37 protein-coding genes and 2 rRNA genes (2 of these 39 cut by a window edge) are annotated in these 57,671 nt (G+C 60.3%); 32 read left to right on the forward strand and 7 right to left on the reverse strand.

What is annotated here, in order from left to right:
• From FFI94_RS08795 to FFI94_RS08805, 3 genes are all read left to right on the forward strand, one after another.
• Positions 1 to 2,430, forward strand: a 23S ribosomal RNA gene (locus FFI94_RS08795) (it extends 704 nt beyond the left edge of the window).
• A gap of 155 nt (positions 2,431 to 2,585) precedes the next feature.
• Positions 2,586 to 2,702 (forward strand): 5S ribosomal RNA (gene rrf, locus FFI94_RS08800).
• Between the two features lie 315 nt (positions 2,703 to 3,017).
• The gene (locus FFI94_RS08805) at positions 3,018 to 4,352 is read left to right on the forward strand and encodes a plasmid pRiA4b ORF-3 family protein (protein WP_138872625.1); all 1,335 of its coding nucleotides are present in this window, start codon (positions 3,018 to 3,020) and stop codon (positions 4,350 to 4,352) included.
• Positions 4,353 to 4,420: 68 nt separating this feature from the next.
• Here the strand turns inward: FFI94_RS08805 and FFI94_RS08810 are convergent, their stop codons facing one another.
• Positions 4,421 to 4,996: a TerD family protein gene (locus FFI94_RS08810; protein ID WP_138872626.1), complete on the reverse strand. Its 576-nt coding sequence runs from the start codon at positions 4,994 to 4,996 to the stop codon at positions 4,421 to 4,423.
• Between the two features lie 111 nt (positions 4,997 to 5,107).
• The gene (locus tag FFI94_RS08815) at positions 5,108 to 8,335 is read right to left on the reverse strand and encodes a DEAD/DEAH box helicase (protein WP_138872627.1); all 3,228 of its coding nucleotides are present in this window, start codon (positions 8,333 to 8,335) and stop codon (positions 5,108 to 5,110) included.
• 110 nt (positions 8,336 to 8,445) lie between these two features.
• On the opposite strand from FFI94_RS08815, the gene FFI94_RS08820 reads away from it, so the two are divergent.
• Positions 8,446 to 9,540, forward strand: a complete 1,095-nt coding sequence (locus FFI94_RS08820; RefSeq protein ID WP_138872628.1) for an alpha/beta hydrolase family protein — start codon at positions 8,446 to 8,448, stop codon at positions 9,538 to 9,540.
• A 120-nt stretch (positions 9,541 to 9,660) separates the two neighbouring features.
• Complete coding sequence (locus FFI94_RS08825; protein ID WP_138872629.1) at positions 9,661 to 10,755, forward strand: alpha/beta hydrolase family protein; 1,095 nt, start codon at positions 9,661 to 9,663, stop codon at positions 10,753 to 10,755.
• Between the two features lie 73 nt (positions 10,756 to 10,828).
• On the opposite strand, the gene FFI94_RS08830 is transcribed toward FFI94_RS08825, so the two are convergent.
• On the reverse strand, positions 10,829 to 12,199 hold the full coding sequence (locus FFI94_RS08830) for a dicarboxylate/amino acid:cation symporter (protein WP_138872630.1): 1,371 nt from the start codon (positions 12,197 to 12,199) through the stop codon (positions 10,829 to 10,831).
• A gap of 320 nt (positions 12,200 to 12,519) precedes the next feature.
• Here FFI94_RS08830 and FFI94_RS08835 point away from each other — a divergent pair, with 320 nt between their 5' ends.
• Positions 12,520 to 13,437, forward strand: a complete 918-nt coding sequence (locus tag FFI94_RS08835) for a phosphodiesterase (protein ID WP_138872631.1) — start codon at positions 12,520 to 12,522, stop codon at positions 13,435 to 13,437.
• Between the two features lie 6 nt (positions 13,438 to 13,443).
• On the opposite strand, the gene FFI94_RS08840 is transcribed toward FFI94_RS08835, so the two are convergent.
• Complete coding sequence (locus FFI94_RS08840; protein ID WP_397495553.1) at positions 13,444 to 14,859, reverse strand: stealth family protein; 1,416 nt, start codon at positions 14,857 to 14,859, stop codon at positions 13,444 to 13,446.
• Between the two features lie 495 nt (positions 14,860 to 15,354).
• Here FFI94_RS08840 and FFI94_RS08845 point away from each other — a divergent pair, with 495 nt between their 5' ends.
• From FFI94_RS08845 to FFI94_RS08910, 14 genes are read left to right on the forward strand one after another with little or no spacing between them, the layout of a single operon-like run.
• Positions 15,355 to 15,861, forward strand: coding sequence for a hypothetical protein (locus tag FFI94_RS08845; protein ID WP_138872633.1), 507 nt, complete (start codon positions 15,355 to 15,357; stop codon positions 15,859 to 15,861).
• Positions 15,858 to 18,614: a vWA domain-containing protein gene (locus FFI94_RS08850; RefSeq protein ID WP_138872634.1), complete on the forward strand. Its 2,757-nt coding sequence runs from the start codon at positions 15,858 to 15,860 to the stop codon at positions 18,612 to 18,614. Before FFI94_RS08845 ends, FFI94_RS08850 begins: the two co-directional genes overlap by 4 nt.
• Before the next feature lie 37 nt (positions 18,615 to 18,651).
• Positions 18,652 to 22,224, forward strand: coding sequence for a tubulin-like doman-containing protein (locus FFI94_RS08855; RefSeq protein ID WP_138872635.1), 3,573 nt, complete (start codon positions 18,652 to 18,654; stop codon positions 22,222 to 22,224).
• A gap of 1 nt (position 22,225) precedes the next feature.
• Entirely contained in the window at positions 22,226 to 24,961 is a 2,736-nt protein-coding gene (locus FFI94_RS08860) for a magnesium transporter (protein ID WP_138872636.1), read from the forward strand.
• A 15-nt stretch (positions 24,962 to 24,976) separates the two neighbouring features.
• On the forward strand, positions 24,977 to 26,953 hold the full coding sequence (locus FFI94_RS08865) for a hypothetical protein (protein ID WP_138872637.1): 1,977 nt from the start codon (positions 24,977 to 24,979) through the stop codon (positions 26,951 to 26,953).
• Positions 26,950 to 29,862 (forward strand): hypothetical protein, encoded by a 2,913-nt coding sequence (locus FFI94_RS08870; protein ID WP_138872638.1) that lies wholly within the window; start codon positions 26,950 to 26,952, stop codon positions 29,860 to 29,862. The genes FFI94_RS08865 and FFI94_RS08870 overlap by 4 nt, the downstream gene beginning before the upstream one ends.
• Positions 29,862 to 30,869 carry a hypothetical protein gene (locus FFI94_RS08875; RefSeq protein ID WP_138872639.1) on the forward strand — a complete coding sequence of 336 codons (1,008 nt, stop codon included), beginning with the start codon at positions 29,862 to 29,864 and terminating at the stop codon, positions 30,867 to 30,869. The genes FFI94_RS08870 and FFI94_RS08875 overlap by 1 nt, the downstream gene beginning before the upstream one ends.
• On the forward strand, positions 30,866 to 32,035 hold the full coding sequence (locus FFI94_RS08880; protein WP_138872640.1) for a TRAFAC clade GTPase domain-containing protein: 1,170 nt from the start codon (positions 30,866 to 30,868) through the stop codon (positions 32,033 to 32,035). Before FFI94_RS08875 ends, FFI94_RS08880 begins: the two co-directional genes overlap by 4 nt.
• 4 nt (positions 32,036 to 32,039) lie before the next feature.
• Positions 32,040 to 33,398, forward strand: a complete 1,359-nt coding sequence (locus FFI94_RS08885) for a TerD family protein (RefSeq protein WP_138872641.1) — start codon at positions 32,040 to 32,042, stop codon at positions 33,396 to 33,398.
• Positions 33,395 to 34,009, forward strand: a complete 615-nt coding sequence (locus tag FFI94_RS08890) for a hypothetical protein (RefSeq protein ID WP_138872642.1) — start codon at positions 33,395 to 33,397, stop codon at positions 34,007 to 34,009. Before FFI94_RS08885 ends, FFI94_RS08890 begins: the two co-directional genes overlap by 4 nt.
• A 37-nt stretch (positions 34,010 to 34,046) precedes the next feature.
• On the forward strand, positions 34,047 to 35,666 hold the full coding sequence (locus FFI94_RS08895; protein ID WP_138872643.1) for a DUF4407 domain-containing protein: 1,620 nt from the start codon (positions 34,047 to 34,049) through the stop codon (positions 35,664 to 35,666).
• Positions 35,666 to 36,250, forward strand: a complete 585-nt coding sequence (locus tag FFI94_RS08900) for a hypothetical protein (RefSeq protein ID WP_138872644.1) — start codon at positions 35,666 to 35,668, stop codon at positions 36,248 to 36,250. The genes FFI94_RS08895 and FFI94_RS08900 overlap by 1 nt, the downstream gene beginning before the upstream one ends.
• Positions 36,251 to 36,277: 27 nt before the next feature.
• On the forward strand, positions 36,278 to 37,798 hold the full coding sequence (locus tag FFI94_RS08905; protein WP_138872645.1) for a hypothetical protein: 1,521 nt from the start codon (positions 36,278 to 36,280) through the stop codon (positions 37,796 to 37,798).
• Between the two features lie 57 nt (positions 37,799 to 37,855).
• Entirely contained in the window at positions 37,856 to 38,089 is a 234-nt protein-coding gene (locus FFI94_RS08910) for a hypothetical protein (RefSeq protein ID WP_138872646.1), read from the forward strand.
• 3 nt (positions 38,090 to 38,092) lie between these two features.
• Here the strand turns inward: FFI94_RS08910 and FFI94_RS08915 are convergent, their stop codons facing one another.
• Positions 38,093 to 38,518, reverse strand: a complete 426-nt coding sequence (locus FFI94_RS08915; protein ID WP_138872647.1) for a nuclear transport factor 2 family protein — start codon at positions 38,516 to 38,518, stop codon at positions 38,093 to 38,095.
• Between the two features lie 381 nt (positions 38,519 to 38,899).
• Here FFI94_RS08915 and FFI94_RS08920 point away from each other — a divergent pair, with 381 nt between their 5' ends.
• From FFI94_RS08920 to FFI94_RS08940, 5 genes are read left to right on the forward strand one after another with little or no spacing between them, the layout of a single operon-like run.
• Positions 38,900 to 40,504 (forward strand): ABC transporter substrate-binding protein, encoded by a 1,605-nt coding sequence (locus FFI94_RS08920; protein WP_138872648.1) that lies wholly within the window; start codon positions 38,900 to 38,902, stop codon positions 40,502 to 40,504.
• Between the two features lie 8 nt (positions 40,505 to 40,512).
• Positions 40,513 to 41,469 carry an ABC transporter permease gene (locus FFI94_RS08925; protein WP_138872649.1) on the forward strand — a complete coding sequence of 319 codons (957 nt, stop codon included), beginning with the start codon at positions 40,513 to 40,515 and terminating at the stop codon, positions 41,467 to 41,469.
• Positions 41,469 to 42,326, forward strand: a complete 858-nt coding sequence (locus tag FFI94_RS08930) for an ABC transporter permease (RefSeq protein WP_138872650.1) — start codon at positions 41,469 to 41,471, stop codon at positions 42,324 to 42,326. The genes FFI94_RS08925 and FFI94_RS08930 overlap by 1 nt, the downstream gene beginning before the upstream one ends.
• A gap of 33 nt (positions 42,327 to 42,359) precedes the next feature.
• Positions 42,360 to 44,060, forward strand: coding sequence for an ABC transporter ATP-binding protein (locus FFI94_RS08935; RefSeq protein WP_138872651.1), 1,701 nt, complete (start codon positions 42,360 to 42,362; stop codon positions 44,058 to 44,060).
• A 54-nt stretch (positions 44,061 to 44,114) separates the two neighbouring features.
• On the forward strand, positions 44,115 to 45,089 hold the full coding sequence (locus FFI94_RS08940) for a TauD/TfdA family dioxygenase (RefSeq protein WP_138872652.1): 975 nt from the start codon (positions 44,115 to 44,117) through the stop codon (positions 45,087 to 45,089).
• 48 nt (positions 45,090 to 45,137) lie between these two features.
• Here FFI94_RS08940 and FFI94_RS08945 read toward each other — a convergent pair whose 3' ends face one another.
• Together FFI94_RS08945 and FFI94_RS08950 are read right to left on the reverse strand one after the other, a co-directional pair.
• Entirely contained in the window at positions 45,138 to 45,992 is an 855-nt protein-coding gene (locus FFI94_RS08945; protein ID WP_138872653.1) for a hypothetical protein, read from the reverse strand.
• An 88-nt stretch (positions 45,993 to 46,080) separates the two neighbouring features.
• Positions 46,081 to 47,082, reverse strand: a complete 1,002-nt coding sequence (locus FFI94_RS08950; RefSeq protein ID WP_138872654.1) for an MBL fold metallo-hydrolase — start codon at positions 47,080 to 47,082, stop codon at positions 46,081 to 46,083.
• Positions 47,083 to 47,382: 300 nt separating this feature from the next.
• Between FFI94_RS08950 and FFI94_RS08955 the strand changes: the two genes are divergently transcribed.
• The 7 genes from FFI94_RS08955 to FFI94_RS08985 all read left to right on the forward strand — a co-directional run.
• Complete coding sequence (locus tag FFI94_RS08955; RefSeq protein WP_138872655.1) at positions 47,383 to 48,483, forward strand: LLM class flavin-dependent oxidoreductase; 1,101 nt, start codon at positions 47,383 to 47,385, stop codon at positions 48,481 to 48,483.
• Positions 48,484 to 48,581: 98 nt separating this feature from the next.
• The gene (locus FFI94_RS08960; RefSeq protein ID WP_260683962.1) at positions 48,582 to 50,675 is read left to right on the forward strand and encodes a hypothetical protein; all 2,094 of its coding nucleotides are present in this window, start codon (positions 48,582 to 48,584) and stop codon (positions 50,673 to 50,675) included.
• Positions 50,668 to 52,179: an ATP-binding protein gene (locus FFI94_RS08965; RefSeq protein ID WP_138872656.1), complete on the forward strand. Its 1,512-nt coding sequence runs from the start codon at positions 50,668 to 50,670 to the stop codon at positions 52,177 to 52,179. Before FFI94_RS08960 ends, FFI94_RS08965 begins: the two co-directional genes overlap by 8 nt.
• Positions 52,176 to 55,100, forward strand: a complete 2,925-nt coding sequence (locus FFI94_RS08970) for a Z1 domain-containing protein (RefSeq protein ID WP_138873687.1) — start codon at positions 52,176 to 52,178, stop codon at positions 55,098 to 55,100. Before FFI94_RS08965 ends, FFI94_RS08970 begins: the two co-directional genes overlap by 4 nt.
• Positions 55,101 to 55,133: 33 nt before the next feature.
• Positions 55,134 to 55,988 carry a ParA family protein gene (locus FFI94_RS08975; RefSeq protein ID WP_138872657.1) on the forward strand — a complete coding sequence of 285 codons (855 nt, stop codon included), beginning with the start codon at positions 55,134 to 55,136 and terminating at the stop codon, positions 55,986 to 55,988.
• Positions 55,985 to 56,476 (forward strand): hypothetical protein, encoded by a 492-nt coding sequence (locus FFI94_RS08980; protein WP_138872658.1) that lies wholly within the window; start codon positions 55,985 to 55,987, stop codon positions 56,474 to 56,476. Before FFI94_RS08975 ends, FFI94_RS08980 begins: the two co-directional genes overlap by 4 nt.
• A 62-nt stretch (positions 56,477 to 56,538) precedes the next feature.
• A protein-coding gene (locus tag FFI94_RS08985; RefSeq protein ID WP_138872659.1) for a TerD family protein crosses the window boundary here: on the forward strand, positions 56,539 to 57,671 show its 5' portion. The gene runs 718 nt beyond the window's last position; the window shows 1,133 of its 1,851 coding nt (coding positions 1-1,133); its start codon is at positions 56,539 to 56,541; its stop codon lies beyond the right edge, outside the window.

Consider the following 57,671-nt stretch of genomic DNA (forward strand, 5'->3'; position numbering starts at 1 on the left):
TTAACCCGTGTGGGGTAGCCGTAGCGAAAGCGAGTCCGAATAGGGCGATCGTAGTGGCATGCTCTAGACCCGAAGCGGAGTGATCTACCCATGGCCAGGTTGAAGCGACGGTAAGACGTCGTGGAGGACCGAACCCACTTAGGTTGAAAACTGAGGGGATGAGTTGTGGGTAGGGGTGAAAGGCCAATCAAACTCCGTGATAGCTGGTTCTCCCCGAAATGCATTTAGGTGCAGCGTCGCGTGTTTCTCACCGGAGGTAGAGCTACTGGATGGTCTAGGGGGCCCACAAGCTTACCGAAATCAGCCAAACTCCGAATGCCGGTGAGTGAGAGCGCGGCAGTGAGACTGCGGGCGATAAGGTTCGTAGTCGAGAGGGAAACAGCCCAGATCGCCAGCTAAGGTCCCTAAGCGTGTACTAAGTGGAAAAGGATGTGGGGTCGCGAAGACAACCAGGAGGTTGGCTTAGAAGCAGCCACCCTTGAAAGAGTGCGTAATAGCTCACTGGTCAAGTGATCCTGCGCCGACAATGTAGCGGGGCTCAAGTACACCACCGAAGCTGCGGCATTCACGCAATAGCCCCCAGTTGATCCAAGGATTTTCTGGCAGGTGTGTGGATGGGTAGGGGAGCGTCGTGTGGCCATGGAAGCGGCAGGGTGACCTAGCCGTGGAGGCCACACGAGTGAGAATGCAGGCATGAGTAGCGAAAGACGAGTGAGAAACTCGTCCGCCGAATGACCAAGGGTTCCTGGGCCAGGTTAATCCGCCCAGGGTGAGTCGGGACCTAAGACGAGGCCGACAGGCGTAGCCGATGGACAACGGGTTGATATTCCCGTACCCGTGTGAACGCGCCCATGGTGAATCAGTGATACTAACCGTCCTGAAGCCACGAGAAGACCTTCGGGTCTCGAGTTGGTGGATGCACGGGACCTGATCTGGTAGTAGCCAAGCGATGGGGTGACGCAGGAAGGTAGCTGGGCCGGTCAGTGGTAATACCGGTGTAAGCGTGTAGGGCGTGACCTAGGCAAATCCGGGTCGCATATAAGCCTGAGACGTGATGCGTAGCCGATTGAGGCGAATTCAGTGATCCTATGCTGCCGAGAAAAGCCTCTAGCGAGCTTTCACACGGCCCGTACCCCAAACCGACACAGGTGGTCAGGTAGAGAATACTAAGGCGATCGAGATAACTATGGTTAAGGAACTCGGCAAAATGCCCCCGTAACTTCGGGAGAAGGGGGGCCCTGTCTGGTGACGACATTTACTGTCTGAGCTGGGTGGGGCCGCAGAGACCAGTGAGAAGCGACTGTTTACTAAAAACACAGGTCCGTGCGAAGTCGTAAGACGATGTATACGGACTGACGCCTGCCCGGTGCTGGAAGGTTAAGAGGACCGGTTAGTTCTTCGGAGCGAAGCTGAGAATTTAAGCCCCAGTAAACGGCGGTGGTAACTATAACCATCCTAAGGTAGCGAAATTCCTTGTCGGGTAAGTTCCGACCTGCACGAATGGCGTAACGACTTCTCAGCTGTCTCAACCGTAGACTCGGCGAAATTGCATTACGAGTAAAGATGCTCGTTACGCGCGGCAGGACGAAAAGACCCCGGGACCTTCACTACAGCTTGGTATTGGTGTTCGGTTCGGTTTGTGTAGGATAGGTGGGAGACTGTGAAACGGTGACGCCAGTTATCGTGGAGTCGTTGTTGAAATACCACTCTGATCGAATTGGACCTCTAACCTCGGACCATGATCTGGTTCAGGGACAGTGCCTGGTGGGTAGTTTAACTGGGGCGGTTGCCTCCCAAAATGTAACGGAGGCGCCCAAAGGTTCCCTCAGCCTGGTTGGCAATCAGGTGTCGAGTGCAAGTGCACAAGGGAGCTTGACTGTGAGACTGACAGGTCGAGCAGGGACGAAAGTCGGGACTAGTGATCCGGCACCGGCAAGTGGAAGCGGTGTCGCTCAACGGATAAAAGGTACCCCGGGGATAACAGGCTGATCTTCCCCAAGAGTCCATATCGACGGGATGGTTTGGCACCTCGATGTCGGCTCGTCGCATCCTGGGGCTGGAGTAGGTCCCAAGGGTTGGGCTGTTCGCCCATTAAAGCGGCACGCGAGCTGGGTTTAGAACGTCGTGAGACAGTTCGGTCTCTATCCGCCGCGCGCGTAAGAAACTTGAGGAAGGCTGTCCCTAGTACGAGAGGACCGGGACGGACGAACCTCTGGTGTGCCAGTTGTTCCGCCAGGAGCACCGCTGGTTAGCTACGTTCGGAAGGGATAACCGCTGAAAGCATCTAAGCGGGAAGCCTGTTCCAAGATGAGGTTTCTCACCCCCTCGAGGGGGTAAGGCCCCCGGCAGACCACCGGGTTGATAGGCCAGAACTGGAAGTACAGTAATGTATGCAGGTGACTGGTACTAATAGGCCGAGGACTTACCACAAAGAAGCTACGCGTCCACTGTGCGGTATCTGAAACAACACACAGATACCTTGAGAAAACCTTGTTTTCTCCATCCCCCAACACCATTGATTGGTGTTGACGGGTGGTGAAACCACGGTGATCGACAGGAAAGTTACTGTGACAGTTTCATAGAGTTACGGCGGTCATAGCGAAGGGGAAACGCCCGGTCCCATTCCGAACCCGGAAGCTAAGCCCTTCAGCGCCGATGGTACTGCACTCGACAGGGTGTGGGAGAGTAGGACACCGCCGAACACAACTTGAGAAAGCCCCCCAACCTTTGGTTGGGGGGCTTTTTCGTCGTTCCCACCCCAGCACCGCCCTGCGGGATGTGAGCGAACGGTACGTTCGGTCGATCTGAGGCGCCGAAGGTACCGTTCGCACCACAAGAGGTGGGTTAAAACTCCGCAAATTGGGTCGTGTACGCCGGTAAAACTGAAGGGTTGTCGGCAGTTCATGGCATAGTGAACACCTATGGCTGGCCTCCGCAACTCCAGTGGCTCGCACCTGCGACTTGTGCCGACAGGATTTGATCCGCAAGAAACTACCGCTTCACCGCACTCTTCTGATATGTCTGGACTTCCCGCGAGAAACTCGCATGGGCAGCGCCGTTCAACGCCGGCAGGTCTACGAATCTCGATTCGGCTTGAAGAGGTGTCCACGCAGATATCACGGCGGCTGATTGTCGATTCCGATTTCACGCTCGATGATTTCCATGCTGTAGTTCAACGGGCGATGGGCTGGCACGATGTCCATGGACATTCGTGGCGGAAAATCGGGACACGTTTTCCCGGTGATTTCTTGGAATACGCTCCGCTCAATCGTGTGGCTGATCGTCGTCGAAGCGGCCAGAACACCGTCGCCGAAAACGAGGTCCACGTTGACGAAGTTCTATTGTCGCCTGGAGACATGATCCAGTACCGATACGGCCGGGCGGGTGCTTGGCGGCATTCTGTGACTCTTGAATCGGTCGACGACAAAGCTGCGGACCAATCCGCGGTCTGTATTGAAGGTATTGGTGCGTGCCCGCCCGAAGAGTGTGCCGGACCTGAAGAATTCGAGCAGCTGTTGCGAGTGCTGCTTTCCGAGGAACTGCGCTCTCGTGAGTGGACTCTGGAGTGGGCACAAACCGATTTCCAGCCGAACAGGTTTGTGTTGGCGGAGGTTAACGAACGATTGGCTCACTGTGTCGGAACGGTGGCGCGCGAGTCCGTCATCGAATCGTTCCCTCGCACCTTCGATATCTGGAATCTTTTCGAATTGCTTGCGCCGGCCAGTGCACCTGAGCTGCATGACGTGTTTGCGATGGCGGGACTTGACGATCGTTCCGAGTCTTCGTCGCAGGTACGTGTTGCTGCGAGCGCTCGCCTTCAGATGTTGCTGACGTTGATCGGTGACGACGGAATCGATGTCGACTCGTTCTTGTCGACCGTCGACGCCGCGCTGGATCAGCCGGAACTCGAGCCGGTTAATCTCCCCAAAGCTCAGCGATTGTTGGTACTCCTCCGAAGCTGGGGTTTAGCCAGGAAGCTGAAGGGCAGGATTGTTCTGACACGTCGTGGGCGTTCAGCAAGTGCAGATGCCGACGTGTTGTGGGACTGCATTGTCGAGGGAGTCCCGGTGGCATCGGCGGGACGTACGCGGGCCGTTGAACTTCTTGTCCTACTTGCTGTTGCTGCAGGGCTGGAACCATCGGATCGACATCACCTTGTTGCAGGAACTCTTGGTCAGATCCGATCATCACAGGCGTTGATCGCGGATCCCGGGATCTCGGGCAAGTCTGCCGGCACCACCATCGAGGTCCTTGATCTGCTCGGTGCCATCGGATACGACCTGGTTGGGATGGCCTCGACGTCGGATATGCCCTGGGCGCAGCATCTTGCACGGGCAGTCCTTCAACGCTAGACAGCATCGCTGGAACGAGCAGGGGTCCGAGCCTGATTCAGGCTCGGACCCATGTGTTTGGTGCAGTGTCAGATGTTGACGCCGTAGTCACGGGCAATACCCGCGAGGCCGGACGCGTATCCCTGGCCGATGGCGCGGAACTTCCACTCGGTGTTGTGTCGGTACACCTCACCGAAGAGCATGGCTGTCTCTGTGGACGCATCTTCGGACAGATCGTAGCGGGCAAGTTCTGATCCCGTGGAGAGGTCGACCACGCGAATGTAGGCATTGGTGACCTGGCCGAAGGACTGGAGTCGAGCGTCGGCGTCGTGGATCGATACCGGGAAGAAGATGTTGGTGACGTTCGGCGGTACGGCCGGGAGGTCGATGTTGATTACCTCGTCGTCTCCTTCGCCTTCGCCGGTGAGGTTGTCACCGGTGTGCTCGATGGCTCCGTCGGGAGACCGAAGGTTGTTGTAAAAAACGAAGTGTAGGTCGGAAAGTACCTTGCGTTCGGGGCCGGTGACCAACGCACTCGCATCGAGGTCGAAGTCAGCGCCACTGGTGCTTCGCGCGTCCCACCCAAGCCCGACAGCAATTTTGGTCAGATTGGGTGCTGCTTTCGACAGAGATACGTTGCCGCCCTTGGCAAGTGTGACGCCCATTCAGGTTCCTCTCGTTCGAATGTGGTGGTGGCCGCATTCGTGAGTTCTGTGTTGTCCGTTCGCAAATAACCATACCGTTCCCGACGATTGTGCGGCGGAACCAGCCTGCGTTCACTCGAAGAGCGAACGGATGTCCTCTGCGCCCAGAGTGGAACTGAGCAGTTCATCGGAGTCCATGACGCTGGCGAACAGTGCAGATTTCTTTGCTTTGAGAGCCATCACCTTGTCTTCGATCGTGTCCTTGGCGATGATGCGATACACCATCACGTTCTTGGTTTGGCCGATGCGATGTGCTCGGTCCACGGCTTGAGCTTCGGTGGCAGGGTTCCACCACGGATCAAGAATGAAGCAGTAGTCGGCCTCAGTGAGGTTGAGGCCGAAGCCGCCGGCTTTGAGACTGATCAAAAACACTGGCGCAGTACCGGTTTTGAACTTTTCCAACACTTCGCCGCGATCGCGTGTGCTGCCGTCCAGATAGCAGTGCTCGATGTTGTCAGCGTCGAGGCGACGGCGAACGGAGTTAAGGAAACCGGTGAACTGACTGAAGATCAAGGCACGGTGCCCGCCGGCGATGACGTCGTCCAATTGCTCGAGAAGTGCGTCGACTTTGGCTGATGGGATCGCAGCGTTCTTGTCGTCGATCAGCGAGGCGTCGAGGCTGAGTTGGCGCAGTAGTGTCAGTGAAGCGAGGATGGTGAAACGGTTCTTGTCGACGTCGGACAGCAGGCCGAGGATCTTCTGGCGCTCTCGTTGGAGATGGGTGTCGTAGAGCGTGCGATGCTTGGGATAGAGGTCGATCTCGAGTACTTGTTCCTGCTTTGCGGGTAGGTCGCGAACCACCTGCTCTTTGGTGCGTCTGATCATCAGCGGTTTGACGCGGCGGCGCAGTTGCTCCAATCGCTCTGTGTCCCCGTTGTTTTCGATCGGTCGTCGGTACAACTCGGTGAAGTTGGCAGAATTCGGAAACAGTCCGGGAGCGGTGATCGCAAGCAGCGACCACAGTTCGGTCAGGTTGTTCTCCATCGGTGTGCCGGTGATGGCGAGTTTGAACGGTGTCTCGATCTTACGGGCGCACTGGTGGACTTTGGATTTGTGGTTCTTTGCAAACTGGGCTTCATCGAGGATGAGTCCGGACCAACTGTTGGCCGAATAGGCGTCGGAGTCGAGGCGGAGCAAGGCGTACGACGTGATCACGATGTCGGCGCCGACCACGATGTCGGTGAGATCTAGGTTCTGTCGTTTGAGTGTCCCGGAGACAACGACCGTACTGAGTTCTGGTGTGAATCTGGCGATTTCGGATTTCCAGTTCGAGACAACGCTGGTGGGGGCAACGATCAGAAACGGTGGTGCAGTCGGATTGGCTTGGCGTGCGCGGGCAATCATCGCCAGTGTTTGGAGTGTCTTACCGAGGCCCATGTCGTCGGCCAGTATTCCGCCGAGTCCGTGTTCCAAAAGGAAATTGAGCCACCGGAATCCGTCGATCTGATAGGGACGCAGTGTGGCCAGCAATGTCGACGGGACATCCACTTGGTCGATGGAAGCATGGGTGAGCAACCCGTCAACTTGCTTCTTCCACTGCGCTGCTTGATGTTCGACGATTCCCAGTGACGTCAGGTCGTCCCAGAGTCCGGCCTGGAACTTGCTGATTCTCAGCGGGCCGTTGGGGCGGTCGAGGAGGGAGCGTGCTTCAGCGATGAGCCGTTGCAGTTCACGGAGTTCGGGTTTGTCGAGGCTGAAGTACGCGCCGTCGGGGAGGAGAAGTTCGGTGGCTCCGATACTGAGGGCTGAGAAGATGTCGGCGAACGGCACTTCCTGGCCGTCGGCGTTGATGGTTACCCCGAGGTCGAACCAATCAGATCCGGCGCTGTCCGGCGAGGTACTCGTGGAGAGCCCGATGACAAGCGAATCGTCGGCGGCGCGATAGTTGGCGGGTGTCCCGTCGACAGTGACGTCAGCGTCCGGATGGTCACGGAGTAACGGAAGGACATCGAGGGTGAAGCGCATGGTGTCCAGGCCTGCCAATGGACCGTGCACCAGTTCTCGGGAGCGTGGCTCAGTGACATCGTTGCGCCTGAACAGAGGGCTCACGGTGTCGAGGATGGATTGTTCCTTGGCGGGCGAGCGGCCGTCGAGAGCCCCGGTCTGTTCGTCGACGCCGACGGTCAACCGATCGTTTCCGATGGTGTATTGCCACTCCCATGTCAGGTCAACACGATGATCATTGTGGTACTTCGCTTGCAGGTGGAGAACCGGGCCGCTGATCTCGAGTGATGTGTACGAATTGTCGGAGGAGATGATGTCGGCAACCGCGCTGAGTCTGATCGCAAAGCGGGAGGTGAAGCCTTCGCGGTGCTGCGCCGGTATGTCAATGGTGTTGCCCGCGTCAATGAAGTCCTCGAGTGCGGGGGAGACCGGTGTATTCAACGGCGCCAGCCGGATCCTGCCGTCGTCGCCGACTGCATAGACTCCGTGGGCGTCGGCACCGATTGTTCCCCAAATCGGTGGCGTTGGCTCTGTTTTCCTATTGCCGTCGATTGTGAAGAACGGCCGGGGCGCCACCTGAAGACCGTTGTTCGGTCCCTGCGTCACATCGATGCAGACGTCTACTCCGTCGCCGATTGTGACCGGTCCGAGGCTTGCTTTGGCGTGGAGGAGCGGAATACCGGCCTTCTGCGCCTCGGCGAGTAATGCCCACAACCCAGGGCTCGGGAAAGCCGACAGATCGAAATCGGTTGCGTTGTAGTGGCGGTACGCCGTTCGGCCATTCATCAGTAGGTGGATGTCGTTGAGTATTCGGATGTGCTGAGCTGGGTGTTGGTAGAAGCTGCCCAGCTTGTTCCACGCGAGGCCTCCGGAAATCCACCCCCGAGAGCCCGGTTGCACCGGTTTGACCAGTAGTTGGTTTCGGGGGCCGTTGGCGCGCAGAGTGAACTGGATGCCCAGATCGGCAGGGCCTCGTTCGACAGGATTCGGCCGCAGTAGTGCCCGGATCGCGTCTTCCCAGTTCTGCGGCGCCGGGGGTTGTGAGGACCTTGCGGCGGCAGCTATGACCAGGGCGGCGACGTGTTTGCAGTTCATGCGCACAGGGCATGTGCAGATGCCACGGAGGATGGTGACGACGTTGCTGGTGTGGTCATGGGATCGTCGGCTGAGCCACACCGTAGATGTGTACTCCTCGTTGCCGACAACATCGCCTTCGAGCGTCTCGGTCGACTCGTCCCACCCGAATTCTCGAACAGCTCCTTGACGGAAATAGTCGAGTCCACGTTGAAATGTAGTTGTGCCGACAACAGCGCGGATTTGGTCCAGATCGAGGACTGGGACTGATTCCGGCGGCATGTTTCCACCCTAATCCGCACGTCCGACACCGCTGTGAATGAGCGTAATGACCGTCGATTTGAAACTGGACGGTATGTTCACTTTGTCGGGATTAGATAATTGGAGTCTGCATGAATGCCCTTGTGAACACGCCTGCCCGGATCGGGAAGGTCGGAGCGGCGCTGATCGCGATGTGCGTCGCGACTGTGTCGCTTGTCGGAGTCGGTACGGCCGGCGCGCAGTCGAGTACCGGCAGCACCGGAAGTTTTGATTTCGGATCAAGTGTTCCTGAGATATTTCGCGATGATCCGGGGCCTCTTCCGGTTTTGCGCGACGACATAACGGCTGCGGCCGTCGTTGGCGAAGAACACACCGGAGTGCAGGCGTCGCGTCTGACGATTGCGTCGCCGGCTTTGAAGCGTGAGGTTGGCGTCGAAGTATTGCTTCCGGCAGACAACTCGGTTCCGCGCCCGACGCTCTACATGCTTCAAGGCGTCGACGGCGGTGAGGGCTCGAACGGATGGGTGACCATGGGCGGCGCTCCCGCGTTCTTTGCTGACAAGAATGCGTATGTCGTCATGATCAACGGCGGCTCGGCGAGCTTGTTCTCGGATTGGGAGAGCGCGGACCCGGCGCTCGGCCTGCACAAGTGGGAGACCTTCATCGCGAAGGAGCTGCCGCCGTTGATCGACGATCACTTCGGTACCAACGGCGTCAACGCGATTGCCGGGACGTCGATGGGTGCGCAGGGAGCGATGATGCTCGCTCATCGGTATCCGGATCTGTACCGCGGCGTCGCGGTGTTCAGCGGTTGCTATTCGACGATGGATACCTGGGGACGAACCAGCGTGCAGGCGACGATCACCTCGCGTGGCGGTGACCCGGCCAATATGTGGGGAGAACTCGGCGGGCCGCAGTGGGAGGCACACGATTCGGTGTTGAACGCAGAACGCTTGCGCGGCAAGGAAATCTACATCTCCACTGCCAACGGTGCCCCTGGGGTTAACGAAACGCTGCAGACGCCGGAACTGTTGGAGCGACTGGTTGTCGGCGGTGGGATCGAGGCTGCTGCGAAGGTATGTACCAAGGTGTTCGATCAGCGATTGCGCTCACTCGATATCGAGGCCACCGTGGACTACGAGCCCAACGGTACGCACGCCTGGGCGTACTGGCGTGAGCGCTTGCCGAAGGCGTGGCCGACGCTGTCGAAGGCTCTGGGTGTCTGACGCCGTGCGTGCATCTTCCGCTTCGCCGCTGATCAGACGTGGTGCGAGGGGCCAACAGGTGAGCGTGTCCGAATTGCACGGTATCTTGCAGGTGACTGTATTTGATTGTTTGGGAGCCTGATGTCGAAGTGCCTGACCCCGCCCACCCCCGTGCGGCGGGCGGGAATTGTTGTCACGACTGCGTGTGTGTTGGGACTGCAGGTGCTCGCAATCACGTCTGCCGGCGCGTCGCCGACCCCCGGCAGTATCGAGCAGTTGGAATACGGCTCGACCGTGCCGGGGTCCATGCAGGGCGATCCGGGCCCGTTGTCGCCTCTGGTGGCCGGCATCACCGCCCCGACAATTGTCGATGAGAGTGTGACGGGACCGCAGTCAGTTCGCTTGACGGTGGCATCTCCCGCATTGCGGCGCGACGTCGGCGTCGAAATTATTCTTCCCGCAGACAATTCCGTGCCACGACCGACCTTGTATCTCCTGGACGGTGCGGATGCCCGTGAGACGTCCAGTGGCTGGGTCAGGTACGGCGTGGCACCGGATTTCTTTGCCGACAAGAACGTCAACGTCGTGATGATCAACGGCGGCAAGGCCGGCATGTACACGGATTGGGAGAACGAGGACCCGGCACTTGGACTGCACAAGTGGGAAACGTTCATCGCGAAAGAGTTGCCCCCGCTCTTGAACGCGAGATTGAATACCAACGGCGTCAATGCAATTGCGGGCATTTCGATGGGCGCCCAGGGCGCGATGATGCTCGCTCACCGAAATCCGGGCCTGTACAAGGGGGTAGCGGGTTTCAGCGGGTGCTACTCGACCACGGACACCTGGGGTCGGGCCAGCATTCAATCGACGGTGACATCGCGCGGCGGCAACACCGACAACATGTGGGGAGTGCCAGGCGGGCCGGAATGGGAAGCGCACGATTCGCTCCTCAACGCCGAGCAACTGCGTGGAACCGAAATCTATCTGTCTGTCGCGACCGGTGTGGCGGGCTCGAACGAAACCTTGCAGACGCCTGACTTGGCCGACCGTCTGGTGGTGGGCGGCAGCATCGAGGTGGTGGCAAACATGTGTACCAAGGCTTTCGACCAGCGGCTCGACGAACTTGGTATCGATGCCACGGTTGACTACGAACCGACCGGCACGCATTCGTGGCCGTACTGGCGTGAGCGTTTTCCCAAAGCGTGGCCGACATTGTCCAGGGCGCTCGGTATCTGAGAAGAAAAGTATCTGAGAAGAAAAAATGTCCCCGCACCGATTGGTGCGGGGACATTTTTTTGGTGCGACCGAACTAGGCGTCGACAAGTTCCTCGGCAAACGGATTTCCGTTGCGCGGCGCGTTGAAACGGGTCGTGTCGAGGATCCCTTCACGCTTGGCCACGATAACCGGGACGAGTGCCTGTCCGGTGACGTTGACGGCCGTGCGGCCCATGTCGACGATCGGTTCGACAGCCAGAAGCAGGCCGACGCCGGCAAGCGGCAGTCCGAGAGTCGAGAGGGTCAGGGTGAGCATGACTGTTGCACCGGTGGTTCCGGCGGTGGCGGCCGAGCCGATCACCGAGACGACGACGATCAACAGGTAGTCGGTGAAGTTGAGCGGGACGTCGTAGAAGCCGGCAACGAAGATGGCTGCGATTGCGGGATAGATTGCGGCGCAACCATCCATCTTGGTGGTGGCACCCAGCGGCACGGCAAACGACGCGTACTCGCGCGGCACGCCGAGATTACGCTCGGTGACGCGCTCGGTCAGCGGAAGTGTGCCGATCGACGAGCGGGAAACGAAGCCGAGTTGAGTGGCAGGCCACACGCCGGAGAAGAAGTTCCGAACCGAGAGGCCGTGGGCAGCAATGAGAACCGGGTAGACGACAAAGAACACGATCGCCAGTCCGATGTAGATCGCTGCGGTGAATACGCCGAGCGATCCGATGGCGTCCCAACCGTAGGTCGCGACGGCGGTGGCAATCAGGCCGGCGGTGCCGATCGGCGCGAGGCGAATGATCCACCACAGAACCTTCTGAATGATGGCCAGGAGAGACGCGTTGAACTCGAGGAACTTCTCAGCCTTGGCGCCGACCTTGAGCGCCGCGATACCGATTGCTGCCGCGATGACAAGCAGTTGCAGAACATTGAAGCTCAGCGAAGTTGTAGCGACGCCTTCGGTGACTGACGTCTTGGCACCCAGGCCGAGGAAGTTGTTCGGCACCAGGCCGGTGATAAACGCCCACCACGATCCGGAACTCTTCGGCTCCTTGGCGGCTTCGGCAGCGACGTCGGTACGTGAACCGGGATCGGTGATCAGGCCGACGACGATGCCGATGATGACAGCGATGAACGCCGTGATCGCGAACCACAACAGCGTTTGCACAGCCAACCGAGCAGCATTGGCAACCTGACGCAGGTTAGCGATGGAACTGACGATGGCGGTGAACACCAGCGGAATGACCGCGACCGTCAGCAGCTTGACGTAGCTGCTGCCGATGGTCTGGACAGTTCCGACGAGCCAGTTCACATTGCCGTCTGCGGCGTCAGGCATCGCGCGGGCAACCAGACCGAGAATGACACCGATAACCAGACCCGCAACAATCTGAGGTCCGAATGATGTTGCCCACGATGGGAACCGGGTCTTTGTTTCCGGCACGCCGGTGGAGGTGGAGCTGGGCATGACAATGCCTTTCAAAAAATTGAAGAGAGCGAAACACGGCACGCCGTGAAAAAAGTTCAGGCGGGGTTTCGTGAAAATGTTTCCTGGTGCGCGTCGATCAGGCCGAGCGCGGACACATTGCGCTCGCCTGCAGGCGAAGGTCGACGTAGCGTCGAGAGGTCAGGAACAACACTGCGAACACTCTACTCGTAGCTTCAACTACCTGTGATTCCGGGCGGTTCGTGGGTGTGCCCGAACGAGCGCCGAGGACTCGATGACTAGTGTCGAGGTTCGGTAGGTGCACCGGTACCTGCGCGTCGGCGAGCGGAAGCGAGAGACCGATGAGCGTTCGACATGCCGAATATCCACGTCCGAAGCATTTCCTGGTGCATGTGAGCGATACGCACCTCGTCGACGATGGGGACTTGTACGGCGCCGTCGACGCGACGGCTCGACTGCGGCAGATTCTTGCCGGAGTGGAGGCTTCTGGGGCGCGCCCGCGGGCGTTGGTATTCACCGGTGATCTCACCGACAAGGGGGAGTCGAACGCCTACGAGAAGCTGAAGGCGATCGTGGACCCCGTGGCCGGCAGACTTGGCGCCGAGGTCATCTGGGTGATGGGTAACCACGACGATCGTGAACACTTCCGAACGCGGTTGTTGAACGAGTCACCGTCGACCCAATCGGTCGATCGGGTCTACGACATCGACGGCCTCCGCATCATCACGCTCGACTCGACCGTTCCCGGCCACCACTACGGATCGATCAGCGACGCCCAGTTGAATTGGCTGCGAACACAATTAGCGACGCCGGCACCTGACGGAACGATTCTGGCCCTTCATCACCCGCCCGTTCCGTGTATCCAGGATCTGGCTGTACTGGTCGAACTGAGAGATCAGTCCAGGTTGGCCGAAGTGCTCCGGGGAAGTGACGTGCGAGCAATCCTCGCGGGCCACTTGCATTACTCGACGACGGCGACGTTCGCGGGAATTCCCGTGTCGGTGGCATCGTCGGCCTGTTACACCCAGGATCTCAACGTCCCCGTCGGCGGACAGCGTGGCCGAGACAGCGCACAAGGCTGCAATCTCGTCCACGTGTACGCCGACACGATTGTTCACTCGGTAGTGCCGATCGAGCGTGACGACGTTGTCGGCGACGACACGGTGGGTGAGGCCGTCAGTGCCCGCGACGGCGCGGTGCGTCTGGCAGACGCCGGCATTCGCATCGGTGAGCACAACGATATTTCCGTTGCGCAGTAATGCGCGTCAGACCTCCCACGGCGCTTTGACGGGATAGTAATTTTCGAGGAACTCGGTGACCTTGCGGGTGCGTAGTTCGAGATCGATCTCCGGTTCACTGCCGTCGTTGAGGCAGAAGAAATCCATCGAACGGTCTTTGAGTAGTGAATTCATCTGTCGCAAACCGGCTTTGACGGTGGTGTCGACGTATTTGACGCTAGCCGACTTCTGTACGACGGAGCGGCCACTCATCAGTGCGTAGTAGTGGTACAGCGAATTGGTGACGGAAATGTTGGTGCTCGCCCGGAAGGTGCTCGCGGCCGTGGCCGCAAAATCGTCCGCGAATTCGCGTTCCATTTCCGCCATGACGCTTTTACGCAGCGGGGTGGCGGCATGCTCGAGGTGTCGGGTTGTCATCAAACCGAATCGCTCCTGTAGGAGACGTCGATTGACGCGCGCCGCGTTTTCGAACCCGCTGCGATCATCGTCGTTGTGCCCCAAGCCTATTCGCGTGTCCGCCTCGATGAACATGCTGATTCCTCCGGGCGAGAAGAACATGTCGGGGCCGACGGATCTGCCGAAGAACATGTCGTCGTTCGAATAGAGGAAATGTTCGGAGAGTCCGGGTATGTGATGCAGTTGGCATTCGACAGCCTGAGAATTGTGAGTGGGCAGCACCGACGGGTCGGCAAAGAACTTTTCGCTGGGCATGAACGTGACCCGAGGATCGTCGGCCAACCATGCCGGACGATCGGAATCGGTGGCGACAAAGATCCTTCGGATCCACGGCGCATACATGTGCACGGACCGTAGCGCGTACTTCAATTCGTCGATTTGACGGAATCGTGCCGCGGATTCGTCACCTTCACCGACAATGTAGTTCTGCATCCGAAGTGCGCGTTGCGCCTGAAATTCTTCGGAAGAACCGTCGACCCAGGAAAAGACGAGATCGATGTCGAAATTGATGTCCGATGCATGGGCGGCAAACATATTCTCGATCGTCGGCCATACTCGGCCGAAACGCTCCACCGTGCCGCGGACTGCTTCCTCCGAACGCACCGTCCGACGCGTCAGTGAATTTTCGACAGGCAGAACAATCTCGGTGTCGGATATCGACCACAGTTCGATCTGAAGACCGATGTTCGCGCCGTAGTTGAGGCCACTCGCCAGATGAACCCGAGGCCGGAACAGTCGAAAGATGCGGGCCTTTGCCGTGGTGGACAATGCGCCGTCGGCAATCAAGAGCGCTGGGCTCTTTTTCGCGTCGAGTGTCTTCGAATAAAAAGGAGTGTTCTGGCATCCGTCGATCAGCGCGCGGCGCAATTTCTTACGATTGGCCCAGTTGACCGCGACTACCGCTCGTTCGTCGTTGCCGCGTACGAGGAGGTACTCGATACCGGCCGCGTCGAGAATATCGCGGATGAAGAGGAGGTCCTCGATCATCGCCTCGAGCGGGGTCGTGGTGACGATCGGGAGCGCAATCCGATTCTTGAATCGCACAGTTTCCGGGCGATCCTCCAATCGAGCGCGCACGGAGGACGAGACGGGTTTCACGGCGTCAGCGGTGTCCTGCTCCGGTGGTACGAAGTAGATGTCGTGCGGAGCGGGAGATTGTGTAATGACGTGCCTTTCGATGACAGGACCCGCGGTGGCGGTGTTTGGCCAGTCTAGTCGGGCTCACCGGGTCTTGAAGGCTGGGTTGCGGTGTGCCAAAAGCGGCAAAACCGACTAACTCCGATATGTCGACTTGGCGCATTTTGAGGGCCAACGGCGAAATTGTCCGACTCATGTGGTGATATGTGTTCGTGCAATTCGGGGTGGGAAAGATGCATCAGTCCTCATTGCATATGTAGCAAAGACCCATGATCGACCGAAATACAGCATTAAGTGCTCTCCGAGTTCTGGTTACCGTTTTATCCCCATTGCAAGGAGCGTTCCTTGGTACGACCACCCGACCCATTCGACTTCAGTGACTATTCGCGCCCGCAGCCGGGACACGGTGGTGCACCCGATCCGGGAGCCGGTGATTTCACCCGGCCGCCCGGAGGATTCAATACCCCGTCGGCACCGAGTCAGCATCCGGGAATGCCGACCGGTGATTCGTTCAGCGCTGCAAGCCCGAGCACTGTCGTTCAAGTACGCACCGCACCAACCGCCTGGCTTGCCGCCGCAGGTGCCGTCGCCGTGATCGGTTTGATCGTGGCCGTTGTTGCCTTCGCCGTACTCGATTCGGGTCCGCTCGCAGTGGTCGCCTGGATTCTCGGTGGCCCAGTGGCAATCGGGTTGCTCGCGCTCTTTACATATCGCGACACACAGGCGCGTGCCAGTGCGTTCTATACGGAGCCGCTGTGGGTGTCGTCGGTGACCCGTGTCGTACTCGCTATTTCATGCATTGCAGTACTGATCAGTGCGTGGAACATTGCTGATTGGATTGGACGGCTGTGAGCAGAATACGTACCGGTGCGCTCTTCGTTTTCGGAATTCTGTTGCTCAATGCGGTCGGTGGACTGGGAGTGGCCGCCGCGCAGGCGGCCGGAAACGAGAGCTCGGCCGTCGGTGACTTCGGATCATGCCTCGCGTCGCAGCAGACTGGAGATCTTCTTCTTCTCGTAGACGAGTCCTCGAGTCTGCAGACTTCCGACCCGGACGCGGCTCGAGTGTCTGCGGCAAATTTCCTGCTGGATCGCCTCGCTGCCTTCGGCGAATCGGCAGCGGTCGACCTCAATGTCGCGATCGCGGGATTCTCGAGTGACTACACCGTCCATACCGGGTGGACTTCTCTGAATTCGGGGAGCTTGCCCACTCTCAAGAGTTCGATCGAAGAGTTCCGTACTCGGACAACTGGCATCGATACCGACTACTGGGGCGCGATAAACGGCGCCCAGAACGAATTGGGCGATCGTCCGCAGAACGCCGACGGTTCAAGCCGGTGTCAGGCAATTGCATGGTTCTCGGACGGAAAATTGGACTTCACCGAGCGCGATGGCAGTAAGCCGTACGCACCTGGAGTCAGCTTGGGCTCGCCGGACGGCGTAAAGCAGGTCGTCGCAGCCGCCACCGAGTCGATTTGCCGACAGGCAGGTATTGCAGACCAGGTGAGAAGTGCAGGTATCAAGATGTTCGGAATTGGTCTGGCGTCGGGAACCGCCGTTGCTGCCGACTTCGATCTGATGCAGGCGATCACCTCTGGTGCATCTGGTGACGGCGCGGCGTGTGGCGCGGTACAGGCGCCATCCCCTGGCGAGTTCTTCCTGGCTCAGAATATCGACGATCTACTGTTCGCGTTCGATTCCTTCAGCACTCCCGGCCAAGCGCCGCTCGAACGAGAGAATGGTATCTGCGTCCAGCAGGTGTGTGAGGACGGCAAGCATCGGTTCGTCCTTGACCGTTCGATCAGTGCCGTGAACGTGCTTGCTTTTGCCGACGCCGAAGGTTTGATTCCGACTGTGGTGGCCCCGAATGGTGAGCAACTGGCGCTGCCACTGGCCGCTCTGCGAACGGATTCTCGTGGGCAGCTTGCTGGTGTCGAGATCAATTACCGCTGGGAGTCGCCGAATTCGGTGTCGTTCTCGATGTCGGATACCGGCTCGGATCAGTGGCAGGGCGTGTGGGCGCTGGTATTTGTAGACCCGACCGGAACCGCAGCCCAAGCGCGATCGAAGTCGAACATTCACATCTCGGGCAATTTGTTCCCCGCCTGGCTCGGACAGAAGACAACCGCTGTGCACACGGGGGAAAAGACCAGTGCCATCGAACTTGGAATCGTCGGCGCAGATCGCGCGCCCATCGACCCAGCCTCACTGCTGGGTACAGCCGAGCTGTCCGTCTCGGTCGTGGATTCGTCCGGGACAGTCCACGACGTGGCAGCGCCGCTGCCCAAGGATCGAATCGGTGAGTCTGTCGAACTCGATCTCACTGATGTACCGCCGGGAGATGCGACGCTTCGCCTGACACTGGACGTCACTACCGCAGACGCTCCGCGCATCGACGGCGGTGTCGAGCCGGGAACCGCGCTGACAGCTCAGTCGGTCGACATCGCGCTGCCGATTGCGCCGCCGATCGGTTACCCCGCGCTTCCCGCTCGCGTTGATTTCGGCACTCTCGAAGGTGCCGGCGTTTTCGAGCGCAGCCTGGATGTCACCGGCGCCGGATGTGTTCGATTGGACTCGGGTCAACCGGTGTCCTTCACCGGTTCGCCGGACGGTATCGGTTCGGTGGCCCTCACTGGTCCAGCCGAGGAAGCACAGTGTCTCGAATCGAATGGCACTCTTCCGGTATCGATCGACATCGAGAATGCAGTCAACGGAACAGTCAGCGGAACGATGTCATTGCTCGTGTCGCCGGTTGGTGAGAGTGATCGCGAGATTTCGGTTCCGGTGCAGTTCACCGCGGACGTCCAGAAGCCGGTCGACACCGGCACGTTCTGGCTGACGCTGATTGTGGCGCTGTTGCTCGGCCCAGGTATCCCACTGTTGCTGCTGTATGCCGGCAAGTGGTTGACCGCCAAGATTCCGCCGGGTGGCCTCAAGGCTCAGCAGTTCCCGATCGAGATCCGAAATGGCGAGGTTCTCCGCGACGGGCGCCCCTTCGGACTGCGCGACCGCGATCTTGTCGATTCGGTGCGGGGAATGCATGAAGCTACCCGTCTCCTCGACGCCGCCGGTGTCGAACTGCGCACACATGTAGGCCTGTCGCCGGTTGGAGCCGGATACGTGAGCGCACGTCTGCCGGGAATGTTGGGAGCGTCGAATTCGAATCCGGCGACGGACAAGGACGGTAATGCGCACCTTCCGCTGGCGGTGCACAACTCGTGGGCTGTCTTCCACGATCCGAACGGTTCGCCAGAGGTCGCGACCCTGTTGCTGCTGATCGGTACTGATGCGGACAGCACTCGGGTGGAAAGAGTGCTCGACGATGCTCGGCGCAATGTGGCCAACGCGGTATCCCAGTTGCGGGGGCGATCCGTCGACACGTCTGGCCCACATGGTGATTCCGGCTCGCAACCAGGTTCGCCGATAGCCGACCCCTTTGGTAATCCACAAGCGGGTGCACATCAGTCCAGTGCTCAGCCGAGTGGGTACGTGCCAGGCGGATCTACCTGGACGCAGCCAGGGACTCCCGCAGGCAACGCGGATCCCTTTGCGCCCCCGAGCGGATTCGATCCGTTCGGACCGCCGGACAGTCGAGGCAGGCAATGACATTCAGCGTAGGCATCATCATTTGGAGAGGACCGGCATGAGGCGTTTTCTGGTAGTGGGGTGCGGCGGCTCGGGCGCTGTCACGTTGTCCTACATGATGGACCAGCTGCGATCGGACCTCGCCGCGGCCGGCGTCGAGAAGATCCCGTCCGGCTGGCAATTTGTGAGCCTCGACGTTCCGACCGCGCCCGAGACGGGGCCGGACGGACTGAACAACGTTCGCGATCAAGGTGGTACCTACTTCGGCAGTGGGCCGCAGGGTGATTCGTACGCGGTACTCGACAACGCGCTCTCCAATCAACTCGCAGCTCGACAGCAGTTGAGTTCGATCGCCACCTGGGCGCCGCGGGATCCGCGCAATGTGCCGGTGCCGATAGGTTCAGGGGCCGGTCAGTTCCGCGCACTCGGACGGATGATCACACTGAGTAAGACGGCCGGTATCAGTGAGGTACTGCAACGGGCTTGGGACGAATTGTTCACCGTCGCGACCGAGACCGAGATGCGTTCACTCGACATTCCCGGTGGTGGTTCCTTCGATCCGGGTGAAGCGCCGATAGTTTTGGTGGTGTCATCGATGGCCGGTGGCGCCGGTGCGTCGATGGCGTTGGACATCTGCCGATTGCTCACTCTCATACCACGTTTGGATCCGAAGATGATGGGCGTGTTCATGGTTGCGCCCGACATTTTCGACGCATTGGGTAAGAGCGCAACTACTGGTGTCAGTGCCAATGCGCTGGCAATGCTGGGTGAGATCGTCGCAAGTCAGATGGGTTCGGCACGTGAACACGACGTCACCATCCTGAAGGCGCTGGGTCAGCAGAACGGTGAGGGCGCCGAGGTTCCGTTCGCTCGCGTGTTTCCGGTCGGCCGTCGCGTCGGCACCGAGGGCGCGCCTTTCGGCGACGGTTCGCAGAATGCGATCTACCGCGGGCTGGGGCGTGGGTTGTCCGGGTTGATGATGAGTGGGGCCGCAACTCGGCAATTCGTTCAGTACGACCTCACCAACGGTGGTGGTCTGGCTGGCCTGCGCGAACATATCGGTTGGGGCGCCGGAGCCTGGGACAGCCTGCCCTGGGGCACATTCGGGTTCTCGAGTCTGAGTATGGGGCGCGATCGCTACGCGGAGTACGCTGCCCAGCGATTGGCTCGCAGTAGCGTCGACCGTCTGCTCGGCGGTCACCTGCAGCGTGGAAACCCGGCTTCGGACGAAGAACAGGTCAATGCCATTCTCGACAGCCAGTGGCCGTCGATTCTGGCGCGGGTCGGCCTGGCTGATCGCAATTCCGGAGGCGGTGCGTCGCCGGCGAATGTCGGCGCGTGGATCACCGGAACAGTTCTGCCCTGGGACGAGATCGGGCGCATGTCGCGTCAGGTCGTTGAAACACAGCTCCGTCCGTATATCCCGTCCGGCGACGGAATGAACGCCAAACAATGGGTTCCGGATGTGCAGCAGGCGATCCGTGGTCGTGGCCCCGCCTTGCGTGGCGCGTCGGACAGCGCAGCACTCCTGCATGCTTTCGGTTGGCAGGATCGCATCGTCTACAACGTCGAATCGATGGTTGCCGACGCCGTAGCTACCCTCGGGTTGCCTTATGCCACAGCCATTGTCAATCGTTTGTCGACGTACCTCCGCGATGTCATCCGGCCGGCGGCAGAGGACCTAGCGAAGTTGGCGCCTGCAGATATCACGGCGCCGACACCTGGCGTCACCGGAACACTGGCCAGCCTCAACGGAACGATTCCGATGAGTGGTGCCGTCATCGATTCGGTTGTGGTGGAGTACCAGAACAACGTCAATCGGCAGATTTACTCGACCCTTTCGGGCAAGGTGCGCGATATCGTCGCAGCCTTGGTGCCGGAAATCTTGACGCCGTTGTTGGCGGCGCTCAACGAATCTCAGACGGTTCTCCGGATTGCCAGCAAGACGCCGGCAATCGACGTCGGTTTGGCGCGGTTGGAGACAGATCAGTATGCGGCCTGGCCGTCCGATGCGGCAGAACGTGTTCCGCAGCGTTTCGCGGAGGCCAACAACGAGGTGATGCTGACACCGTCAGCGGAGTTCCTCGCGCAGTATCGCAGCGATCTTCCCATGGCAGTCGCGGAGGATTCGTCCGTGCCGCCGCCATTCGACACGGCCGTGCAGATTGCATCACAACGAGTTGTCACAGGTTTGTGGCCCACCACCGACGGATCACGTGCACCGGGGCAGGTAGTGCCGCTGATCGAACGAACGGCGACGTGGCGGTCGAAGGCATTTCCGGTCAACCCCTCGACCAACGAGGCGCTTATTCCGTCGGCGGCTCGATATGACGTTCATCTGCGGGCCGGTGAATTGCTCGGCCGCGCCAGGGCATACGTCTCACGAACCGGTGAATCCTTCGACCGGTTCTGCAAGGTGACGTTGAGGGATTACATCGTGGCATCGGGAGTCCCCGAATACGAACTGCAACAGCGCACTTCGCTTCTGCTGTCGAAGTTCGGCGAGGCGCTGTCGCTCGCCCGCCCGCTCGCGAGTGTCAATCAGCAGGCGATGGAGGCGTTGCATCCGGGTCAGCAGATCGCATACCGGTACAAGTTCTCGGCGGTGCCTTTCCTCAATCTTCCGGTATCGGAACTTCTGGCTCAGGTGATCAGCCACAATCCCAAGATAGATCGCGAGACGGGTGACGGTTTCGGGCGACTGCTCACCGACGAGGGCGGACTGAAACGCCTCGACATCTTCGGTTCGTACCCGAACTATTCGCCGCTTGCCTACGATTCCGTGCTCAAACCCGCTGCGAAGCAATGGGCGGATTCCACTCCGTCGCAGCAGGAGGCATTCTGGTCGATGCGACGGTCGCGCCCGCTCGCTGCGTCGCTGCCCATGCACGAGAACGAGCGTCGTGCCATGACGGCTGGGTGGTTCCTCGGACTGGTACTCGGTCGGATCCGGATCCCGGCACCGCCGTTCCTGGAACCGGTGCGAGTCTGGTCGGCGGCAGAAAGCGCGTGGCTTGACTTCCCGAACCCGTTGCTCACTCCGCCCGGTCGCTTCGGAGCCAACAACGACTGGTTGCCGGCGGTGCTCGAATCGGTTCTCCTGGCGATGGCTCAGTCGCATCAGCAGCCGGTGATGTCCTCGATGCATCCGTACCGAGCGCTCCGCTCGATTTACGATGCGACGCTGGAAGATCCGGCACGGGGAATCAACGAGATCTCGGCGAAGTCGGCGTTGACCGAGTGGCTCCGAACCGGTGACACGCAGACTGGATGGCCGTCCGCGATTCCGGCTTCGGACAGCGCGTCCACGATCGAGGAGCGCAGCGCCAAGACAGTTGAGTGGCTGGAACGTTTGAATGCATTTGTGGGACACCACTACCTGGCGCCAGGTCAGGATGGAGCGGCAGGCGGCGGCACCTTCTCGCAGATCACCTCGCGAGGACAGGCGTCCAAGACGCCGATTTTCCGTGACCTTGCACCTGACGTGTTCTGGGCTACCGCCGAGCTGTCGGTCATGGTCAAGGAATGTGAGGAGTCCGCTCTCCGCCCCGTTGAAAGTAGCTTCCCCACAATGCCTTCGGCTGGATTCGGAGACAACGACATCGTGATTCCCGACTTAGGACAGTTCTGACATGAGTGTGTTGACGGTTTTCCTCGCGGCTCCCGGACCGGCTGACGGTGTGCGGGACGTCCTGACCGACCTTTCCTCGGCTGGGTTGCTCGACCCTTTCCTGTGGATCGACGAACGTGACGTGACCTCGGGCTTGCCGGGCGTGCGCGCTACTTCCGTCGACGGGGGCGAGGTGTCCACTGTTGCGCTGCAGAATGTGTTGGCTTCGACGAGGGTCACACGGGTGCGACTCTGTGTCCTGGTCCCGTTCATCGAGGGGGCTCAGTCGGTTCGCGTCGAATCCGAACGCGCGATTGCGGATATGCTCGTCGCAAATTCGGGTAGTGCACAGTTGGTCCGGCTCCGGACGATCCTGACTCGGGGTGGGTCTTCTGCGCCCGCGTCGGCAGTTCCGGCACTGGCGGGCTGGCACAACCTCCTGATTGCACCGGAAGATTCCAACGGTCCGGGTATGGGCCATGTTTCACTCTCTGCCACCACCGATGCCGTTGTGATCGGGCGAAATGCGGCACCCGTTGTTGCCGGTGTCGTCGGTTTGTGGTCACACGCTGCGCACGCACCCTTCGACGATCTTCATGTAGTTCCCGGCGACGCGATTCGACTGGTGCGTTCCTTCTACCGTCGGCTCGAAACATCTGGGGCGGAACACGATCTGCGTGAGCAGGTTCTCGATATCGGTGGACCGCTTCCACTGCCGATCGATGCCGGTGGCAGTGTGGTCTACGTCGAAGACGTTCCACTCGCGACCGGAGCCATGGCACAGAACCTGTGGGTCAAACATCGTGGAACTCTGATCGGGTCGCGAGTGCCGATGCCGGCCGATGCGGGTTCGCAGGCAATCAGCCTGTGGCGGGCACTGGTGATGTTCTTCAGCTTCATCGGTTCTGCCCTCCGTAATGCCCCGATGGCTTTTTACAACCGGGTATCGAGGGGTGTTTCCGGCGCTGTGGCGTCGACGCTCAATGCGGCGGTTTTCGGGACGGAATCCTCGGCGTACACAATTGTCGTCAACGGAGTCGGACCGGACGGGCGTTCGGTGAAGTGGTCCGAATTCACGGCCGCGTCACATCAGATGATGACGGCGTTGGATTCGGGAAGTGAGAGCCGCCATCACGCGGCGTCCACCGATCTGTCCAGACTATGGAGCGATTACTCCGCGGGCGCACTCACTTTGGCAGATGCCGGGGAGCGTTCGCAGGGACTACCTCCGGTCCAGGTCGGCGCGAATCGAGCGGTGATTCGCATCGCGGGTGACATCGTTCCTGGCAAGGCTCAGCGGTTCACCGACGTCCCGGGAATCATTGCTGCCAGCACGGGCGTCTCCGGACTCGATGCGCATGACGTTCTCGCGATCTCCGATTTCCGGGCTCAGTTGCGTGAACTCGAACAAGACCAAGTCCTGGGGCTGGAAGCGCGCCGAACGGTCGGCGCTGTGGACGCCTGGGGACAGACCATTCGTCGTTCGTACGGATTTGCGTTCGGCCAGCTTCTCGCTGAAGGAATGCGTTCGACGCGATCCGAAGTGAGTGCGCTGCTTGGGAAGTTGCGTGCTCATTCAGGGTTCGAAGATCAGTCCGAGGGTATTCGGAACCGTCAGCGGGGACTGGCGCGGTGGGCTCAGATCATCACTCTTCTGGCTGTGCTGATCATCGGAGCCGCGGGTTACCTGACGTACCGCGACATTATGGTGTGGTGGCACTGCGCCCTGGTTGTCGTTGTGACGATCGTCGTGTGGTTCGCGAGTTTGTTCATCCTGTTCACCCGAAGTCAGCAAGAGTTGTTCCAGATGATCAACCGGCAGCGACGAGCCGCTGGTGAATTGGAGGCGGATCAGGCGAATCTTCGCACGGCACTGCGTGATCTGGATCGGCTGTCTGCCGCGTACCGCCAGCATGTCTCGTGGAGTGCGGCGTTGGGGACTTTCTTGGCGGAGCCGCTCGGAAAGGCACCTCAGCGTTCTGGTTCCAGCCGCCAGATCGAATGGGGTCTGCCGCGGTCAGCGGCCATCGGGTCGGCGCGGCCGGAGCCCGGCCGGATTCTGGAGGTAGCGGAGCGGCTGCGCAGCGAATTGTTCACGGTGGGTTGGATGACCTCACCGTGGGACGAATTGACGCGCGCAGCAGGCGAGCATGTGGGAGCTTTGGGACTGGACGTTCGGCAGAGCCCGGAGTTGCTCTACGCAAAGCAGGGGTGGGGATCTGGTTCGGCCCTCGATGTGTGGTCGGACAAGCTGGCTGACGGAGAAATCGCTCTCGACGGCGCCGACGTTGTCTGGGAGCGGGCTCTCGCGGAGTTGGGGAACTCCAAGGTTTCATTGCTCACGGAATTGGTGTCGTCGGTCGAGGTTCGAGACCAGGGACAGTCGCGTGTGTTGACTCTCGACGGTTTCATGGCAGGCGTCGGGGCCGCGGGAGAGATTGCGCAGAGTGGGCACTTCGACAGGACTTTGTTGACCGATCTCGCAGTGACCAGCGGACGTGCGGCAGTGTGTGGTGGCCGAGCAGATCAGGTTCGCCTCGGACTGGGATTGCTTTCGGTAACCACTCAATTCAGTGAAGGCCTTGCGCGCGAGGAACTTCAGTTCGGCGGCGAAAAATCGCCGATCGAAGACGAGCGGTCGTTCGAGATTCCGGTATCGCCGGACGCCGGCGCCCTCGACGGTTTCGGAAAGCATTCTTCGGTGGCACCCGTTTCCGATCCATTCCGTGCGCCGTCCATCGACGGCATGAACTTCTGAAAGAGACGTTGAGCGATGAGCGCACAGGTACTCGAGGCACTTCAGCAATGGCGATCGGGCGCGATTGCCGCCGACCAACTGCAGATCGGCGTGATCAAGGACGCGCATCTCACACAGATTGCGCGGTCGAATCGTCGAACGAGCGCAGAAATCGAATCGATGCTGCCGCGCACGGCCAAGCCGATGGCCGGGCACATTGCGAATGTCATTGCCGGACTCGGTGAGAAGAGTTCGGATCCGGCCGCACCGAGAACAACTGCTGCCGACGATGTGGTTGTCGAGGCTGCGACGGTCTCACAGTCACCGATTGCGGCAAATCTGGTGGATCTGAGTACCGACGATTTCTGCGAGTTCGACTATTCGACGGACGGAAACAGCGATACGAAGCTGGCGGCCAAGAAGTCACAGGGTGGCCACCGCATCGAGTGGGAAGCGTACGCTGCCGGCTCCGACTCTGTTGTCCTCTATCGGGTCGTCTCCAGCGAGGAACACCCGGCATACAAGCCTGAGGCCGGTGAGCTACTCGGCGTCACGACGGACACGACGTTGCTGGATCTCCGTGGGCCGAGCTCGGCAGTGCGATTCGTTCAGGTGTGGTGCCACGTCGGGCGAACTGTCGACAATGCGGCTTCTGAACAGCCAATTCTCCTCGGCACCGCTCAAATTATCAGTCCCGTAGTCGATCTGGCGATCTCCGAGGACGAGGGCACCGTGATCGGCCGTTGGGACACCTGGCCCGGGGTCAAGGTCGTCCGCGTGATGCGGTTGGCGATAGCGGGTGGTCCAGGCGCCGGTGGTCCGGTTCGAATCCATCCCGACGACGACAATCTCGGTGGTTTCGTGGATTCGACAGCCGAGCGCGGTCAACGCTATCTCTATCGTGCGATCTGCGAGGTGCCGGTAGGCAACGGAACCGAACTGTCGCCGGCAGTAGAAGAAGTCGTGCAAGTCTCAGTTGTTCTGTCTCCGGTACACGATCTGTCGGTTGATACGTACGGCGACGCGGATGAGCCACGATTCGACCTGCGGTGGACAAGTCCACCGGTGGGCAAGGTTGTCATCTACCGGACGGAAAGCGGCCCGAAACCCGGTATCGAGGAATCGATTCTGGCGGAAGGCGCGTTGGAAGCGTCTGGCGGACTGCCGAGTGATGCCCGCCTGATTCATCCGATCAAGGGCGCTCAGACGGGGAGCTGCCTGATGGCGGGAGTGTCCTGGCCGCGCGGGTGGACACGCGCCTACTTCACACCGGTAACAACACTCGACAACACGGTTCAGGTCGGGAAGACAGTCTCTGCTACCCGTCCGCTTGGCGCTGTTCGCCATCTGCGGGTAGTAGAGCGCTGCGCAGAACAACTTCTCACGTTCGCCTGGCCGGACGGCGCGGCTGCCATCGAGGTATACGTCAGCACACGCGACATGGATTCGGCGAGTGCATTGGCTCAGCCTGCGGGGCACGAGATTTCGAGGAGCAAATACGAGCGAGACGGTGGGCTGCATTTCCCGGCGCAGTTGCCGGCCATCGGTTGCTCGGTGCATGTGGTCCCCGTGTCGTACACCGCGGGAGCAAAAGTGCTTGGCGCTCCGAGTGTCGTGGATTATCCGGGATTGTTGCGTGTTCAGTACGACGTCGAGTTGCGTAACGCGGGTTCCACCGTCGACATCACTCTTGCGCCGGAACGCGATACGAACGGTTCCCCGCCGTTTGTGTTGGTGTACAACGCACATCGTCTGCCTCTGAGCTCGACGGACGGAACGGCAGTGGATGTGTGGTCGGCTGGATCCGAAGCCAACGGACGTTCGAAGCAGTTTCAGCCGCACCAGCTCAGTCGAGCAGATCGGGCAGCGACGTGGAGCGCTGATATCAGGGGACTCTACGGATACATCCGTCTGTTCGCCGACCTCCGCCCGAGCCATCGAAGCACCTTTGCCCTGATCGATCCGTCCGTCGAGAAGCTCTGGGTTGACGGCAGAGATGGGCAGGCAGGATGAGTAGTGACTTCTTCTCCGGGAGTGATTTTCCGACGGTAGTCATCGCACGCGCGGACATTGCCGCGCCTCGGTACGGTCAGTTGACGTACACGTCGTTCGACCGGCCGAGCGTCGGACGCGGGCAAGCGCTCGGCGGCTGGCAGGTGAAAGATCTCGCGGGTGATCTGGACGAAAACGAGCAGGAGGCCGTGCGCGCGGGCGTCAACACTCGACTCGAGACAGTTGTTGCGCCGCCGCAGTTTCCAACGCAAGAACAGATCGATTCACGGCCACGTCGGCTGCATTACGGACCTCTGCCGGCAGGCGCCGTTGCGTATTGGCATTCCACACCGGCCGGTTCCGATGCTTCGGGTCGCCCCGGCAACGTGTTCGTCCACGCACTCGTAGACCGAACACCGGATCTTCCGCCACTGCGTCGACCGATTTCCCTGTGGCACTCGACCGGGTGGCTGACGCCGTACGGGGCCGATGTGGTTGCCGGTTCGACACTGGGCGCTACTGCGGATTTCCCCGAGGGCAAATCGGTGACGCTGTCGCAGATCGTGAACTTCGTCCTCGATCCCGAGGTCTGGAGGATCGGGGTGTTGTGCGTTCTGCTCGATGCGGTCAATCACGCAATGCACCACGGCGGCACGGTGATTCTCGGGGTTGAAGATCCTGACCGCGGCGCACAGTGGATCGGCGCGGTGAGTGCGCTGATGTCATCGTCGGCAACATCCCACTTCTACTTCTCTACCTACGAACGCAGACCCAGCGCGGAGGATATCGACGCCCTGAATGCGCATGTGGTGTGTGTGCCGATCGAGGATCTGGACGACTTGGAACTGCCGGAGAACACGGTTGTGCTCAGCGAAGTCGAAACTCCGTCCCTCGGCGAACTGGGCGCCGCCGACGGATCGAATCACGAATCGCATCGAACTGAACGCAATGCCGAGGTTCAGGTATCGGAATGGTCGGTTCTGGCTCAGACGGTTCTCCTGGATGCTGAGACCGCACTCGGTGCGTTGGGGCAGCTCGACGAGATTGCGAAAACCGATCCCGTTCGCGGCGCTGAAATCGCTTGGCCTCTTGCTGCACTCGTGTCCGGGAACAACAGTTTCAGTGATGCTCACATCGAAGCGCGACGAGTGCTCGAAAGTGTCCCCAAGCCGGTGCGGCGGATCCAGCTGCCGGAACCGGCGGCGCCGTTAGCAGTATCCGGTACTCGCACACCCGGGGATACACCTGGAACGACGGAGTCCGGCGAACCGAATTTGCACCATATTCTCGCGATGCCGATCTCCACTCCTGCCGAGATCGACGCGCGGTGGACTGCGTTCCTGCACTTCGTCCGTCGCAATCCGGGCTGGTCGATGGGATCCGGCACCCAGGTGAAGTTATTCGGCGACGTCGAATCACACCCCTCACGGCGGCTTTTGGAGGATGTTCGGAAGACAGCAGAAGATTTCTTCGACCGCCTCGAGGGCAAGGATTCACCCGCTGAATCGGATACACCGTTCCTCATCGAGGTCGAAATACTTCGGTTCACAGATCTGATCATGCACTGCGGCCTCGTAGATGACGCGATCGTCAACGTCGTCCAGAATCTTGTCGACCTGGCGGTAGTGCCGCTGCTCTTGGACGATTCCGTGGCACCGCAGTTCGTGCGCGATGTTTCATCGGTCGAGGCTCCGCTGAGGGCGCTGCTCCGGAGCTGCCTTACCGACGGCACGGGTGCGGCGTACTTCGTCAGTCGCCCGCTGGGTAGTCGTGTGCCCAAGGCAGTCATCGAATGGACCCTACCTGTCGACGACCTTCCCACCGACGGGAGTATCCGGGAGAACGCGGAGGTAGTGGCCGAGTCCAGCGTGGCACTGGCTTCTGATCTGGTGCTTCGGATGCTCGACAATTCTGATGGGCATGAGCTGGCCGGGTGGGGACAGTTTGTGCCGCAGACATTGTGGCGGGTTCTCTGGGAGGCGCACAATGGCGGATTTGTGGTCGGTGATGCGAGCAAGCTTCTCACCTCGACGCACTTACCGGAAGAAGATCTCGAAGAATTGGCTTGGCGCTTTCCCGGCATCATCCCGCCGAGATTTCTTCAACGAATAGTTCTGTCACACACTGGTGATCAAGGTTCGGTCGATCTTGCTCGGTCTGCGGCTCATTTGCTGACGACCCAAGCCGATACGCGCCGCGACGGCAGCGTGATTGTGACGCCTCCCAATCAGCGCAAGGATGACTGTGCCGTGGCGTGGGCACGGTTGCGCTCTAGCGGCCGGTGGGCAGAGTTCGGTGCAGAGTTGCAGTTCGAGGTAACTCGGATGCGACCCGCTCTCGTCGACTTTTGCCGAATGAGCGCTGCGGAGATTGATGCGCTGACCGGCGACCTGGTCGATCGAATGATGTTGTTGCTCTTCGCTTCCAGGTGGTCTCGGGACAGATACGCTGCGCCATTTGTTCCGTTTGTAGGTGCCGCTCAGGTGGATGCTTTGAGACGGTCGGTCCTCGGATCGAGCGACTATGTCAGTGTCAATATCACCGAACTGATCACCTCGCGGATCATCGATCGTGAGTGGCTCCTGGCAACAGTGATGCTCATGACGAGCGGCGCGCCAGGGAGTAAGCGGCGCAAAGCTGATGTGCTGACTCACGTAGGTCTCGGTGCCGACGATGGGAACGGTCTTCTGGAATTTGTGGCTGGGAAATCGCTGTCGGATCTCCAGGGCTTCGACCGAGAGGGTCCGTCTCCGATCGCCGACATGTTCCGCGACGAAGTGCGGCGCCGGCGCTTCGTGGATTCACAGGCCGTGATCGATCAGTATCGGCCGCACGCCTGGAGTTGGTTGGATCATCTCGCGGCGGCAGCATACGAATCGAAGGAAAACCAAATGTGGTCCAAACTCAGGATTGGAAAGAGGAACCGCTGATGCCCGCTTATGTGCTCGATGGAGCTGGGAGAGTAGATCTTCCGCGCCGACCGTTGGCCGTCAGCGCCGACGCCGGTGGGGTGGGCGTCGAGTTGTCCGCGTCCACGCAATCCGGTCAGTCGGCGGGCGCTGTGCATCCCCGTCCTGGTTTGATGATTCTTCCTCGAATCGCGGACGTGACCACTGTGTCCGCGAGGCCTGCCGATGGGCAGATCGCGTTTCCTCAAGGCACGGTCCTGCGCGTCACGATCGGGGTCGACAGTCAGAACGATCTGGACCCCGATCGAGCGGAGCTTCGCCCGATGGATGTGTCGGGACTGCACCGTGCCGATTTGGCGACGATCACGCTGGGCGCCGAATCGCTCGAGATCGCGGCGCGCAGAACCGAAGTCGATGTCGCGCTCGGAGAGCTAGCATCGCTGGCTCGCTCGAGTGCCCGCGGAATCCTGCGTACCGATCGGCTTCGTGACGCACAGTGCTACTCGGTCTCCATCGACATCGACAGTTCCATGTCGATGGTCCATCGATTCGACGACTCGAGTGTCTCAACAGTCGCAGATCTGTTGGCCGGGGTGTCCACGGTGCTCGGCGATGCCACACCAACCGTGTCGGTGCTCGGCGCACGATCGACGCTCGTACCGGAATGTGCGCTGCGGGATTTGAAGGCTGTGGTTCAGGGCGTTCTGGACTCCGCATCGATGGGTGTGGGCTTTCAGTCGGTGCCGTCCGTACCGGCAGCTGCCGCGTCGAGGCATATCGTCTACACGATCACCGACTCGGTGCCGGCCGATTTCCTTGCAGAAGCATCGGATTCGTCGTCGACTATTCGTCATTTGGTAGTGCTGTCGGAGGTGGTACCGGCATCGATTCCGGCGGGCACTTACTGCGCAGTGATCTCGCCGCGCTCGGTCGAAACTCTCACGTCCGACCCGAGTGAACTGTCGCGGATCATTTCGCAGCTACTGTTTCCTGTTATGTCCGATTCGACCACCGGTGGTTTCTCGTGAGCAAGTGCCCACGCTGCTTCGTCAGCTTGACCCCTGATCACTTTGCCTGGACCCAAGCGTCGGGTACGACCACCGAGGCTGATCCTGTCGCGAGCGCTTACCACGGTGGTCAGGTGCTCTCGCGCAAGATCATCGAGTTGCGCCGACCGGTGGATGCACACGCGGGCTGGGCACCGCCGCCGCAACACGCAGAACTCGAACTGGGTGGACCTGTTCGCGAAGTGTGCCCGACCTGCCATTACGTCCTTGTGGACGGTTGGCGCAACGCGCAGGTCACCTGCATCGCCATGGCGGGAGCGCGGGCCACGGGTAAGACCGTGTACATCGCGGTGTTGATCAAGCAGTTGCAATTGCTGGGTGAGAGTTGGGGTGCCGTGGTCGAGCCCTTCGACAGCACCACTGAGGCGACGTACCGGGACCACTACGAGACCCCGCTGTACGAGGCCCGGGGAATCCTCGAGGCGACACCCGCAGCGCACACCGGCAATCCTTATCAGCGTGAACCTTTGATCTTCAGTCTCGGTCATTGGAACAACGTCTCGCAGATCCTCGTAATCCGCGACGTCGCCGGTGAGGACTTGGAGAACCCGGAAAACGCACGTGCTCCGTGGTTGCAGTTCTTTGCGCACGCCGACGGCGTGCTCTTCATGTTCGATCCGCTCAAAGTCGAATCGGTCACCAACCAACTGCACGATCTGGTGCCCACGCAGGAACGAGTCGGCGGAGATCCCCGAACAGTGCTGCGCACGGTCCTCGGCATCATCGGGTTGGGAACACCCAACCTCGCCATAATCTTGTCCAAATTTGATGCACTGCAGTCACTTCAGAGCGTCGAAGGAAGCGATTGGAGTCGGATCATGTCGAACCCCGGCGCCGCGTTCTCCCGAGATTTCAGTTTGCGATCGGCGCCGTATCACGACGGCGATGGTCAGCTTCTCAACCAAGAAGTCCGCAGCCTCCTCAAGAAGCTTGATGCAACGCCGATGGTGATGTCAGTAGACCAGCCACACACCGGACGCCCGCTGTCCAACCGATACTTCGCGGTATCGGCATTGGGTGAATCCCCGGTCGGGGATCGCCTGCACGCCAGTGGGATCACGCCCTTCAGATGTCTCGATCCGGTTCGTTGGGTGCTTGCGACCCGCGGCGTGTGGCACTGGCAGTGACGTCATGACTCACTCGGTTCCGGAAGCGGGTAGGGAAGCTCGAGCAGAGATCCTCGATTTCCTGCTCGAATCAGGCACCTGGAGAACAGGATTGCTCAGTGTGCTCCTCGATGCGGTAAGTGCAGCAGTCGAGGGTGGTCCGGTAGTCGTTCTGGGAGTAACTGACGAGCGTGTGGGTCGGCTATGGGTCGGCGCGGTGTCCATGTTGTCCGCACCCAGTTCTGCAGAGGCAATCCGGTGCCGGCACGCCGACGGCCGCGAAGAGGTTCGCGACGGTGCGCACCTGGTCACGGTATCCACGGCGAATCTGCATTTGTGGGCGGGATCCGATGGTGTTGTGATCGGAGAGGACGACAACTGCAGTCTGGGGGAGATGTCGATCGACCCACATCAGACCGAACGAGGAACGTCTGTCGCCGTAACGCATTGGTCGCTCCTGGCTGAGGCGGTACTCGTTGATTCTGAGACAGCGCTCGCGGCGTTCGAACTTCAGGAGTCGATTGACAGGAAATTTGCGGCCGATACGCTGCATCGGTTGTGGCCCTTGGCGATGACAGTGGCGTCGACGCCGGAGATGCACGAGTCGATGAGCAGTGCGGCAGAAGTTATCCGAGAGCACTCACCCTGGGCGCTGGTCGAGCAGACCGAACTGTTCAGCCTTGCGGTGGGTGCCGTCGCCGGCGGGTGCGGCCGCGATGCGGCTGTAGCGTGGCGTGATCGCTTAACCGCGGGTCCTACTCCTGAGCCTGCGGTTCACGTGCCCGACCCGTTGATCCGGTTGCCGGAACCAGTGCAAGCACCCACCCCGAATCCTGCTGTGGCTCAGCCGGAAATTCGGACTTTGCTGATGGGTGAAGCCGCAGATCTCTCCGCCGACACTGTGCGATTGGGGTGCTCTGTGTCGTGGACGCAACCGAGGTCGAGTCCGTTGGAGGTTGATCTTGTGGCCTTCCTACTCGACGAGAGCCGCACGGTCAGCACCGACGAGGATTTTGTCTTCTACAATTCGCCGGTGGGAGGCGGAGGTGCGGTTGCGCTGTCCGTGCTGACGCCCGAGGCGCAGCGTGTGGACATTGATTTCGGAGCGTTGGCGCCGCGGTACCACCGAGTGGCCTTGGGAATCGTCATCACCGGGCCTGGGTCGTTCAGCCAGCTGAACCCGCTGCGAATAGTTCTGACCGACAACGAAGTTCCGGTCGCCGATTCGATCTGTACGCATGGCACCACTGAACAGGCGATGATCGTGGGCGAGTTCTACATTCGGGCAGGCCGTTGGCGGGCGCGATCAGTCTGGCAGGGGTATGACGGTGGCCTCGCGGCGTTGGCGACGTCGTACGGCGTTGTCGTGGACGGCCCCGGGTGATCGATTCTGCTACCCGCCGCACTGCTTACGTTCGTGGTCAACTGACTGATCCTTACTCGGCGTCGCTGTTGGTGGTGACGATGATGCCGGTTCTGTCGGCGATAGCGTTCGGTTCGATCCTGTGGCGACCTCTCGGGTATGTCGTCGCGGTTGCCTCGCTCTTCTATGTACAGAGATTGCATCGCTGGATTGGATCCGGATTGCAACGCATCGGTCCGGGGGCGTCGACGAGCAGGATGTACCGCGCTACAACCTATTTGGTGATCGTCCTCCTAGCTGCGATGCTGTCCATACCTGTCGTGCAAGTCTTCTTTCGTGGTGATCTCGCGGCAATGGCCGCGCCGACCATTGTTGCGGAGATGACCGACGGGTGGCAGGGGGCCACGACACCGGATGCGATTTACGGTTCCACACCGACCTGGCCGTCGTACGCACCCTGTCAGTTCGTTCAAGAATGGACCGGACTGACGGTGGCGAACTCGTGCTATTCGGCAGTGGGGTACGTGCGGATGTGGCAGATGCCCACCGCGTTGCCGATGTTGTGTTCTCTCACCATGATTTACATCCTCTTCCCCCTTACGCTGGCCAGATTCGGTCGGTTGAACAAGTAGCCTTCGACTTCCCTCGAAGGCATTGAAATGGATCGGTATGACGAAGAAGTATTATCTTGCGCGCTTGGCGGGCTCACGCGTCGATGTTCTGGAGAGACTTCCAGGCTCGGTCGCCAAGCAGACGGCCATGGGATCGGTGCTGTTGACGACAGCCGGATTCGCCACCATTTCAGCTGCCTATGCGTTGACTATCACTGGTATCGCCACAGGATGGACGGCTCTTGCCGGCGGAATGGTGTGGGGGCTGGCGATTCTCAACCTCGACCGTCTGCTCGTAATCGGGCTTTCGCATGAGAAGCGCATTGGGCGCAGCGTGATGCTCGCGATTCCTCGAGTGGTGTTGGCGATCGTCATCGGCTTTGTCATCTCGACTCCGTTGATGCTCAAGGTATTCGAGACCGAAATCGAAACCCAACTCAATCGCAACATCCTTGCCTCACAAGAGCAATTGAGGACGGACCTCAAGGACTCGACATTGAGTTCCGACCTGACCGAGGCGGAAGCCGAGTTGGCGCAGATGCGTGCGTTGATCAACGCCGGCCCCACGGCCGACCCGGCTGCCAACCCGGAAGTTGGACTGGTCCAGGCCGAAATCGAGAAACTCGAGGCAACGGCAGCGAAGCAGAAAGCTGATTACGACGCGGCCCGGACGAGGGCCCTTGAAGAAGAAGAGGGTACTGCCGGAACGGGAGTGCCTGGTTGTGCGGCGCTTTGTGTCGAGAAGAAGCGACTTGCGTCCGACGCCGAGAAGCTGTGGCAGGAAACAGTCGAGCAGATCGGGGCGAAGGAAGTCGAAAAGGCCTCGGTCGTCGCCACACTCAAGGATGTCCTGCTGCAGGAGAGTGAGAAGGCCGTCGCCGACGCCGAACGTGATCTACCGGCGGTCGAGCAGAACGTCGAGACGCTGCGCACCCAGGTCGACAGCGCCCAGAACGGGTCGTATGCGCTCGAACAGGCAAACAAGGGAATCATCGCCAGGCTCAAAGCACTCAACGATCTCTCCGGCAGCGACGGCACCGCGGGTATGGCGCACATGGCGGTTTCGGTGCTGTTCATGTTGATCGAATTGCTTCCGGTGCTCTTCAAAGTCATGTCCAACGCCGGTACCCGCACGCCGTACGACGAGTTGGTCGAAGCCTTCGAAGAGGAAGAGAAGCGCGATGCGACGGAAGAAATCGATACCCGCAAACGGGTGTCGGAGTTCCGCCGAGATGCCGAGTTCGAAGCCGAGCAGGACCGCATCAGCAAGCAGCAGGAAACAGTACTCAAGGTCAACGAGACAGTAGTTGCGCACCAAGCTGAGGTCGTCGACGAGGCACTCGAACAATGGAGTCGGCATGCAAAGCGTGTGTCGACCGAACGGCTACGTGACTGGGAACGTGGTTTGATCGGCGAGGCTCGATTGAGCCCCGAAAGCGGGGCGAGTGACGTGGAAACCCGTCGGTCGGAGCAATCACCGTCGGCGAGGTCGTCAGCACCAGGTGTGGTGTTGGACAAGCCGCGCAACCCGGTCACGGCTCCGTATATCGGTGGAGGGTATCCGCAGAGTCCCGCGACAGGCGGCGCGCCCGCCGGCCCGTTGCCGCATTGGATGTCCGAGACGACCTGGGCCGACGGTCCGGCTTCACACCTACAGCCGCCCGAGTCGATGCAGTAATGAGCATCGAACTCGAGATCGAGGGGATTGTCCGCTCGCACATCGACGTTCGTGTTGTGGTCGACGACGGCGCGAAAGAGCTGGCTCGCGGCCTTGTCGAACAGTTGACGCACTGGATAGCCGACGAGTGTGCACGTCGCCCGATTCTTTCGGACCTGTTTGCTGTCAGCGTCACACACGTCGGTGGGCATGTGTCCTTCAACAGTCTGGTCAACTGCGCCCACGGCAAGAAGGGTCGGCCTTTCCTGGAACGACCTTCTCGAACCGTGGTGTCGGTGGTTGTCGGCTCGGCTCCCGCCGTTCTCAGCCAACGCGGCAACGCTGAAATCTCCACGGCACCTGCGATGTTGGTGTGGTTGATCGGGGATGATGCGGCGTCGGCGTTGCTGACGGTGCATGGTCGGATAGGGCCGAGAGATCGAAGGACAGTCGCTGACAACTCGCTGACGCCGGAGCTTTTTGTCTCTGTCTGTCAGATACTGGTGCGAGGAATACTCGAACGGCCGGGTGAGTGGTGCGGCGAATTGATCGGAAGCGCTGCTGTGAGCGCAGCGATGCGAGGTGTGGGATATGCGGTGTCGTGATAGCTCTGGTTTTCTGGTGGGTCGGGTATGAGTGTTGATGTCACGAGACTGAGCATCCTCCGCAATGTTGAATCGCCGGAGGGCTTTCCGGCGTTGGAGGTGAAGTCTCCGAAGGGCGTCGGGCGTGGTTTTCGCTGTCTCTTCCGCGAGTTCGAGAACGCGAGCGACGTTGTAGTCGCGAATGTGCGGTGGTTGATCGATTTTCGTGCGAACCTGGCGCCGGGGGATCGTTCTACGCTCGACGCGTCTTTTCTGTGGCCACTCGAACTTGTCGAGTCGAGCGGTGTCGCCGTGGGGTACCTGACCGCCGTCGTCCCGGGACGCTTCGAAGAGCAAGTGCAGACACCCTATTCGGGCCTTGTGACGGTAGCTCGAACTCTGGACTGGCTGAACAATCCCGCCCATGCAAAAGATGTGGGTGCATCGGTGATCGTCGAACCCGATGACATCATCGTGCGTTCGGCCTACTGTGCTCAGATCGCGCGCGCGACGGCCTTCCTCCATTCTCGAGGTGTTGTGTTCGGCGACATCGGGCCGCTGCGCGTGGTCACGAGCGATTCACCCATCGACGTGGTCATGATCGGTTCCGAGTTCATGCACGCCGCAGAGTCTCCCTGGCAAGGACCCGGAGTGCATTCGCCTGGTATGACGCCACCGGAATGCATTGGTGACGAGAGAATTCAAGATGTAGGCACGGATCTCTTCAAACTGTCGTTGCTATTTCGCGATGTACTCGGTGCTGCTGCTGAGCAGACATCGCAGTCATCACCGTTGTCGGCGTTGGTCGGACGCGTAGATCACGGCGGAATTGAGATGTTCGAACGAGGACTGGGGTCGGATCCTGGCGCGCGCCCGTCGGCCGTTGAGTGGTACGCGTATCTGTACTCGCAGACCATCGTGCATTCGGCTCCGCCTGTGATCGAGATGTTCGGTGCGGATCCTGAACACGGGATTCGACATCAATCCATCGAATTCACCTGGAGTGTTCAGGGGCACCGGAGGCTCAAGCTCGAAACTCCCTGGGGTGAGGTTCAAGAACTCGACATCAGTGCGTCGAGGCACAGGTTGACGTTGAGGCAGTCTGGGCAGTTCCGTCTGATCGCATCAAATCCGAGTGGAACCACCGAGCGGCCCAGCGACATCGTGTATGCCTTCGACCCACCCGCTGTGCGATTCGTCGAAGTTCCCGAGTTGGGTGGGATTGCACAGGCCATGACCGGTCTGGATTCGACGGTGTTGTCTGAGCGAGTGGTGCAAGGCGCCGAGTTCAATTGGCTTTACGGCAATTTCGACACCATGGCGATGCCGGAGTTGCCACCGCTACCGGAGCTCCCGCAGTTTGATTCTCCGGGTGTTCCACTGCAACAGATTGATTGGACGGGGCTGACGTCGATCGTCAACGACGCGATGCGTGCCGCCGATACCGAAGTGCGTCATGGAGCAACCGGCCGAGGGAACATTGTGGCCAAGGCAGGAACGCTTTTCGCCCGCGTGCGACTACGCGCCGATACGTTGACCAGCAGCCTTTTCCGATCGCGAACTCGGTGAGTAGGGCATGAATATTCGGGTACCCCGAAAAGGTCTGCAAGTGTGGAGGAGGAAGCCATGCGTGTAAAAAGCCTGGTCGGGGCAGGCGCAGTGGCAGTTGCTCTGGTTGCTGGTCCCGTTGCCCAAGCGTCCGCGGAAGGCTCTGCTGCTCCGGGCTCCGACAGCCTGCCGGACACCCTGACCTGCGAAAGTGTCTTCGATGCCTTGGAGGATCAGAGCCCGGAGTGGACAGAGGAGGGGATCGACCAAGTCGAAGACTGGTGTGAGTCGATCACCGGTGAAGAGGACTGATCGTCAGCCGCGCGCGATGATGCGCCGTGACAGTCGCCAGCGGCCGTCTTCCAGTTCGAACTCGTCGGCGTAACTTCCGACGCCGCTGAGGCGAGGCGTCGTGGCGGTGTCGACGTAAAACGTCCACACCGCTTCGGCGCGGGCTGTTGTGTCCGACGTGACCTCGACAGCGATTGCGGTGGTGACGTGGCGGGTGAAGGTGCCCGGACCCTGAATGCCTGCCGTGCGGCGCTCGCGCACGCCGGCAGCTATTTCCTCGCGGCCGCGTCGTACCTGTAGGGGCAACCCGCGGTCCGGGTTGGCCGGCATCGTCCATTCGGCTTGCCGAGTGAATTGTTCGACGTAATCGTCGACGGTCCCCGTATCGGCGAGGTGGGCGATCCGCGCAAGTGTGGTTCGGATCTGTTCGGCCGGGCTTTCGGGCTGCATCTGTCTCCTTGGCATCAGGGTGGGATTTCCGGACGCTACCGCGATGAGCTGGGATTAGTAGGTCCGGTCTCGTTGAGCGGACGTGAGATTGGCGAGTTCGGATCACCGTGAGTCCAACTATTTCCCCAACATGAGGGGAAATGATTAAGTGTGTTCACGAAGGCAAGTGCCTTGAATCTGACCGGAAGGTTTACCGTGTCCGTCCCTCTGCGATGTCTGCGCTGACTTCTTCAGCGCCACACCGGCTGGTGTAGCTCTCAGTACCCGCTGAACTGATCCGAAGTTCGGGTTCTTCGAGGCCACCAGGACGACCACTTTCCCTTTTGCGTGCCGCGCTCTGCGCGCGTTGCTCCGCACCCTCATACGAAGGACTTCACCTCCGTGAACTCGTCATTTCCGACGGCCGGGCTCGATCGCCGTGCCTTTTTTCGTGGCAGCGCTATTGCCGCACTCGCAATTCTCGGTACCGGCTCACTGGCTGCGTGCTCCTCGGCCGTTGGTGAACAGCGTTCTGATGCAGGTGAATCGGTGGATCCGGTGCGCGGTGGCACGCTCACGCTGGCAATTCCGGACGACGTCACCCCGTCTGCTCTCTTGACCAGTACAACAATTGCCGGCATTACAATCTCAGGCCTTGTCTTCGAGACGCTGACTCGCTATCCGCTCGATTCCGTAGTGCCGCAACCTCTTCTCGCCAAGGACTGGAAGCTCTCGGACGATGGTCTGACGTTGACGCTGAATCTGCGCGACGATGTCACCTTCCACAGTGGCCGCCCGTTCACCTCTGCGGATGCGGAGTTTTCGCTGCGTACGTACGCCGATCCCAAGTTCTCCGCTCAGTTGCGCAGCACAGCAGCTGCGATCAGCGGCTACGACTCTTCTGATCCGAACAAGCTGGTACTGACGCTGGCGCACCGAACCGGCAACATCTTCGACCTGCTGGATCTGGCTCCGATCTTCGACTCGGAGACCTTCGACAAGGCAGTCACCGGTGAATCCTTCATCGGGACAGGACCGTTCGTTTTCGCGTCGCGCACTCCGAACAGTTCGATCTCCTTCGATCGCAATCCGAACTACTGGGTTGCGGAACGCCCCTTTCTCGACCGCGTCGAGGCTCGCATCGTCCCCGATTCACAAGCGCGTCTGACGTCTCTCAAGTCGGGTCAGGTTGCGCTCGTAGCGCCGGGGTCGCTGACGTTCCGTGACTCGCAGACAGTTGGCAAGACAGATGGTTTCGAGACCACAGCGCTCGACGGGGCGGAACTGCAGACCTATATCGGTGCGAACGTGACGGCCGAGGGGTTGACCGACGTGCGAACCCGGAAAGCCGTGGCATACGCCATCGACCGGGAACGCATCATGAGTGAGGTGTATCGCGATGCCGGCTACGCCGTGAATCTGCCGTGGCCCAAGTCGTCACCCGCCTACGACGCAGCCAAGAACTCCACCTATGCGCGTGATGTTGCCAAAGCCAGGGCGTTGGTGAGTGAGGTCGGGACGCTTCCGACTATTCCGTTGACGTACACCGGAGCCAGTCCGGACTTCGAAGCAGCAGCGCAGATCGTGCAGGCAAATCTTGCGGAGGCGGGAATTCGCGTCGAGCTGGATCCTGTCGAAGCGACAATCTTCTTCAAGCAGTTGATCGGCGCAGAATTCAAGGGGCTCTGGCTGACCAGTCACACATTTGCGCAGTACATTCCGTCGACCCTGACTGTCAGTGCCTACCCGTTCAACGCCGCACATAATGCGTCGAAGTTCAGTTCGCCGGCGTACTCCGCTGCCGCGGACGCGGCGTGGCAGCAGCCGGACGGTTCGAGCGACGCCGCCAAGAAGCTGTACGCCGACTTGAGCACCCAACTGTTGGACGAGTTGTTCCTGATCGAGATCGGTGTGGTGGTCCAGCAGGTATCAGCTGCTTCCACCGTGCGAGATCTTTCATGGACCAAGGGCCGTCAGCCGCAGTTCGCCAACACCTTCCTGGCTTAGGGGAGAACATGTTTCGCTATGTCCTTGGCCGACTACCGTCGGCGGTGGTGGTTCTCTTTCTTGCGTCGTTGTTGATTTTCTCGGTAATGCGACTGGTTCCCGGTGATCCGGCCTTGGCGCTGGCAGGTCCGGATGCCACACCGGAATCGATTGAGGCGATTCGTCATTCGCTTGGGCTCGACCAGTCGATCCCTGCTCAGTACCTGTCGTGGATCGGCGACGTCCTGACGTTGGATCTGGGTCGGTCGTTTATCCTGGGCGGTCAGATTTCGGACCTCGTCCTGGCGGGATTGGGAAATACCGCGGTGCTCGCCGGTAGCGCGTTGCTGCTGGCGGTAGTGCTGAGCCTGATTCTCAGTGTCGCCGTGGTGGTCTGGCCGAAGAAGTGGCTGACCAGTGTGGTGAACGTGCTCAACACGCTTTCTGTTGCGCTGCCCAATTTTGTGACGGGTGTTCTACTGGTCCTGGTCTTCGCGGTGCTGATTCCGGTGCTGCCTTCCGGTGGTGTACCTCCGGGTGGATACCTGGCTCGTCCCGACATCACGCTTCAGTACCTGGTGCTGCCGTCACTGTGCTTGGCACTGCCGGTCACAGCAGCTTTGACCAGATTTCTCTCGGAGGCCCTGCGCACCGAAATGGCGCAGCAGTATGTGATCACCGCTCAGGCTGCCGGAGTTACGCGCTGGAACCTGGTGACTCGTAGTGCTTTACGTAATGCGCTACCGACCATGTTGACTGTCCTCGGAATTCAGACCGGGCATCTACTTGGTGGAGCCGTGCTGGTCGAGGCGATCTTTGCCTGGCCGGGAATCGGTCAACTGATTCAGCAGGGAATTGGCCGGCGCGATTACCCGGTGGTGCAGGTTCTTCTGCTGCTCTCGGTCACGATCTTCGTGCTGATTCAGTTGTTGACAGACATCGTGCACGCCTACCTTGATCCGCGTATCCGCATTGGAGGACGGTAATGACTGTCGTTGATCAACTGCAGGACGCGCCGTCGACTAGGCGTTCGCGTCCGGTGCGCGAGGCCCTGACTCACGGCCAGGGGCTTGCAGGCGTCCTGATCGTGCTCGTCATCGCAGCGGCAGGTATTGCAGCACCACTGCTGACGAGTTACGGCCCCAACGAACAGATTGAGGGTGCAAACCTGTTGGGCGCCAGCGCACAACACTGGTTCGGCACCGATCAGGTGAACCGCGACGTCTTCACTCGATCGCTGTACGGTATCCGCATCAATCTCGTCATCGTGCTTGTCGCGGTGCCATTGGGTGCGATCATCGGTTCGCTTGCCGGCTTGATCTCGAGCATCAATCCTGTTGCCGATGTCATTGCTCAACGAATCTTCGATGTGATCCTTGCTTTCCCGCTGCTGATTCTCGCGATCACGCTGGTAGCGATTACCGGTCCCGGTGTCACGCCGGTTATCGCCGTGATCGTGGCCGCGGAGATCCCCATGTTCGGGCGCCTCGTGCGTACCAGTGTGCTCAGGGTTCGCGAGCTGCCGTTCGTGGAATCCGCCGAAGTGATCGGGGCCGGCCGTTGGTGGGTACTGCGTAAGCATGTGCTGCCCAACGTCGTCGAACCGTTGGGCGTGCAGATCGCCCTGTCGATGTCGGTGGCCGTATTTGCCGAAAGCGCGATGAGCTTCCTGGGAATCGGTGTACGACCACCGGATCCGTCATTGGGGTCCATCATCTCCGACGCCATTCCCAACCTCGACGCCAATCCCGCCTATGCCGTCGGACCGTTGATCATCGTCTCCGCCTTGGTCTTGAGCTTTCTCCTGATCGCCCAGGCGCTCGGCAAAGCTCGTCGGATCTGACACTGCCTAACTACCACTTTCAAGGACACAAACATGAACGCAGTAGAGCAGCAGGCGGTTCTCGCCATCGAGGATCTGGTGATCCAGTTCGGTACGGCGGATTCCCGACGTGAATCGACCACCGTTGTCGACCACGTGAATCTCGAAGTGGGACAGGGTGAAATTCTGGCCCTGGTTGGAGAATCCGGATCAGGTAAGTCGCTGACGGCGCGCGCAGTCCTCGGCTTGCTGCCGGAAGGGGCGCAGGCGAGCGGGTCGATCGAACTCGGTGGCCAGCAGGTTCTGGGAGCTGACGAGGCCACATTGAACAAGCTGCGTGGTACCCGGGCCGCGATGGTGTTCCAGGAGCCGCAGACCGCACTCAACCCCGTCCAGAAGGTGGGGTGGCAGATCGCTCAGGTCCTGCGGGCGCACGGCAAGATATCCCGGGCCGACGCTCGGGCCCGCGCCGTGGAACTGCTACGGATGGTGGAGATTCCGGAGCCGGAGCGTCGGGTCGATTGGTATCCGCATCAGCTCTCCGGCGGTCAGAAACAGCGCGTAGTTATTGCGCTGGCGTTGTCGGGCTCTCCGGATCTGCTGATCGCCGACGAGCCGACCACTGCGCTCGATGTGACAGTGCAGGCCGAAATACTGCAGTTGCTCCGGGAGCTACGCGATCGGTCTGGGACCGCGATTCTGCTGATCACGCACAACATGGGCGTCGTCGCTGATATCGCCGACCGGGTGCTCGTGATGAAATCCGGTCAAGTGGTGGAGCAGCAGTCGGTCTTCGATCTGTTTGCGTCACCGCGCGCGAGCTACACCCAGGCTCTGCTGGCGGCGGTCCCACGGCTGCCGGAAGCCGAGCACGCTCAACCGGCAGTCGTGCTGGTCGATGATCTCGAACGGTCGCTCGCCGATCCGATTCTCCGGTTCGACGACGTGTCGATCGTGTACCCGGCTCGTCTGGGCAACAAGGCGTTTCGGGCTGTCGATCAGGTGAGTCTGAGTGTGCGGCCAGGTGAAGTAGTAGGACTGGTCGGCGAATCAGGTTCGGGGAAAACCACTCTCGGTCGCAGCGCGCTGGGCGTCATTCGGGCGAGCAGTGGCACTGTCAGCTTCGACGGAACCGATCTGGGGACGATATCCGCGGCTAACCTGCGGGGTCTGCGCAAGGGTATGGCGCTGATCCACCAGGATCCGGCAGCGTCACTCGATCCCCGGCGAACCGTCGGACAGAGCATCGGCGAACCGCTCGAGGTACACCGCTTTGCTACCGGCGCCCTGCTCCGGAACAAGGTCGAGGAGTTGCTCGAATCGGTCCGCTTGCCTCGATCGTTTGCACACCGGGCGCCCGGGGAACTGTCTGGTGGTCAACGTCAACGGGTGGCGCTTGCGCGGGCACTTGCACTCGGACCACGGCTATTGGTTGCCGACGAGCCGACCAGTGCGCTCGACGTTTCAGTTCAAGCTGACGTTCTTTCACTTTTTGCCGACCTACGAGAGGAATACAAATTCGCATGCCTGTTCATCAGCCACGACTTGGCCGTCGTCCATCAGGTGGCCGACCGGGTAGCGGTGCTGCGCAGTGGGGAATTGGTCGAAGAGGGCCCCGCTGCGGAGGTATTCAGCTCACCGCGCCAGGAGTACACGAGGAAACTGGTTGCGGCGGTGCCGCTTCCGGATCCGCTGCGCCAGCGTCAAGGCCGGGATTCTGTACCAGTGGAGCCAAGCCTGACTGTTGCTGTCTGACCGATCCGCACGTACGACACTCACACTTTCACTCTGACTCCACAGGAGAATTTCATGTCTATCACCGAACTCGACCGCGCCGTACTTACCCCTGAAGAAATCTATGCAGCCGGTGGAATCACGGTCCACAAGGTGGGCGAACTGATCGGCGCACGTATCGACGGAGTCCACCTCTCGGGTGACCTGTCTGCAGAGACCGCGTATGCAATCAACTACGCACTTGCCGCCCACAAGGTTGTGTTCTTCCGCGGACAGCAGCACCTCGACGACGTGTCGCAGTACGAATTTGCCGGCACGCTCGGCACGCAGACCACGACCCACCCGACGCTCAAGTCCGCGGACAACAAGTTGCTGGTTCTCGACGGTGCCGCCAGCAGCTGGCACACCGACGTGACATTCATCGACCGCATCCCGAAAGCATCGATCCTGCGCCCCACCACAATTCCCGAGTACGGCGGAGCAACCACCTGGGCATCCACCACGGCGGCCTACAACCAGTTGCCGCATTCACTGAAGGTTCTGGTGGAGAATCTGCGTGCTGTGCACACCAATGCCTACGACTACGCCGAGATCGTGGACAAGGTGCAGCAGGGCAACGCGCAGCGTGTGACCAACTACGGTGAGTTCACTCGCGAGATCTACGAGACGGAGCACCCGGTGGTGCGCATCCACCCGGCAACGGGGGAGAAGACCTTGCTTCTCGGACACTTCGTCAAGGAGTTTGTCGGTCTCAAGCCGTCGGAGTCGGTTGCTTTGTTCCAGCTGTTGCAGGCGCGAGTCATCAAGTTGGAAAACACGGTTCGTTGGGCCTGGGAAGCGGGAGATCTGGCGATCTGGGACAACCAGGCTACTCAGCACTACGGTGTCTCCGATTACGGAACTCAGGCGCGCAGTGTGCACCGAGTGACGTTGGCCGGCGACGTACCGGTGGACGTTCACGGCGAGTCCAGCCGCATCATCAAGGGCGACGCGTCCGAGTTCTCGATCATCGCGGACATCGAGCGGCTCCCCGGGTTTGCCGCTAACTGATTTAGTGCAGATCTGACAACGAAGCGCGTTTGGTGGCCGCTAGTGCGGTCACCAAACGCGCTCGTCGCGTTCAGGGGGCAGCTCGAACATCTGACCCCAGGAGTGATGGCACGCAAGGCAACTCCATTTGGGAGTGTCCGGGCCTACGACGCACCCGGTGACCGAGATCCAGGGAATTTCGTTGTGGAGGTAGGCCGGCATTCCGGGGGAACAGCTCGACGTCCAGTGGGCCCGGCACTGCGGGCATGGTGGGTGTGTCGAGACCATATATTCAACCAAATTAGTGAATCCGGATAGCGCGATTCTGCTCGCGCATTTTCGGCACAGAACGGCCGGACAGTCGTCTCCTGGTTCGAACTGTCTGAAGACGCGCGACGCCGAGTGAAAATGCATCGAATCGCCTGCTGTGTACTTTTTCAACCGCAGCTGCGCACTACAGGCGGTGCATGTGCCGTAGCTGCCGATCAGGGTGCGGGCGTGCGCAGCGGTTGACGTTGGGTCCGTGGTGTCGATCTCGAAGCAAGCGGGACCGACGGTGGAGTGGAGCGCCCGGAGGATGCGGTCACCGAGCGCGTTGTCGATTTGACCGGTCTCCCTGGGGAATTGGATGGACAACATCTTCTCTATGTCCGGAACCAGCGGGAGTCGATGGAAGGTGTCGAATTGGTCGCTCACCTCCATGCGGGACATGTCGTCGGAGAACGCAGCGGTCAAGGTCTCGGCGCAGAGGACAGTTCGGGGATCGGTGTCCAAGACGGTGATCAGAATATCGCCGGCAGCCATGTCACCGTGAAAGCTCCACGGATCAACTTTCGCCTTGGGTTCGAGAAATGCCACCGCGGCGTCGAGCCAGGGTGTGCCGAGAGCGAGAAATACGTGCTGACCTGCGCTGCGCGTAATCATCTGCACAGTATTGCAAGGGGTGCCGACATAGTGCAGCGATCAAGACACCGGTCAGGGCCGACTGTGCTGCCGGCCCTGACCGGTCATTTCAGTACGTACGGGCGAACAGCGCCGGTTCGGTGTCGGACACCTGCGTAACCTGCTCGCGCGCAACCAGATGACGCAAATGAGCCGCGCCCTCGGACAGTGCCATGGTCTTGCCCATCGGGGAGATATCGGACCACGGCTTGTACCACTTCATATGTGCCGCAACATCCCACACGGTCAACTTCTGATCGCCGAATGCCTCGAGTAGGTGATCCAGACGTTCCTCGTGATGCTCGATCAGCTCGCCGGCGCGGCCACCCACACTGTCGATGGGGATGCCGTGCGCACCGAGCCCGCGTGTGATGTCCATGGTCTGGACGCGTCGTAGTGACGCGAAGAAATCAGCCAGGGCGTCACGTTCCTCGAGGGGATACGTGAAGTTGCCGACGTGCGGGGTTGTCTTCTGCAGGACGTGGTCACCGGTGAACATGACGTTTGCGTCGTCGAGATAGAAGCAGACGTGCCCGGGGGTGTGACCAGGGGTGTAGACGACGCGAAGTCCGCGGCCGGTGAGTTTGATGATCTCGTTGTCCGACAGGACCCTGTCGGGAGCGGAGTCCGCGCTCGTCGGCGGGTTCTCGTTGGTTGCCTGCCGAAATGCGTCGCGATCAGCTTCCGGGGCTCCGGCCTTGGCCATATTGGCCAGCTGGTGGGTCATCCACTCTTCGCCCTTGCTGCTGGCCATTTTGTTGAAGAGGTCGTGATCGTCCTCGTGCATCGCGATCCAGGCACCAGAGGCTTCACGCACGCGTCCACACAGTCCGGTGTGATCGGGATGGAAATGGGTCACCACAACGCCTTCGATATCGGTGACCGAATGACCGATCTCCGCTAACCCGGCATTGAGGCCCTGCCAGCCGTTGTCGTCGTCCCAACCGGCATCGACCAGGATCAGGCCGTTCGGGGACTCCATCGCGTACACCAGCGTTGCGCCGAGTGGGTTGTCGGTGATGGGGACCGGAATCTGGAATATGCCATCTCCGATGGCAGCTGCACCGTTCATCTTTAGTACCTCGTTACCGATTAAGGAATCTGTTTCTATGTCCTTCATGTTTACCGTGCGCTCATTTGGGCCGTGACGCAGGTCCTACTTGGCGGGAATCTGTGACCAGCGGCCTCTATTTCGGATCGTCGAGAGTTTTAGCCACGAATCGGCCGGATTTCAGGGAGAACTGTTGAAACAGTGCATGTTTCGTCGATCGATTGGTTTGGGCATTAGCGCGCCACGCCGGTTGGGTGCGGGTGAGCGAACTAGCGTGTCGAGGGACAGGCGCCGTGCGGCGGTTCTCGAGAAAGACGGGTCATGCGTTTTCAGGTTCTGGACATCATCTTCAACCCACCTCATCCAGTGACCGGAGAGGCAGTAGCCCCGTCGGACCGGCTCAATCGCGTCGTCGAACTCGCGGTTCTCGCCGAAGAGTTGGGTATCGACTCCTTCTCGGTGGGGGAGCGTCACGCCGGCCCGGTTCTGTCCTCTGCGCCGACGGTCGTCCTGGGCGCAATCGCGCAGGCCACAGACCGAATTCTGCTCTCGACGGGTGTCACCGTCCTGTCGTTGCTCGACCCGATTCGGGTGGCCGAGGACTTCGGAACCATCGACCAACTCAGCCGCGGGCGACTCGAAATTGTGATCGGCAAGGGAAACGAGGTGTTGCAGTACCCGTTGCTCGGCCTCGACATCTCCAAGCAGTACGAATACCTGACCGAGAACTACGAACTCCTCAAACTCCTGATCAGCGAGGAAAACGTCAAGTGGGTGGGTACCCATCGGCCCTCTCTCGAGGACGCAACGACGCTACCGCGGCCCTACGACGGGCCTTTCCGTATTTGGCACGGGTCCGCGACTTCCTTCGAGGCAGTCGAGCTTGCTGCACAGTGGGGCGACCCCATCGTCACGGCCAATGCCCTCCAGCCCCGCGAGAACTACAAAGTGCTCATCGACCACTACCGCGAGCAGTATCTCGCTCACGGGCATGATCCGTCCAAGGCTTACGTCGGCTCCGGGTCGGGTGGTCTGTTTCTTGCCGACACCACCGAACAAGCCGTCGAGGAATTCCGCCCCATCTACGAGGGGGCTGTCGCGCAGCAAGACAAGCGTAAGCACGACCCCAAGGCGGTCGGTAAGACGACGAGCTTCCGGACCATCGAGGAAGCCGTCGACCGTGGACCCGCGTTGGTCGGGTCGCCGGAGCGCGTCGCCGAGAAGATCCTTGACTACCACGAGAGTTACGGTCACGACTTCCAGTCCGTATCCATCAATCACGTCCTCGACTTCGAGCAGCAGAAGGACACCTTGCGCCGGTTTGCCGAAGAAGTAATTCCCCTCGTGAAGGCGGAACTGTCGACCAACCTGTGGAGCGTCGGAGATGCGGATCGGGCGAAGGGTTTCACCGCGCTCGACTGAGCCGGCGAGTGTAATCAGGTCCGACGCTGCGACGAGCCACAGCCTGCAGTAGCTTATTACCGACATCGTGGTCGGTTTTACACTGCATTGAAAGTTCTGTGAGTGGGAGTAGTGCGTTGACGTTGGGTGTGAACTCGCTACCCGCAACAGAACTGTCGGACACGCTCTGGGTCGATATTCTGCCGTGGCTGGACGACTATGTGTCCGACCGTGCCGCCCTACTCGAGCCCCTGGCGCCGTCCCCGGACTGGTGGTTCAGTGAGTCGCCGTCGTTCACCGTCCTCGAAGTCGATCTCGAAAAACTGCTGTCCGAATTGGCGTCGCTCTACATTTCCCACCATTCGTCAGCGGTTTTGAGGGAGAGTTTCCCGCTCCTCGATCCGAGTGTGCCGTTTGGTGCGCTCGGGCTCGATACACGCGCCGTGACGTCGCTGGCCCGTTTGGCCTCGCACGCGAATGTCGGCGAACTGCTGACTCACACCACTGCGGAGATTTTCGGTGTTCGCGGAACCAGCGAGCAGACAGTTCACCATGTGGTTCACAGCTTGCTCGTGTGTGCGGTGATGACGGATCCCCGCTCACGGATCGAGACAGCGGACGACGGAGCGGCCCCGCCCGCGATCACTGCCTTACTCGACGATCTCGAGCAGTTGGCGGTGTGGCGACGGGTCCGCGGTCAGGATGCGCGGCCGTTGGTCACCGTCGAGATCGATGACGAGTCGCCGGAACCTATCCAGGAGTTGGCAGCCCGAATTTCCGCGTTGACACCAAATGATCTGCCTGCCGTGCATCGAACCGACGCGATGGACGAGATCGACAACCTATTTTCACAACTCGACGAACGTGAGTCGCTGGTCTTGCGGGAGCGCATTGTGGCGCCGGTGCCGCAGCGGCGAGGAGCGGTCGGCGCGAAGATTGGTGTGGGCTCGGGACGAGTAGGGCAAATCGAAGCCGAGGTGAAAGCAAAGATCAACGACGCCTGTGGGTTCGGAACTGCAGTCGGAAACTTGCTTGCCAGCTTGCGCGTCGAGATTCAGCCGGTAGCTTCGCTCGAGCGCCTTCTGGAATTGCATCCGAGCATCGCCGCCGAGGTGCCCGGGTACGGCGTTCCCTTGTGGTTGGTTCTCGATCGGCTCGACGACTACTTCGAGGTCACCGATGGTTGGGCTGCCGCGCCCGGGGTGGCGGCAGCAAAGAAGCGCACCCAGACATTGCTCGAGGACTTCGAATCACCCAACGGCGTAGTAGCTCTCGGCGACGTCGTAGATGCGGTGTCGATGTCTCGAGGTGAGCTCGAGAAGTGGCTCGACTGGTGCGGAATCACCGTTGTTTCCGGGTCTGCTTTGACCAGGGCGCGCCGAATTTCCGACCTGGCAGTCGGCGCACTGGAGGCGTTGGGGACGCCAAAGACTGTTCCCGAACTGGCGGAGTTGCTGAAGACAGATCGCCCCGAACGGTCGATCGAGCGGGCCCTCGAAGCGGATGATCGCGTCGTACTCGACGCCGGTTCGTGGCACCTTCAGGCTTGGGGTAGTGCGGATGCCATTGCAGACGAAGCTGTTCCGGAACCCAGTGAGTTCAACGTCGGCGGCGATGGAATCGTTCGACGTAAGCGCTCACGCGATACAGCCAAACCGCCGGAGCAGACGCGTCGCCTGTACCGCTCTGGCAATGTCTGGCGATACCGTACGACGGTCACGTCAGAGCATGTGCGGGGTTCGAGCTTTGCGGTGCCGGCCGGTGTGGCGGTCGCAGCCGGTTGTGTGCGAGGCGAGAGCGTGGAACTCGAGAGTCATCTTGGTGTTCAGGCTGTTCGGTGGAGTGGTGCTCAGCCGACCTTCGGCACAATCCGTAGATTCCTCCGTGAGCTGTCCGCGGTCGTGGGCGAAGACATCTTGCTCGAATTGTGGCAGGACGGGACGTTCCGGGTGGTGCGTCCGGTCGTTGTGCACGCCGATGTCGATCCATTGCGACAAGCACTTGCCGAAATCGGCAACCGTGAACCGTTGCGCACCGCCGATCGGCACGTCGTGCGCATTCTCGCCGAAGCGGTGAGTCTCCCCGGCGAAGATCGGCCGCGAAAGCTGTTGCGAGCATACGAAGATCGAGGTGAGGATGCAATCCTCGATCTGTTGGAAGCGGCCTGGGTTCACACCGCAGGATCCGCAGATTCGGAGGCTGGCGATGCCTGACATCTCGGAGGTGGCGACAGTCGGCCCGAAGGCGCTATCAGCTGACGAATCCCTCGCCGGCGCAGTGGGGTTGCACCACACCATCACCACCGCGCTCGCAGATCTGGTGGATAACAGTCTCGACGCCGGTGCCGCGCACGTGTTGATTCGCTTTGTGCAGGACGGGACTCGGATTGTCTCGATGATGCTGATAGACGACGGCCTGGGAATGGACGCCGCCACGATCGACGCAGCGATGACCTACGGGCGCCGACGCGATTACGGCGCAGCAGATTTGGGTCACTTCGGTGTTGGTATGAAGGCCGCATCGCTCAGTCAGGCCCGGGTCCTGCGAGTGTGGTCGAGGCGCTCGGGTAATCCCACCCAAGGCCGCGAGATCAACTCCGGGCAGGGGCGCCAGGCGGTTTCAGTAATCGAAGAGGGGGAGGCCGCAGCTTTCTTCGATGCCGTCACTCCGCGCTTTCCGTTCGATTCCGGCACCATCGTCGAATGGCGCGACATCACAACATTTCTGATGTCCGCCAACGAGGACGAGCAGACCAGTTGGCTCGAACAAACCATCAACGACGTGCGCAACCACCTCGGTGTGGTGTTCCATCGACTGATCGAATCCGGCCGAGTCGCACTGACGATCGATGTCTTCGACCTCGAGGCAGGCCGGGCCGGGGCGTTGCGCTCGGTGGGTGCGCTCGATCCGTTCTCCTACCCGCGCACCGGTTCCCCGAATTACCCGCAGCAGCTGAGTGCGTCGGTCGACGGATCGGATTTAGTTGCCAATGCCCATATCTGGCCGGCTCGGAGCAATGCGCCGGAATTTCGACTCAGCGGTGCGCCTGGTAGGGATCAGCAAGGGTTGTACTTCTATCGACACGATCGGCTCCTGCAGATCGGTGGCTGGAACGGGATTGTTCGGGGGCGTCCGGATTACGGATTGGCCCGCGTTGCGGTCGACCTTGACGAGAACGTGTTGCAGCACATCACGATCAATCCCGAAAAATCGGGAGTCACTCTTGATGCGACTGCAGCGGCTGCCCTCGACAGCGCGGTATTCTCCGGCGGAACCGGGAACTTCCGCTCCTATCTCGACGACGCCGAAAACTCGGTCCGCGCGGCGCGTAGTCATCAGCCCCGGCCGATCAGCGTCGTAGAGCCTTCTTCGGGTTTGCCCGAGGATGTGCTCGATTCATTCAGCGACGCATTCGAATTCACCGTTGGCGCCGATCCGGTTGCCATCGGATGGCGCGCATTGGCGCGAGATCAATTCTTCGAAGTAGACCTCAAAACGCGAACTTTGTGGATCAATGCGCGCTTTCGGCGCGACCTGCTGGGGCACCGAAGTCTCGACACCACGGACGCGCCGGTGCTGAAGTCGTTGATCTATCTGCTGGTCGGTGAAATGTTCGAGGGCATCAGGATCAGCGCGCGGCAGAAGGAAAAGATGCAGGCGTGGCAGGAAGTCCTGATCTCGGCAATGGCGGCACATCGAGAGCAGGTAGCGCAGTGAGCGAGGAAGTCTTCCGTGCTGTGGCACGCGAACTGGGCGAAGGGTTTCCACCCGAAGACGTTCTGTACCCGGTCAATGCACGGTTGCGGGCCAGCTATCCCGACGGGTTGACCATCGCCGACATCGTTGACGTCTTCCTCGACGACAGTGCTGTTGCCGTGCGGACCGCTCTGCGTTCACGATTGCGTCAGTGGGACGCCGAGAGCGTTGAAACGTGGGTCGGCGCCACCGCCGCCCAGAGCAGCGAGCGTCGAACCTTGGTCTACGAATTGCTCGGACTGCCCGCGCACGTGCACGACGAACTCAGCGCGAAGTTTCCTCGCGAAGGTGGTCCCGTGGTGATTGCGGCTCAGCAGCCGTGGGATCCCTGGTACACCGCAGAGCGCAGGCGCGAGCACGACTTCTACTGGCGTGCCTACAAGCGAGTTCTGGCGGATAAGAACTGGGACGAGAAGACAATCGGCGAACTGGATGTAGCAACCACTGAGGTCGTTCACCGGCTCGCCGACCCAACCAGGCCGGAGCCGTATCAGTCCAAGGGACTGGTGGTCGGCTATGTCCAGAGCGGAAAAACGGCGAATTTCAGTGGCGTAGTGGCCAAGGCAATCGACGCCGGGTACCGCTTGGTCATCGTGTTGACCGGCACTATCGAGATTCTGAGGAGCCAGACGCAGCGACGCCTCGACATGGAGTTGGTCGGTCGCCAGAACATCAGCGCGGGCGTCGACGACGATTACGCCAACGACGAAGATTGGCGCGACGGGAACTTTCTCGAGCACGAAATCGATCCCAACAAGACCAACGAGATTCCCGCAATTCGTCGACTCACCACGTCGACGTTCGACTACAAGAGCCTGCTTGCGGGCTTGAGCGCGTTGCACTTCGAGACAGTGGATCACTCACTTCCGCTCAATGCTCCGAAGAATCTGTACCCCAGCAATATTCGGATCGCTGTGGTCAAGAAGAATGTCTCGAGCCTCAAGAAGTTGGTCGCGGACCTGAAGAAAGTTCCCACCGAACTCGATCAGATCCCAGCGTTGATCATCGACGACGAGGCAGATCAGGCGTCGGTGAACACAATTGATCCGAAGAAGATGAAAACCGAGCAGATCGAGCGGACGGCGATCAACGGCCAGATCGCGGAGATCCTTGGTCTTCTCAAGCGTGCCCAGTACATCGGTTACACCGCAACACCTTTTGCCAACGTGTTTGTCGATCCGGAAGACAGTGTCAATGTCTTTCCTTCGGACTTCATCGTCAGTCTCGAGCGGCCCGGCCCGTACATGGGTGGTGCGGACTTCCACGATCTCGACGACGTCGAGGACGACGACAAGACGCCGGCCAATTCGAACGAGAAAGCGTACGTACGAGATCTCCGGGCCGAGTGCGACGAGGATCGTTCTGCCGAGCAATTGCGGGCCCTCGACTCGTTTGTCCTGACCGGGGCGATCAAGCTTTTCCGGGAATCGAAGGGCGCCAAGCCGTATCGGCACCACACGATGCTGGTGCACGAATCGGTGAAGCAGGCCGAGCATGATGCTGTAGCGGACGACTTCAAAGCTTTGTGGAAATCGGCCGGATACAGCCAGGCCAAAAGTCTTTCCAGGCTCGACAAGCTCTGGGCCGAGGACTTTGCGGTGGTGAGTGCGGCTCGGGGCAGTGAACTGCCGAACCCTGGGTCGTTTGCCGAGTTGGAGGAGTTCATCGGCGCCGCCTACGACAAGATTTCCGAGGGCACCAGCCCCGTCATCGTGGTCAATGGTGCGGCGGAGAAGGACTACAACCAGGATTCTCTCGATTTCCAGGAACGAGGAGTGTGGAAGGTCCTCGTAGGCGGCACGAAGCTGAGTCGCGGCTTCACCGTCGAGGGACTTACCATCACCTACTACACCCGCAGAACCGGCCAAGCCGACACGTTGATGCAGATGGGCCGGTGGTTCGGCTTCCGGCCCGGCTACCGAGACCTGGTACGGCTGTTCATCGGTCGCTCCGTCGGTGGACCGGCCGGTGCCGACTTCGACATGTACAAGGCGTTCGAGGCTATCGTGCAGGACGAGGAAGAGTTCCGGCGTGAGCTCACCAGGTTCAGCGGTGTGAACGAGAACGGCGAGCCGTGGGTTACCCCACGCGACGTTCCGCCGATGGTGTTCCAGCAGCTGCCGTGGCTCAAGCCCACTGCGCGGAACAAGATGTTCAACGCCGAGCTGGCTTATCGCGGTATGGGCGGCGAGAGTTTCAGTTTCACGATGCAGCCGCCGCGTGGTGACGGCTCGATCAATGCCAGACATTTTGCTGCTGTCGGTCCGATGCTGAAGTCGCTGAACGATTCCGGGACCTTCAACTTTGTGGACAAGGACGACGTTGTGCGATCGTTCTCCGCAAGGTACGGAATTGTCCCGGCCCCCGTTGTTCTGGACGGAGTCGACCAATTCGAGTGGGCGACGGGCTGGAGCTTCGGACCGCACCGTGAGGCGCTCGCGGCAGCAATCGAGGCAGGCTTGCTCGAGGACTTCGCAGTTCTCCTGCCACAACCTAAAACGCGTGAGCCCATCGAGATCAAGGGCTGGCACGAGAAACTGCCGATCGTCAATCGTAAGCGTCAAGAGCGTGAGTACCGGACGGGCTTCACCGGCACCGCTGTTCGTGAGCGCGATGCCATCGAACACATTGCCGGCAGTCCGAAGAAGAACGGTGGGCCTCTTGCCGGCGCACTGCACCGCAAGACTCGCGGCGCGTTGATTCTGGTGTTTGCCAACGACCCGGGTCCACGTCAGTTGAAGCGGGCACAGGCCGGTCCGGTGGATTCGCGCGACTTCGCCACACTGTTCTCGTATGCGCTGCCGCAGGCTGCGGAACCGTTGGGGCGGATCGGTTTTCGGGTCAAACAATCAGGAACAGGTGCGATAGTCGATGCAAACTAGGTGCGTAGCGGTGAAGAACAGGGACGGATTCTGATGGCAAAGACCATTGCGACAATCAACCTCAAGGGTGGCGTCGGTAAGACGACGATCACGGCGGGGTTGGCGGAGTTCATGTCGCTCGAATTCGGGCAGCGTGTGTTGCTGATCGACCTTGATGCGCAGATCAACCTCACCACCATGATGATCAGTGAGGATCACTGGCTCGAGCTGAACAAGAAGGGGCTCACCAGCGCCACCATCTTCCGTGATGCGGTTGAAGGTACGTCGAACTTCGACTTGCACGGGACAATTCAGCGTGGGGTCTCGCCGGTCAAACGCGTCACCGGTGTGGATCTGCTGCCCTCGTCGCTCGATCTGATCGAGTTGCAGGAGGAGATCAGTGCCCTTCGGGTGGCTGACCGAAGTTCCACCAAGCCGGTCGAGTTGTTGCGCGACGCTGTGGCCCCCGTGATGGATTACTACGACTACGTGCTGATCGACTGCCCACCCAACTTGGGCCCAATCACGCTCAATGGTTTGGCAATGGCTGACGGCTATGTTATTCCCACGATCCCGGATGTGCTGTCTACGTACGGCATTCCGCAGATCCAGACGCATATCGCCAAGTTCGGCAAGGAAATCGGCCGTGAGCTCTTCGAGTTGGGGTTGGTGATCACCAAGTACAAGTCGAATTCCGCGGTGCACCGGACCACCGTCAGGAATCTTCGACGCGATCCCAACGTCCCACACGTATTGCCCGAATATCTCGCGGAGTCGAATCAGATTGCCGCATCAGCGGAGTTTCATCCGTACGGAACCTTGAAAGTGAAGTACGGCAACGCAGGTCAGTTCGATCAGATGCGTGCGATCACGCAGAACATTCTCACGGAAGCGCAGGCGAAGCTATGAGTGCGGGTATCGATGAAGCGCGTCGTCGGGTGCAGGTGCAGGAAACCGGTGCTGCGCTCTTGAAGCTGGGGGCGACGAATGCCTCGGCATCAGTGTTGCTGGCTAAGCTGGTTCAGGTAGTTGCGGAGGAAGCCGCTCGTACCCCGCGCTTCGCGAAGGCAATCGAAGAGGCTTTCGCGGTTCCGTCCGACGGATCAGCCGCGGTGGTAACAGCTCCTGCGCCGGCACCCCGTCGTCGGGCCGCGGCACCGAAGGTGAAACGCGAGCCGGGGGCCTTCGACCCCTTCGATGTTTTCAAGGATGATGGGGAAGGGGTTCTGTTGGAACGTCTTTCAGCTCTCGATGCGGACGGGATCAAGGACATCATCGCGGAACAGGAAATCGATACGCACAAGGAGACGGGTCGCAAGCGCAAAGTGGATGTGCTTGCAGTCTGGACCGTCGAGCGAGTGAAGGCACTGACCTCGAAGGGCAGTGCGTTCCGGTAGGTCGGGGAGCTGATTTGCAACTGGCTCGTCTGTTTTCACTGTTGTCTGACGGAGGTATTTCAATGACCAGCACGCTTCGCCAAGCAGAGAGCTACCGACTGCCGGGTGATCACCGCTGGGTGGTTGTCGATGTCGAGACGTCAGGCCTGCGGGCAGCGTCGCATCGCATGCTCAGCATCGCGGCATTGGTTCTTCGAGAAGATGGCACTGTTGAACAGCAGTTCTCGACGCTGCTCAATCCGGGGTGCGATCCGGGACCCGTCCACATCCACAACCTGACGCCTGATCGTTTGGCTGGCGCCCCACGATTTGAGGACATCGCCGACGAGTTCGCTGAGTTGTTGTCCGGTCGAACCATGGTGGCGCACAATGCGTCGTTCGATTATGGCTTCCTCGACGCTGAATTCCAGAGAGTCGGTTCTGGTGCCCCGGTCGACAATCGTCTGTGCACGCTTGCTCTGGCGCGTCGATTGGAGCTGGATGTACCGAACCATCGCCTCGAAACCTTGGCAGAGTACTGGAAGATCGAACAGTTCAACGCGCATGATGCGTATGACGACGCACGGGTGCTTGTCGATGTCTTCGGGCGGAGCGCAACACTTGCAGAATCACTTCAGCTTCCGCTGCCTGTGGTCGGTTGCAATGACCGTCGTGTCACTGTCTACCCACAACAGATCAAGCGGATGCCGTCGTCGTTTGCCAATCCTGGGCGCCTGGATCTTGCGCACGGCCTGGTTCAGGGGATGAAGGTTGTTATCAGCGGATCCACACGTACTCCTCGAATTGCGTTGGCAGCCCGCCTCACCGAGGCAGGGTTTGACGTGATGAACGGAGTTAGTCGACAGACGAGTGTTGTGGTGTGTGAGAACCCCGCGTCGCAAAGCGGGAAGGTGCGTAAGGCCGGCGCCAACGGTATCCCCGTCATCTCGGAGCAACAGCTCGACGAACTGTTGGCGCGAGCATTGCCGGGTGTGCTCAAGACAGATAGCGCTCCGATCGTAGTGTCACTGGTCCCGGAAATCGTTGTGCCGGTGCAGTCGCTGGATGGGCCAGCCCCTGTTGTCCGGTCGCCAATTGCAGCTGCCTCACCAGATCCGAACCGAAAAGCGAAGGCGTGGAATGGCCGTCGGGTCCTGATTCTTGGTGGCAGTCATCTCGACGGTGTGATTATGCGGTCACGTCTTGTTCAATTAGG

The organism is Rhodococcus sp. KBS0724 (genome assembly GCF_005938745.2).
In the GTDB taxonomy this organism is placed as follows: domain Bacteria; phylum Actinomycetota; class Actinomycetes; order Mycobacteriales; family Mycobacteriaceae; genus Rhodococcus_F.

Bases quoted from the DNA above. Each gene is read 5' to 3' on its own strand.
- FFI94_RS08950 (WP_138872654.1), bottom strand. From the start codon at position 47,082: ATGAACGGTGCAGCTGCCATCGGAGATGGCATATTCCAGATTCCGGTC.
- FFI94_RS08810 (WP_138872626.1), bottom strand. From the start codon at position 4,996: ATGGGCGTCACACTTGCCAAGGGCGGCAACGTATCTCTGTCGAAAGCA.
- FFI94_RS08815 (WP_138872627.1), bottom strand. From the start codon at position 8,335: ATGCCGCCGGAATCAGTCCCAGTCCTCGATCTGGACCAAATCCGCGCT.
- FFI94_RS08965 (WP_138872656.1), top strand. From the start codon at position 50,668: ATGCCTGACATCTCGGAGGTGGCGACAGTCGGCCCGAAGGCGCTATCA.
- FFI94_RS08865 (WP_138872637.1), top strand. From the start codon at position 24,977: ATGAGCGCACAGGTACTCGAGGCACTTCAGCAATGGCGATCGGGCGCG.
- FFI94_RS08935 (WP_138872651.1), top strand. From the start codon at position 42,360: ATGAACGCAGTAGAGCAGCAGGCGGTTCTCGCCATCGAGGATCTGGTG.
- FFI94_RS08895 (WP_138872643.1), top strand. From the start codon at position 34,047: ATGACGAAGAAGTATTATCTTGCGCGCTTGGCGGGCTCACGCGTCGAT.
- FFI94_RS08940 (WP_138872652.1), top strand. From the start codon at position 44,115: ATGTCTATCACCGAACTCGACCGCGCCGTACTTACCCCTGAAGAAATC.
- FFI94_RS08900 (WP_138872644.1), top strand. From the start codon at position 35,666: ATGAGCATCGAACTCGAGATCGAGGGGATTGTCCGCTCGCACATCGAC.
- FFI94_RS08830 (WP_138872630.1), bottom strand. From the start codon at position 12,199: ATGCCCAGCTCCACCTCCACCGGCGTGCCGGAAACAAAGACCCGGTTC.
- FFI94_RS08980 (WP_138872658.1), top strand. From the start codon at position 55,985: ATGAGTGCGGGTATCGATGAAGCGCGTCGTCGGGTGCAGGTGCAGGAA.
- FFI94_RS08870 (WP_138872638.1), top strand. From the start codon at position 26,950: ATGAGTAGTGACTTCTTCTCCGGGAGTGATTTTCCGACGGTAGTCATC.
- FFI94_RS08945 (WP_138872653.1), bottom strand. From the start codon at position 45,992: ATGATTACGCGCAGCGCAGGTCAGCACGTATTTCTCGCTCTCGGCACA.
- FFI94_RS08885 (WP_138872641.1), top strand. From the start codon at position 32,040: ATGACTCACTCGGTTCCGGAAGCGGGTAGGGAAGCTCGAGCAGAGATC.
- FFI94_RS08835 (WP_138872631.1), top strand. From the start codon at position 12,520: ATGAGCGTTCGACATGCCGAATATCCACGTCCGAAGCATTTCCTGGTG.
- FFI94_RS08805 (WP_138872625.1), top strand. From the start codon at position 3,018: ATGTCTGGACTTCCCGCGAGAAACTCGCATGGGCAGCGCCGTTCAACG.
- FFI94_RS08840 (WP_397495553.1), bottom strand. From the start codon at position 14,859: ATGATCGAGGACCTCCTCTTCATCCGCGATATTCTCGACGCGGCCGGT.
- FFI94_RS08875 (WP_138872639.1), top strand. From the start codon at position 29,862: ATGCCCGCTTATGTGCTCGATGGAGCTGGGAGAGTAGATCTTCCGCGC.
- FFI94_RS08825 (WP_138872629.1), top strand. From the start codon at position 9,661: ATGTCGAAGTGCCTGACCCCGCCCACCCCCGTGCGGCGGGCGGGAATT.
- FFI94_RS08925 (WP_138872649.1), top strand. From the start codon at position 40,513: ATGTTTCGCTATGTCCTTGGCCGACTACCGTCGGCGGTGGTGGTTCTC.
- FFI94_RS08910 (WP_138872646.1), top strand. From the start codon at position 37,856: ATGCGTGTAAAAAGCCTGGTCGGGGCAGGCGCAGTGGCAGTTGCTCTG.
- FFI94_RS08905 (WP_138872645.1), top strand. From the start codon at position 36,278: ATGAGTGTTGATGTCACGAGACTGAGCATCCTCCGCAATGTTGAATCG.
- FFI94_RS08955 (WP_138872655.1), top strand. From the start codon at position 47,383: ATGCGTTTTCAGGTTCTGGACATCATCTTCAACCCACCTCATCCAGTG.
- FFI94_RS08930 (WP_138872650.1), top strand. From the start codon at position 41,469: ATGACTGTCGTTGATCAACTGCAGGACGCGCCGTCGACTAGGCGTTCG.
- FFI94_RS08855 (WP_138872635.1), top strand. From the start codon at position 18,652: ATGAGGCGTTTTCTGGTAGTGGGGTGCGGCGGCTCGGGCGCTGTCACG.
- FFI94_RS08975 (WP_138872657.1), top strand. From the start codon at position 55,134: ATGGCAAAGACCATTGCGACAATCAACCTCAAGGGTGGCGTCGGTAAG.
- FFI94_RS08820 (WP_138872628.1), top strand. From the start codon at position 8,446: ATGAATGCCCTTGTGAACACGCCTGCCCGGATCGGGAAGGTCGGAGCG.
- FFI94_RS08915 (WP_138872647.1), bottom strand. From the start codon at position 38,518: ATGCAGCCCGAAAGCCCGGCCGAACAGATCCGAACCACACTTGCGCGG.
- FFI94_RS08860 (WP_138872636.1), top strand. From the start codon at position 22,226: ATGAGTGTGTTGACGGTTTTCCTCGCGGCTCCCGGACCGGCTGACGGT.